The sequence below is a fragment of the Pedobacter sp. GW456-11-11-14-TSB4 genome (assembly GCF_059424425.1).
On record NZ_JBWKZK010000004.1, the window covers coordinates 346,029 to 403,699 of the forward strand.

Annotated in this window: 39 protein-coding genes (2 of these 39 cut by a window edge); 14 read left to right on the plus strand and 25 right to left on the minus strand. The window is 36.6% G+C overall.

Going from position 1 to position 57,671, the window contains the following annotated elements; all coding sequences use genetic code 11:
- From AC07XU_RS15375 to AC07XU_RS15410, 8 genes are all read right to left on the minus strand, one after another.
- Nucleotides 1–249, minus strand: partial view of a DUF1365 domain-containing protein gene (locus AC07XU_RS15375; RefSeq protein WP_494944526.1) — the beginning only. It extends 600 nt beyond the left edge of the window; 249 of the gene's 849 nt are visible here — the first part of the coding sequence; its start codon is at nucleotides 247–249; the stop codon falls past the left edge of the window.
- Nucleotides 250–345: 96 nt separating this feature from the next.
- Nucleotides 346–1,590 (minus strand): NAD(P)/FAD-dependent oxidoreductase, encoded by a 1,245-nt coding sequence (locus tag AC07XU_RS15380; protein WP_494944527.1) that lies wholly within the window; start codon nucleotides 1,588–1,590, stop codon nucleotides 346–348.
- A gap of 53 nt (nucleotides 1,591–1,643) precedes the next feature.
- Nucleotides 1,644–2,672 (minus strand): SAM-dependent methyltransferase, encoded by a 1,029-nt coding sequence (locus tag AC07XU_RS15385; protein ID WP_494944528.1) that lies wholly within the window; start codon nucleotides 2,670–2,672, stop codon nucleotides 1,644–1,646.
- A gap of 67 nt (nucleotides 2,673–2,739) precedes the next feature.
- Entirely contained in the window at nucleotides 2,740–3,519 is a 780-nt protein-coding gene (locus AC07XU_RS15390) for a DUF1295 domain-containing protein (protein ID WP_494944529.1), read from the minus strand.
- Nucleotides 3,520–3,563: 44 nt separating this feature from the next.
- Entirely contained in the window at nucleotides 3,564–3,893 is a 330-nt protein-coding gene (locus tag AC07XU_RS15395; RefSeq protein ID WP_494944530.1) for a DUF1475 family protein, read from the minus strand.
- 381 nt (nucleotides 3,894–4,274) lie between these two features.
- Nucleotides 4,275–5,003, minus strand: coding sequence for an acyl-CoA desaturase (locus AC07XU_RS15400; protein ID WP_494944531.1), 729 nt, complete (start codon nucleotides 5,001–5,003; stop codon nucleotides 4,275–4,277).
- Between the two features lie 89 nt (nucleotides 5,004–5,092).
- Nucleotides 5,093–5,590, minus strand: a complete 498-nt coding sequence (locus AC07XU_RS15405) for a cupin domain-containing protein (protein ID WP_494944532.1) — start codon at nucleotides 5,588–5,590, stop codon at nucleotides 5,093–5,095.
- A gap of 124 nt (nucleotides 5,591–5,714) precedes the next feature.
- A complete protein-coding gene (locus AC07XU_RS15410) occupies nucleotides 5,715–6,266 on the minus strand; it encodes a hypothetical protein (RefSeq protein ID WP_494944533.1) in 552 nt (183 codons plus the stop codon).
- A gap of 355 nt (nucleotides 6,267–6,621) precedes the next feature.
- On the opposite strand from AC07XU_RS15410, the gene AC07XU_RS15415 reads away from it, so the two are divergent.
- From AC07XU_RS15415 to AC07XU_RS15440, 6 genes are all read left to right on the plus strand, one after another.
- Entirely contained in the window at nucleotides 6,622–7,701 is a 1,080-nt protein-coding gene (locus tag AC07XU_RS15415) for an endo-1,4-beta-xylanase (RefSeq protein WP_494944534.1), read from the plus strand.
- An 8-nt stretch (nucleotides 7,702–7,709) separates the two neighbouring features.
- The gene (locus AC07XU_RS15420; RefSeq protein ID WP_494944535.1) at nucleotides 7,710–9,062 is read left to right on the plus strand and encodes a glycoside hydrolase family 43 protein; all 1,353 of its coding nucleotides are present in this window, start codon (nucleotides 7,710–7,712) and stop codon (nucleotides 9,060–9,062) included.
- An 11-nt stretch (nucleotides 9,063–9,073) separates the two neighbouring features.
- Nucleotides 9,074–9,925: a sialate O-acetylesterase gene (locus tag AC07XU_RS15425; protein ID WP_494944536.1), complete on the plus strand. Its 852-nt coding sequence runs from the start codon at nucleotides 9,074–9,076 to the stop codon at nucleotides 9,923–9,925.
- 88 nt (nucleotides 9,926–10,013) lie between these two features.
- Nucleotides 10,014–11,129 carry an endo-1,4-beta-xylanase gene (locus AC07XU_RS15430; RefSeq protein ID WP_494944537.1) on the plus strand — a complete coding sequence of 372 codons (1,116 nt, stop codon included), beginning with the start codon at nucleotides 10,014–10,016 and terminating at the stop codon, nucleotides 11,127–11,129.
- A gap of 73 nt (nucleotides 11,130–11,202) precedes the next feature.
- Nucleotides 11,203–12,303, plus strand: coding sequence for a glycoside hydrolase family 43 protein (locus AC07XU_RS15435; protein ID WP_494944538.1), 1,101 nt, complete (start codon nucleotides 11,203–11,205; stop codon nucleotides 12,301–12,303).
- 367 nt (nucleotides 12,304–12,670) lie between these two features.
- Nucleotides 12,671–13,621 (plus strand): glycoside hydrolase family 43 protein, encoded by a 951-nt coding sequence (locus AC07XU_RS15440; RefSeq protein WP_494944539.1) that lies wholly within the window; start codon nucleotides 12,671–12,673, stop codon nucleotides 13,619–13,621.
- Between the two features lie 85 nt (nucleotides 13,622–13,706).
- Here the strand turns inward: AC07XU_RS15440 and AC07XU_RS15445 are convergent, their stop codons facing one another.
- Genes AC07XU_RS15445 through AC07XU_RS15455 form a run of 3 tightly spaced genes read right to left on the minus strand, consistent with a single transcriptional unit; the run spans nucleotide 13,707 to nucleotide 18,596 of the window.
- Nucleotides 13,707–14,543, minus strand: coding sequence for an alpha/beta hydrolase (locus AC07XU_RS15445; protein WP_494944540.1), 837 nt, complete (start codon nucleotides 14,541–14,543; stop codon nucleotides 13,707–13,709).
- A 13-nt stretch (nucleotides 14,544–14,556) separates the two neighbouring features.
- Nucleotides 14,557–17,019: a glycoside hydrolase family 95 protein gene (locus AC07XU_RS15450; RefSeq protein ID WP_494944541.1), complete on the minus strand. Its 2,463-nt coding sequence runs from the start codon at nucleotides 17,017–17,019 to the stop codon at nucleotides 14,557–14,559.
- Nucleotides 17,020–17,042: 23 nt separating this feature from the next.
- A complete protein-coding gene (locus AC07XU_RS15455) occupies nucleotides 17,043–18,596 on the minus strand; it encodes a glycoside hydrolase family 43 protein (protein WP_494944542.1) in 1,554 nt (517 codons plus the stop codon).
- A gap of 245 nt (nucleotides 18,597–18,841) precedes the next feature.
- Here AC07XU_RS15455 and AC07XU_RS15460 point away from each other — a divergent pair, with 245 nt between their 5' ends.
- The 6 genes from AC07XU_RS15460 to AC07XU_RS15485 all read left to right on the plus strand — a co-directional run bounded on the left by AC07XU_RS15460 (nucleotide 18,842) and on the right by AC07XU_RS15485 (nucleotide 27,846).
- The gene (locus AC07XU_RS15460) at nucleotides 18,842–20,209 is read left to right on the plus strand and encodes a glycoside hydrolase family 43 protein (protein ID WP_494944543.1); all 1,368 of its coding nucleotides are present in this window, start codon (nucleotides 18,842–18,844) and stop codon (nucleotides 20,207–20,209) included.
- A gap of 2 nt (nucleotides 20,210–20,211) precedes the next feature.
- The gene (locus tag AC07XU_RS15465) at nucleotides 20,212–21,576 is read left to right on the plus strand and encodes a glycoside hydrolase family 43 protein (RefSeq protein WP_494944544.1); all 1,365 of its coding nucleotides are present in this window, start codon (nucleotides 20,212–20,214) and stop codon (nucleotides 21,574–21,576) included.
- Nucleotide 21,577: 1 nt separating this feature from the next.
- Nucleotides 21,578–23,992, plus strand: a complete 2,415-nt coding sequence (locus AC07XU_RS15470) for a glycoside hydrolase family 127 protein (RefSeq protein WP_494944545.1) — start codon at nucleotides 21,578–21,580, stop codon at nucleotides 23,990–23,992.
- Between the two features lie 40 nt (nucleotides 23,993–24,032).
- Nucleotides 24,033–25,961, plus strand: a complete 1,929-nt coding sequence (locus AC07XU_RS15475; protein ID WP_494944546.1) for a glycoside hydrolase family 97 protein — start codon at nucleotides 24,033–24,035, stop codon at nucleotides 25,959–25,961.
- Nucleotides 25,962–25,967: 6 nt separating this feature from the next.
- A complete protein-coding gene (locus AC07XU_RS15480; RefSeq protein WP_494944547.1) occupies nucleotides 25,968–27,305 on the plus strand; it encodes a family 43 glycosylhydrolase in 1,338 nt (445 codons plus the stop codon).
- A gap of 211 nt (nucleotides 27,306–27,516) precedes the next feature.
- Entirely contained in the window at nucleotides 27,517–27,846 is a 330-nt protein-coding gene (locus AC07XU_RS15485) for a hypothetical protein (protein WP_494944548.1), read from the plus strand.
- Here the strand turns inward: AC07XU_RS15485 and AC07XU_RS15490 are convergent.
- The 5 genes from AC07XU_RS15490 to AC07XU_RS15510 form a co-directional block, all read right to left on the minus strand.
- Entirely contained in the window at nucleotides 27,843–28,874 is a 1,032-nt protein-coding gene (locus tag AC07XU_RS15490; protein ID WP_494944549.1) for a LacI family DNA-binding transcriptional regulator, read from the minus strand. The two genes, AC07XU_RS15485 and AC07XU_RS15490, sit on opposite strands and share 4 nt — an antisense overlap.
- A gap of 67 nt (nucleotides 28,875–28,941) precedes the next feature.
- Nucleotides 28,942–30,624 (minus strand): sodium:solute symporter family transporter, encoded by a 1,683-nt coding sequence (locus AC07XU_RS15495; protein ID WP_494944550.1) that lies wholly within the window; start codon nucleotides 30,622–30,624, stop codon nucleotides 28,942–28,944.
- 80 nt (nucleotides 30,625–30,704) lie between these two features.
- A complete protein-coding gene (gene xylA / locus AC07XU_RS15500; protein WP_494944551.1) occupies nucleotides 30,705–32,036 on the minus strand; it encodes a xylose isomerase in 1,332 nt (443 codons plus the stop codon).
- A 21-nt stretch (nucleotides 32,037–32,057) separates the two neighbouring features.
- A complete protein-coding gene (locus AC07XU_RS15505) occupies nucleotides 32,058–33,536 on the minus strand; it encodes a xylulokinase (RefSeq protein ID WP_494944552.1) in 1,479 nt (492 codons plus the stop codon).
- 9 nt (nucleotides 33,537–33,545) lie between these two features.
- Entirely contained in the window at nucleotides 33,546–35,201 is a 1,656-nt protein-coding gene (locus AC07XU_RS15510) for a glycoside hydrolase family 43 protein (RefSeq protein ID WP_494944553.1), read from the minus strand.
- Nucleotides 35,202–35,454: 253 nt separating this feature from the next.
- Here AC07XU_RS15510 and AC07XU_RS15515 point away from each other — a divergent pair, with 253 nt between their 5' ends.
- Together AC07XU_RS15515 and AC07XU_RS15520 are read left to right on the plus strand one after the other, a co-directional pair.
- The gene (locus tag AC07XU_RS15515; RefSeq protein WP_494941647.1) at nucleotides 35,455–36,300 is read left to right on the plus strand and encodes a transketolase; all 846 of its coding nucleotides are present in this window, start codon (nucleotides 35,455–35,457) and stop codon (nucleotides 36,298–36,300) included.
- Between the two features lie 186 nt (nucleotides 36,301–36,486).
- Nucleotides 36,487–37,443, plus strand: coding sequence for a transketolase family protein (locus AC07XU_RS15520; RefSeq protein ID WP_494944554.1), 957 nt, complete (start codon nucleotides 36,487–36,489; stop codon nucleotides 37,441–37,443).
- A gap of 222 nt (nucleotides 37,444–37,665) precedes the next feature.
- Here AC07XU_RS15520 and AC07XU_RS15525 read toward each other — a convergent pair whose 3' ends face one another.
- From AC07XU_RS15525 to AC07XU_RS15565, 9 genes are all read right to left on the minus strand, one after another.
- Entirely contained in the window at nucleotides 37,666–39,819 is a 2,154-nt protein-coding gene (locus AC07XU_RS15525; protein WP_494944555.1) for an alpha-glucuronidase family glycosyl hydrolase, read from the minus strand.
- A gap of 20 nt (nucleotides 39,820–39,839) precedes the next feature.
- Nucleotides 39,840–42,452, minus strand: a complete 2,613-nt coding sequence (locus AC07XU_RS15530; RefSeq protein ID WP_494944556.1) for a glycoside hydrolase family 3 C-terminal domain-containing protein — start codon at nucleotides 42,450–42,452, stop codon at nucleotides 39,840–39,842.
- 103 nt (nucleotides 42,453–42,555) lie between these two features.
- Nucleotides 42,556–46,614, minus strand: a complete 4,059-nt coding sequence (locus AC07XU_RS15535) for a hybrid sensor histidine kinase/response regulator transcription factor (protein WP_494944557.1) — start codon at nucleotides 46,612–46,614, stop codon at nucleotides 42,556–42,558.
- 134 nt (nucleotides 46,615–46,748) lie between these two features.
- Entirely contained in the window at nucleotides 46,749–48,665 is a 1,917-nt protein-coding gene (locus AC07XU_RS15540) for a sialate O-acetylesterase (protein ID WP_494944558.1), read from the minus strand.
- A gap of 195 nt (nucleotides 48,666–48,860) precedes the next feature.
- Nucleotides 48,861–50,543, minus strand: a complete 1,683-nt coding sequence (locus tag AC07XU_RS15545) for an endo-1,4-beta-xylanase (protein ID WP_494944559.1) — start codon at nucleotides 50,541–50,543, stop codon at nucleotides 48,861–48,863.
- A gap of 23 nt (nucleotides 50,544–50,566) precedes the next feature.
- Nucleotides 50,567–51,544 (minus strand): DUF5627 domain-containing protein, encoded by a 978-nt coding sequence (locus AC07XU_RS15550; RefSeq protein ID WP_494944560.1) that lies wholly within the window; start codon nucleotides 51,542–51,544, stop codon nucleotides 50,567–50,569.
- Nucleotides 51,545–51,588: 44 nt separating this feature from the next.
- The gene (locus AC07XU_RS15555) at nucleotides 51,589–53,346 is read right to left on the minus strand and encodes a RagB/SusD family nutrient uptake outer membrane protein (RefSeq protein WP_494944561.1); all 1,758 of its coding nucleotides are present in this window, start codon (nucleotides 53,344–53,346) and stop codon (nucleotides 51,589–51,591) included.
- An 18-nt stretch (nucleotides 53,347–53,364) separates the two neighbouring features.
- Nucleotides 53,365–56,409, minus strand: coding sequence for a SusC/RagA family TonB-linked outer membrane protein (locus AC07XU_RS15560; RefSeq protein ID WP_494944562.1), 3,045 nt, complete (start codon nucleotides 56,407–56,409; stop codon nucleotides 53,365–53,367).
- Between the two features lie 38 nt (nucleotides 56,410–56,447).
- On the minus strand, nucleotides 56,448–57,671 hold the 3' portion of the coding sequence (locus AC07XU_RS15565) for a RagB/SusD family nutrient uptake outer membrane protein (RefSeq protein ID WP_494944563.1). Its footprint extends 666 nt past the window's final position; only the last 1,224 of its 1,890 coding nucleotides appear in the window; its start codon lies beyond the right edge, outside the window; the stop codon is at nucleotides 56,448–56,450.

Consider the following 57,671-nt stretch of genomic DNA (forward strand, 5'->3'; position numbering starts at 1 on the left):
GAGATGTGAAACTTGAGAAGTACCTCCATCCTTTCTAACCTCCGCTTTTTCTAACTCAATATGATCTTTATCTCTAAAACTGAATAAATTAAATCGATTATAACTAAACCAACGCAATTTCTTAGTTAAAACTTCAATCTCATCTAAATCGATGTAAAACATAAACACATTGTACCAAAAGCTGTGCTTCTTAGGCGCTAACCTATGATGCATTACTTTAGCTTTATATATAGATGAGGTTTGGTTCATTTTAAACAAATTTTGTCATTCTGAGTGCAACGAAGAATCTCCTTTTAGAATACACTTACATATGAGATCCTTCGCTATGCTCTGGATGACAAATCTCTACAATAATCTACACAAATCTACTGCACTTTTATAGGCATCTTCATGAAACCCATATTTAAAATAACTGCCGCAATAATAAACTGGTCCAGTTTCATTTAACTTATAAAGTTCTTCTTGAGCTTGCATTGCCGGCACATCAAACAATGGGTGTTCATAAGCAATTTCTCTAATTATTTTACTTTTATCTAGCGTAGCTGATGGATTGATTGAAACAAAATAATCAACTTTATCAGAAACGCCCTGCAAGTTATTCATCCAATAAATAGTGCTTGGTACCAGCTGATCTCCTTTTTTTTCTACGCGGTAATTCCAACTGCTCCATGCTAATTTTTTCTTAGGCATCTGTTTTCGATCAGTATGTAAAATTGCCGTATTTGGCTGATATTTAAACTTAGAAAGTAAGCGCTCTTCATCAGCAGTTTTATGTTTTACTATTTGATAAGTCTGGTTTGCATGACTGGCCATAATCACTTTATCAAATTCCAACTCCTCGCCCTTAGTTGTTGTCACTAAAACCTTTCCGTTTTCTAAACGCACAACAGAAGTAATTTTGCTATTTATTTTAATTCGATTTTTAAAAGGTTCAATTAACTTCTGGCGGTAAGATTGACTGCCATTATGTAAAGTATACCATTGATGTTGCGTATCTAAGCCTAAAAAACCATGGTTTTTAAAAAAACGAATTAACGAAACCGCCGGAAAATTTAAAATCTGATCCATTGGTGTAGACCAAACTGCAGAACTCATCGGAATTAAATACTTCCATACCATGTCTTCGCCATAACCAAACTCTTTTACATATTTACCCAAAGAGTAATCAGCATATTTCGGATCATCTAAAATGGCTACGCTTTCTTTGTTAAAACGGTTAATCTGCATTAACATTTTTAAGTAAGAAGGATTAAAAATATTTCGTTTTTGCGCAAATAGATGCTTAACACTTGAGCCTGAATATTCTAAACCAGTCGGTACATATTGTACACTAAAAGACATATCTGTCTTTTTTACTGGTGCATCTATTTCCTTAAACAAAGCACACAAGTTTGGATACGTTTCATAATTAAAAACCATAAAACCTGTATCCATATAAACAGTTCGGTCTTCCTCTTGTACGCCTACTGTATTGGTGTGACCGCCAATATAATTAAGCTCCTCGAAAAGCGTAATGTCATATTTATTTTGAAGCAAATGTCCGCAGCCCATTCCTGCTATACCTGTGCCTATTATTGCTAGTTTCTGCATTCTTTAATTAGATGTAAGAAGTGAGATTTGAGACAAATTGAGTGACCTAAACCCTAAACCTTTTCAAAAAGGTAGTGACAAACCATCCACTCGTTACCCTTATTGTAATTAAATAATTCGGCACAAGCCATGTAAAACAAACGCCAATACACCCACCATTTTACCGCTTGATCTTTACCATAAGTGTTTTCTAAAATGGGCATAATTTCTTTTTTATGCTTATCCATATTGCTTAACCAAGCTTCAGAAGTTTTACCATAGTTTGTACCGTTAACTACCCAATGTTTTTCGATTTTTAAATCGTCATTAAAGTAGAAAAACAAGTGGTTAGAAGGCATTATTCCGCCAGTAAAAAAATATTTACTCATCCAATCACTCTCGTCAATCACCTCGTACTTGTAGGCTAAAGTTTTGTGTGTAAAAATGTGTACAAACAATTTTCCATCTGGCTTTAAAAATGAAGCAACTTTTGCCAACAACAATTTGTAGTTGCGCATGTGCTCAAACATTTCTACGGATACTACCCTGTCAAAACTATCGGCAATGGTAAAAGTATTCATGTCTGCTGTTAAAACAGTTAAATTTTGTATACCTATTTTTGCAGCGGCATCATCAATAAACACTTTTTGTGTAGCCGAGTTAGATACCACTGTAAATTTACTTTCAGGATATTTTGCCGCCATGTAAAGTGACAACGATCCCCAACCGCAGCCCAACTCTAAAACATTTTGACCGTTTTCTAATTCAGCACGCTTGCAGGTTAACGCCAACATATCATCTTCAGAAGTATCAATGTCTTTAACGCCAGGGTTCCAATAACCACTGCTGTATTTTAAGTTTTTACCTAAGCAATACTGAAAAAATTCAGTAGGCAATTCGTAATGCTGTTCGTTGGCATCACTGGTATTTACTGCAATTGGCGATGATTTTAATTCGTTAACCAAATTAATAAATTTACGCTGCTGCAATTCTTCATCGCCAACAGTTTCGTCTGTTAAGCGCTGTTTTAATAATTTCCTAATTCCAGCACGTAAAACCGGATCTGGAAGTTTATCGTTTTCTATAAGTTTATCGTACCACATATTAAGTTATGAGTTTAGGGTTTGGGGGTTTGTATTGCGTCGGGTAGGTACTATCAACTCAAAACAATCAACTCCGAACTTTTTTTGCCCACGGGAAAAAAGCACTAGTTGTTTCTTGGTATTTTTTATAAGCTACAGGCTTACTGCGTAGGTTTTGTTCTTCGTTATTTGGCACACCGGTAACTCTTAGTAATAAGTATAAAATTACTACCGGACTAATAATCGCCAAAATGCCCCAAGGTGTGGCAAGCGCAAATATAAAATATGCCATCCAAGTTAGCCACTCAAAAAAATAGTTCGGATGCCTGCTGTAATACCATAAACCAGTATCGCAAACTTTGCCTTTATTATTTGGGTCTTTTTTAAATGCAGCTAACTGATTATCGGCAATCATCTCACCAAAAAATGCAATTATCCAAATGCCTAATCCTACATATTCTAAAATAGAAATTTCTGGATGTGGGTTGGCCGTGATAATGAAAAAAGGTATAGCCAATATTACATTAGATATAGCCTGAAACTGAAAAAATATTGCAAAATTACGATCGGCATCATTTCCCCATTCTTTACGCAACTGCACATACCTACCTTCTTCTTCATGCAAATGACCAATTACCCTTCGCCACAAATGGTAGCCTAAACGCAATTCGGCAATTAAAAACATACCACAAATTAATAGCTTTCGAGTTTCAAAACCTTCGGCCATTATAAAAGTGATAATAGTGATTACTGGAAAATTAAGTGCCCAAAAAACATCAACAACACCAGCATTTTTTATTTTTTTTGCCCAAAGCCATACCAAAAACATAATGGTGCAACAGGCAATAAGCGATACGAGAGCAATCAATAGTAGATGTTTATAATCCATTTTAATTATTGAATAATTAGTTTTTAACTATTTGCAAGCAATTCTTTTAAACCTTCACCGTTTTTAAGTTTAAACAGTTTTAGCAAAACATATGCACTAGTGGCAATAGCACCTAAACATACGAATAATATAACCCATACGATTTTAAGAAACATAGATTTTTCTTTGTAAAACATCCATAATGCGATAATGAAAATATTGGCATAAAAATCCCACAAAGTGGCTCTCATCCACGGTATAGAAGCTAAAAAATCCCATTCTTTAAATAGCGAACTTTCTAAACTAGTAGTAATAACAATGTAGGTAACCCAAACAAAAATCGCGGTGAATATTATTTTTAATGAGGTAATCATATCTTTTTTTGAAAAGCCAATTGGTGCTAATGGCAATGTTAGCCCTGCTTTACACTACAATTCCCGAGAAGGATCGGGAGATTTTCGTTTCAATCAGGTTTATTGAACTAAGTTAATGCAATAAACGAAAAAAGAGTAGGCGAAGTTTTGATTTTGCAAAATAAAAACCTGGAACTTGCAACTTAAAATAGCTGCACAAAAATTTTGTTTATAAACCTTTTTGAAGCGATATCCTTTTACAAAGCGAAGCGTGTAAAAGATTTAGCGGAAAGAAGGTGTAGTGTTAATATTGGTAGCGGTTTGCTTTTCAACTCAACAAAACCTTTATTATAAAAAAAGGCTAGTTAAATACCAGCCTTTATATCTATGTTAAAAAAGTGTTTAAACCTTTCTAATTCTAATTATTCGCATCCAATGCAAAACTTTCATCATCGGATAGGTTGGATCAAACTCCCACCATTTAGTTGCAAAATTAGGACTATTTGGTTTTTTGTGGTGATTATTTTGAAACAATTCTCCCATTAAAAGAAAATCCCAAGGTAAAGAGTTTCTGCTATGGTCTTCGTTATCGTGGTTTGAATAACCGTATTTATGTCCGCACCAATTCACAATTGCTCCATGCAAAGGCCCCATTAAAAAATGGATTGGCAATAATAAAAACATCCACCAGTATTCTGCAAAAGCAATATAAAAACCGATGTAAAAAATTCCACAAGAAATTCTCCAAATCCACGAATCTCCAATTCTATCAATTAAAGGCCATTCTGGATAATTACCTCTAAAAGCCGGTTCTGGCTCAATTTTGTGCTTAAGGTAATTCATGTACATGTTTTTTGTAGCAATCATCATCCCAAATACATCTTTAAAAAAATGTGGTGAGTGAGGATCTTTCTCAGTATCGCTATATGCATGGTGCATTCTGTGCAATATTGCGTAAGCTCTTGGATTTAAGAAGGATGAGCCTTGAGAAATTAATAAAATAAGGTAGAAGAATTTTTCCCAGAATGGCTCCATTTTAAACATCTTATGTGATGAGTATCTGTGCAAAAAGAATGTTTGACTAAAAAGGGATAAAAACCAGTGGGCTAAAAAAAAGATTAAAATGATCATGTAAGATTGTGTGTACTGTAGTAACGAATTTTAGACTGCTTGAGTTTTAATTCGTTACGGAAATTGAAATAAGTGACGTAAATATGTTTTTATCTACCAAAATCATCTTGAACGCGAACAATATCGCTCTCGTCTGAAGGGTTGTTAGCATAGGTATGTTGCCAAATTTCTGCAACAACGCCCCAATCTGCTAAACCAATAAGGCGATGGCGCTCACCTTGTTGTAACTTGATCTGATTTGTTGGATGATATTCTTTTACCTCGCCTTCTTCATCGGTATTGCTTGTTTTAATACCTACCGTACCAGTAACTACTTGCCAAATTTCAGCTCTACGGTGGTGATATTGCCAAGATAAACGTGTATTTGGCGCAACAATTAAAATTTTTGGGCTCAATTTACCGCCAATTTTAAGGCTATCTACATCCAATCCATCAAAATAGGTATCTGCAAATTGTTGTGCTTGCGCTTCATCAATTACAAAAAAACCACCCCAAGGACGGGTTTCATCACGATTGATAATGTTAAATCCTTCTATTTTTAAGCGTTGAGCTACGGTATCGAAAATTGCTGTTTTATTAGTTTCCATATATGCAAAAGGGTGTGATTAATGGTCGAACCACTAAAACACGATAATTAATTGCTGCAAAAATACGGCTTACAAATTAAAAAAGCCCTTTCGGGCTCTATATTTTTACACAAAGTGATAAAAATCATTTTATATCCATAACAACAATATCTGTTGGCATACCAGAAGACTGTAATATAAGAGGGAAATTTGGGTTATTTAAAATCCATAATTCTATAGTACCTTTATCACTTACTACGTGGGTTACATCCATTTCTTTGCCACCAACTTTAAATGCAGCTGCTGGCGATTTCAATTTAAACTTCATCCCACTGTAACTAAATTCCTTATTGCCTATTAATGCGTTATAAGCAGATTTAGATATTAATCCAAATGTTTCATCATCATTTAGTTTAGTTGCTCCAGTTGCAGGTTGTGTTACGACTAGCATTTTGCTTGCGCTATCTACAGCTTTTTTTGACATCTCAAAAGTGCCTTCTCCATAACCATCGACAGACCAAGCGATGGCAACAGGACCATCCATACTTTTTACCGAAAGTTGTAATGGAAATTCTTGCCCTTGAACAAATGCACTACAAGATAATGTAGTACCTGTTTTAATTTGCGGTAGTGTTTTTTGTGCAAACGTTGTTAATGCAAAAACAACCGCAGCAATAGTTAACATGATCTTTTTCATGAAGTTAAATTAGTTAATTTTTTAATTAAAAAAAACTAAATCATTTTTTTAGACGGTAGCATTTGTAGTGAGAAGTCAAATGTAAAATTACCTCTATTATTAATCAAAAAGTTGGGTATGGCAATTCTAATTGTTTGATGATTATTAAACCTTGAGAAATTACTAGTTCAAATTTGCAAATGAAAATCTTTAGTTTGTTACTTTAATGAACCTTAATTGTTAAAATTATGAACTTTTAACGTTTGATTTAATACAAATATTCAAATGTGATAGTAAAAATGATGAAATAAACTATCCAAAAATCGCTCTTGTTAATAATTTAGCGACCATGATGATGAATTCATCTGACCAAATTATGAACGTGAAAATAATTAGACCAGCATTAGTGCTGATGGCCCTTTGTATTAGCTCTTACTTATTTAGTGGATTTAAAAAACCAACTGGACTTAAAGATTTTTATAAGAATTATTTCCCTATTGGTGTTGCTGTAACACCGAATGACACTAGAGGTGCTGAAAGATCATTAATACTTGAGCATTTTAATAGCATAACTGCAGAAAATGCAATGAAAATGGGCCCATTGCAACCAGGTGAAAATAGATACTACTGGACTAATGCTGATTCGATTGTTGACTTTGGTGTGAAAAACAAATTAAAGGTAAGAGGACATTGTTTAGTATGGCATGCCCAAACACCAAGATGGCTTTTTAGAGATACTGCAGGTGAAACTATTTCGAAAGAATTGCTGCTTGCCAGGATTAAAAACCATATCAACACAGTTGTACCGCGTTACAAGGGTAAAATTTACGCCTGGGATGTAGTTAATGAGGTTATTGCTGATGACACCTCCTATTTTAGAAAATCGCCACTTTACAATATTGCTGGAGAAGATTTTGTAGAGCAAGCTTTTAGATATGCACATGCTGCTGACCCAAATGCTATACTTTTTTATAACGACTACAATACTGAAACGCCTGCAAAAAGAGATAAAATATATAAAATGCTAAAAGGTCTGTTAGCTAAAGGAGTACCAGTTCATGGCGTTGGGCTTCAAGCGCATTGGTCTATCAATAATCCTAGTCGCGAAGAGTTGGAAAAATCAATCGAAATGTTCTCTTCACTTGGGCTTCAAATTCAGTTTACCGAGCTTGATATTTCAGTATATTCTGGTAGGCAAGGCGGACAGCTTATTGCTGGCGAGAAAGCCAAAGAGCAAGCCGTTTTTACACCTGAAATGGAACAGAGCCAGTTAGAAAAGTATAAAATGATTTTTGAAGTATTTAGAAAACATAAAAAACACATCACAGGTGTAACTTTTTGGAATCTTTCTGACAAATATACTTGGCTTGATGGCAGAGGTAGAAAAAATTTCCCTCTACTTTTTGACACAGAACTTAAGCCTAAAAAAGCATACTACGAAGTAATTAAATTCTAACGATGAGCATGAAATCTTTTTGCGCTATTCTTCTTATAGCATTGATAAATATTACTACTAATAATGCAAAGGCTGATGAAGTAATTGTGGGCTATCGGCATCTGGCTGATCCTGCTTCTCTGGTATATAATGGGCGTGTGTATTTATATGCTTCTAATGATGATGACAATACCATGGAAAAGAACAGTGGTTATATCATGAAATCTATCGTATGTGTATCGAGTAGTGATATGAAAAATTGGACAGACCATGGTGTAGTTTTCCAAGTACCAAGAGATGCAAAATGGGCTACTAAAACTTGGGCACCTGGTGTTATAGCTCGAAATGGCAAAATATTTATGTACTTCGGCAATGGCGATCTAGGAATCGGAGTAGTGAATTCTACGAATCCGATTGGCCCATTTAAGGATCCAATTGGCAAAGAGTTGATCAGTATGAATACGCCTGGTGTTATGCCGGCACAAAACATGTGGCTATTCGATCCAATGACATTTATTGACGATGATGGGCAAGCTTACATGTATTTTGGTGGTAACGGAGAAAGTAACGTGCGGGTAATTAAACTTAATGAAGATATGATTAGCGTAAATGGACCTGCAATTACACTAACTGCAAAATCTTATTTTGAGGCGTCTTGGTTGCATAAGTACAAAGGAACTTATTATTTCTCCTACTCATCAAACCCGAAAGCACAAATGCGAATTGATTATATGACAAGCAAGAGCCCAACCTCAGGCTTTACTTATGCGGGGGTTATTGCTGGCCAGCCAGCCAATAATAACAACAATAATCATCAAGCTATTTTCGAATTTAAAGGTCAATGGTATCATGCTTTTCACAACAGAACTATTTCAAATAAACTGGGAATACCTACGGAGTTTAAACGAAACTTAGGCATCGAAACATTAAATCATAAAGCAGATGGCACAATTGAACAAGTTGTTTATACTGCAAATGGCGTTCAGCAAATTGAAGGTATAAATCCTTTCAACAGAGTTGAGGCTGAAACCATGTCGGCACAAAAAGGCGTTGAAACCGAAGTTTGCCGCAACAGCGGGATGAATGTAACAGGTTTAAGAGACGGAGATTGGATTAAAATTAGTGGAGTAGATTTCGGATTAAAAGGCGCAAAGAAATTTACAGCAAATGTTGTTGGCAACGGCTCCAACCTTGAATTAAGATTAGGTAGCGAAACAGGACAATTGATAGGCACATTAAATACTGCTGACACTAAAAACTTTAAATCTATAAGCGCTAACCTTGATGAAAAAGTTACCGGAAAACGTGATCTATTTATTGTTGTAAAAGGCAGCGGAACCAACCCGCTTAAAATTGATTGGTGGAAATTTGCGACCAAATAAATCTATTATCTATGAACAAACTACGAGCATTTTTAATTTGCACAGCATTATTGTTGGCAAGTTTACCTTCATTTTCTCAAGATCCTAATTTTTATATTTTCTTAGCCTTTGGTCAATCGAATATGGAGGGTGCAGCTAAATTCGAAGCACAAGATACCTTATCAGTTGATGAAAGATTTCGTGTTTTGGAAGCTGTTAATTGCACTGAATTAAATCGTGAAAAAGGCAACTGGTATACTGCTGTTCCGCCATTAACCCGATGTAAAACAGGACTTGGTCCAGTAGATTATTTTGGCAGAACACTCGTAGCAAATTTGCCTGATCATATAAAAATTGGTGTTATAAATGTGGCTGTAGGCGGCTGCAAAATCGAGCTATTTGATAAAAATAATTATCAATCTTACACAGCAACTGCACCAGATTGGATGAAAGGTATGCTTGCAGATTATAATGGTAACCCTTATGCTCGTTTGGTTGAAATGGCAAAAATTGCTCAAAAAAGCGGAGTAATCAAAGGCATCTTAATGCATCAAGGCGAATCAAACACTGGAGATAAAACTTGGCCGACGAAAGTCAAAGGTGTTTATGAGAATTTGCTGGCCGACCTAAGCCTAAAAGCACAATCTGTACCTTTATTAGCTGGCGAAGTTGTAAATGCAGATCAGGGTGGTGTTTGTGCAAGCATGAACAGCATCATCGCAACTTTACCAGAAACTATTCCTACAGCTCATGTAATCTCTTCTGCAGGCTGCCCAGATGGACCAGACAACCTTCATTTTTCTGCAGAAGGATATCGAATGCTTGGTAAACGTTACGGAGAGAAAATGCTTTCACTCTTAGGTACATTAAAAAACAAAGAATGATTCATCCCTACAATTGATACTAGAAATGGGCATTTATTTACAAATCTCATTTTACTGCCTAATACCAACACAAACAAACACCTATTAAATGCAAAAAGAAATCAAAATAATCAGCGGCATTATGCTGTTACTTTTAGCCATCTGCCTAGGGTCTTGTAAAAGCAAACAATCTGCAGCCAATTACGAAAGCGACAATCGCGGACTGAAAGATCCCTATAAAAATTATTTTTCTGTTGGTGTTGCAGTTGCTAAAAGAAATCTTGCTGGCGATGAGGCAGCGCTTATTAAAAAGCACTTCAATAGCATTACCGCAGAAAACGACATGAAAATGGAGATGATGCAACCTGTTGAAGGAAAATTTAACTGGGCTACAGCCGATTCTATTGTAAATTTTGGAACGAAAAACAATATTGGCATACGTGGCCACAATCTTTGTTGGCATGAACAAGCACCATCATGGTTTTTTGTAGATAAAAATGGTAAAGATGTTAGCAAAGATGTTTTATTACAACGATTAAAAACACACATAGACACTATTGTTGGGAGATATAAGGGAAAGATTTACGCTTGGGACGTAGTTAATGAAGCCATTGATGATGATTCTACAAAATACCTGAGAAATTCGAAATGGTATCAAATCTGTGGTGAAGACTTCATTGCAAAAGCCTTTGAATATGCACATGCTGCAGATCCAAGTGCAAAACTTTATTACAATGATTATAATACAGAACGCCCCGAAAAAAGAGAAAGACTATACAAACTTCTAAAAAGCCTAAAAGATAAAGGTGTACCAATTGATGGAGTAGGTTTACAAGCGCATTGGTCTATTTATGAACCCACTGAAAAAGAATTGGTAACGGCAATTGAGAGGTACTCGTCTTTGGGACTTAAAATTCAGTTCACAGAATTAGATATTTCTATTTATCCATGGGAGAAAAATAGACGTGCCAAACGCCAAGGTGAATCTGATGAGTTTACAAGCGAGCTAGAAGCACAACAAATTGCAAAATATAAAATGGTTTTTGATGTTTTTAGAAAATACAAAGATGTAGTTACCAACGTAACTTTTTGGAATATTTCTGATCGCCGTACCTGGTTGGACTCATATCCAGTTCCAGGCCGAAAAAACTATCCATTACTTTTCGACACTCAATTAAAACCTAAAAAAGCTTACTGGGAAGTAATCAATTTTAATAATAGATGATGAAACTGTAGTTATAGATGTGCTAGAAAGCGTCTTAATTATAGCATAATTTAAAACCAAATATCAAAAAAATATGATCAAAGAGATTAAAACTTTAACGTTGTTCGCATCAATAATGAGTTTAGGCATTGCAAGCTCATGCCAACAATCTGCAAATAAAACAGCAAAAAAAACTGCTGATACCACAACAACATCCAAATATCTTTCGGCACCATTAATTTCAGAAATTTATACTGCAGATCCATCTGCTAGGGTATTTAATGGTAAAATTTATATTTATCCATCTCACGATGTGGAAGCTGGAACACCAGAGAATGACAATGGCGACCATTTTGACATGAGAGATTACCATATTTTAAGCATGGATAGCATTGGCGGAAAGGTCACTAAACATGAAGTTGCTTTAAGCATTAAAGATATACCTTGGGCGGGCCGCCAACTTTGGGCGCCAGATGCTGCTTATAAAAACGGCACTTACTACCTTTATTTTCCAGTAAAAGATAAGTATGATGTTTTTAGAATTGGGGTAGCGACTTCTAAAAACCCAGTTGGTCCATTTAAAGCAGAAAAAGAGCCAATAAAAGGGAGTTTAAGTATTGATCCTGCTATGTTTACAGATACAGATGGCAACACTTATATGTACTTTGGCGGTATTTGGGGCGGACAACTACAGCGTTGGAAAGATGGTAAATATGATGCTAATGGTTCTAAAACGGATTCACAAAAAGAAAATGAACCTGCTTTAAGTGCAAAAGTGGCAAAAATGAGTGGCGATATGTTGTCATTTGACGGTGAAGTGAAAGACGTGCAGATTTTAGATAAACAAGGAAAACCATTGTTAACTAAAGATCACGATAGACGCTTTTTTGAAGGCGCTTGGATGCATAAATATAATGGCAAATATTACTTTACTTATTCAACCGGCGACACGCATTATTTGGCTTATGCCACAAGCGATAATCCTTACGGGCCATTTATTTATCAAGGTACTTTTATGAACCCTGTACAAGGATGGACAACACACCATTCAATTGTTGAGATTAAAGGTAAATGGTATATTTTTTATCACGACACAGAATTGTCTGGAAAAACGCATTTGAGAAATGTAAAAGTAACCGAATTGAAACGTAACAGCGACGGAAGTATCCAACTGATTGAACCAATGACTAAATAATAGGGCTTAATGTTAAGTTAGATTTTTTAATAAGTTGGCGAGGATGTTAACTCCAAATCTGGCCGCTTGCTGGTGCGAGCTTTTAACTCGTACCTAATAAATTTAAGATAAAAAATAAACACAATACTGAGGTTGTCTCATCAATCATTTTCATTAAAATCAAGCCGAATTCAATTTTATAAACTGTCACGCTTGAGCGTAGTCCAAGCGCATTAAAAAGGTCTTCGACTACGCTCAGACTGACAAAACAGCTAAAAATTAAGGTGTAAAAGCTACAAAATTTAATTTCGAAACGATGGTGCAAGCTTTTAGCAGACAACTTATTGCAACAGATAAAAAGACAATCGTTCATCCTTAAAAAACAGAAATGAATAAAATTATTTTAATTGCATTTATGCTAATAAGTTGTGTTTTTGCAAAAGCACAAAACCCAATCATCAAAAATATTTTTACTGCAGATCCTGCTCCTGTTATTTATAGAGATACTGTTTTTCTTTTTACCAGTCATGATACCGCTTCAGTAACAGCAACCAATTATAAAATGCCCGATTGGCATGTTTTTTCATCAACAGATTTGGTTAATTGGAAAGGATATGGAGCATTGTTATCACCAAAAACTTTTTCATGGGCCGAAGGCGATGCTTATGCTTCACAATGCATAGAACGCAATGGCAAATTTTATTGGTTTGTATCTACATTTCATAAAAAAAATGGAGCGAGTAATGGTGGTGCAGCTATTGGAGTTGCAGTTGCAAATCATCCAACCGGACCCTATAAAGATGCAATTGGTAAAGCGCTTATTGTAAATGAAATGACAAAGGATTTGCCACATGCGTGGGATGACATAGACCCAACGGTGATGATTGATGATGATGGACAGGCTTACATGTTTTGGGGAAATGGAAGTTGTAGATGGGTTAAATTGAAAAGCAACATGACCGAAATTGATGGAGATATCACCACTTTCAATCCTAAAAACTACATCGAAGGTCCGTGGGTTTACAAAAGAAAAGATTTATATTATCTACTGTATGCTAGCAAAGGCACCAAGCCAGAAATGATAGAGTATTGCACTGCAAAAAGCATTACAGGACCATGGATCTATCAAGGGATTATTCAAGAAAACGTACCAAATAGTTTTACAACACATCCCGCTGTTTTAGATTACAAAGGCAAAAGCTATTTGTTTTACCACAATGGTGTTTTGCCAACTGGCGGAAGTTATAGAAGATCAATCTGTATTGATGAAATGTTTTACAATGCAGATGGAACAATTCAGAAAATCATTCAAACAACAAAGGGTGTTGCCGTAAAATAAATTATCAAAAAAACATCCATGTAATTTTAACATTCAATATTAAATTTACATGGATGAAATATCCCTCATAGCATAAAAAGAAAATCTATTTCTCTACAAACAAAAGTTGAGCTAAAAGATATAAATCATTTTTCCAAACTTTAAAATCGTGTTTCCCAGGTTCCTTGAAGTAAATGTGTGGCACATTATGTGCAATCATATAATCTCTAGTGCGTTCGCTTATATTTAAAAGTCTGTCTTCGTCTCCGCAAGAAATCCACAATAGCTTAATTTTATCTTTTGCCGCTGCTGGGTTCGGCAGCAATTGTTCTGGCATCTTGGTATTAGGAGCCGATGAAAATCCGCCAACCCAAGCAAATGTATCTAAATTACCCAACCCGAAGTTAAGCGATTGACCACCGCCCATAGACAAGCCTGCCAAAGCACGGCTCTCTCTTTTGCTAATAACTGGATAATTTTTTTCTATAAAAGGAATAAGATCTTTTAATAAATCCCCTTCGAAATTTGCAAAAGCTGCCACTTTATCTTTTGCCATAATGTCACCAGTAGCACGATCATTTTCCATCGCTCTTCCATTCGGCAACACTACAATCATATCCTTAACTTTCTTTTGTGCATACAAATTATCGAGTATTCGTTCAGGCCTGCCTTGATTTAGCCACTCAAACTCATCGCCACCAATGCCATGTAAAAGATAAAGTACTGGATATTTTTTTTGCTTATTGTAATTAGGAGGAAGATACACGACTGCATGGCGTTTGGTACCGACCGTTTTTGAATCATAAGTAATGGTATCCAATTTTCCATGGGGGATATTCGGATTAATTTCATCAAAACCCACAGGAGCTTGCCCAGTTTGGGCACGCGTAGCACCAAAGCAAAGCAAAAGTGCAGTTAACAAATGGAAAGTTTTTTTAATCATAGCATTTTTAGTTTTAATTATTTTCGATGATGGTGTAAGTTTTACCTGGCTTTGTTTTAAGATCATATACATAAGTTTTGGGAACGAAGCCTGAAAGCTCAGGTGCCGCAGGTCCGATTAAAGGTTCTTTTATTTGTGCAAAATAGTTTAATACATTTTTATTATCGCCGTTGGCATTTTTCAACTGTTTATTTTCAATTGGCTGATTGGCCCTGATTCGGCAGTTTCCGCCTAAAGTAGAATAAATGACCAACTTGCTAACCTTCTTATTCTTCCACTCCACATCAATTTTAAATCCTCCACGTGCTACCAAGCCTTCAACTTTTCCATTAGGCCATGCATCGGGCAATGCAGGAAGTAGATAAATAGCACCATCATGACTTTGCATTAGCATCTCAGAAATGCCGGCTGTACAACCAAAATTTCCATCTATTTGAAATGGTGGATGGGCATCAAACAAATTAGGATAAGTACCTCCAGATTGTTGCGCTACAGGTTTAATCTGATCGGTAATTAATTTATAGGCATGGTTTCCATCTAGCAATCTGGCCCAAAGGTTTATTTTCCATGCCATAGACCAACCTGTAGAAACATCGCCTCTATGTAACATGGAATTTTTGGCTGCAGCGAATAACTTAGGGTTTCTGAATACTGAAATTTGATTACTTGGAAACAATCCGTACAAATGAGAAACGTGGCGATGTTGATCTGTTGGCGAATCAAAATCAGCTAACCATTCTTGCAATTGCCCATGTTTACCAATTTTCATAGGTGGCAATTGATTTTTATAAAGATTTAAACTATCAATAAAAGCAGGGTCTATCTTTAATTCGCTCGCTGCTTTTGCTGTATTGCTAAATAAATCAAACACCAATTGATTATCCATTGTAGCACCATCGGTAACTGATACAGCTATTTTACCGCCAATGTATTCATGCTCTGGAGAAACAGATGGAGAAACTACTAACCAATTGTGACTAGGACTTTTTTGCAACACATCCATAAAATACTGAGCAGCAGATTTCATGATGGGATAATATTTTGATAGAAATTCTTGATCTCCAGTGTACAAATAATGCTCCCACAAATGTTGGGTTAGCCAAGCATTTGCAGTTGGCCAAAGCCCCCAAAATGCACCATCTACAATTCCTGTACTTCGCCAAATGTCAGTATTGTGATGCAGCATCCAACCTCTTGCGTCATACATTTGCTTCGCTGATTCTTTACCCGTAACAGCCAACTCTTCAATCATTTTAAATAATGGCGCATTTAATTCCGATAATTGTGTTACTTCGCTTGGCCAGTAGTTCATTTCCGTATTGATATTCACCGTATATTTACTGTCCCACGGCCCTTTCAATTCGCCATTCCAAATACCTTGTAAATTGGCTGGTTGCCCGCCAGGTTGCGATGAGCAAATCAGCAGATATCTACCAAACTGGAAATAAAGTTCAGCCAGTTGCGCATCATTTCCCTTTGCAAACTCTTCAATTCGAATATTGGTTGGCTTTTTTACCGCCTCAGTACTGCCTAAATTGAGTTTTACCCGATCGAAATATTTTTTATAGAAACCTTTATGTTCGATGAATAGCTCATCAACTTTGTTGGTAAAACTTTGATTTAAAGTTTGTAATGCTTTAGTTAATGGAGTAGCCGTTAAATCGTTATAATTCACAAAATTTGTAGCTATCGCGATAAAAATCACGGCAGTATCTGCATCTTTAACCATAATACTTGTGCTATCGACATGTAATTGACCACCAATGGTATTTGCCCTTGCTATTACATTAAAGTTTATTTTGCCTTTTTGGTTTTCATGGTCGCTCCCTTTCCCCGCTAAAATAAGATCATAACCTTCAACATAAATCTTTTGCGAAAGTGGACTTTGTAAATTTGCTTTAAAGTTGATCATTTTAGGCCGATCTGCAGTTAGCCTTGCTACCAATACATTTTTAGTAAAAGAAGTAAAATATTCTCTCTTAAATTTTATCCCATTAACGGTATAACTGACAGTTGCAACAGCATTTTCAATGTCTAAATCTCTTTGGTAATTACTTGCAGTTTTATGGTCTTCTGGAAAATTGAGATAGAAATTGCCCGCCAACTGATAAGGCATTCCGCTGTTTCCTTTTGGCCCTAACTTTTTATTAGCCACATTTTGTGCCTCTAGGTATTTTTTTTGATCCAAGAGGTTACGAACTTCATCAATAGATGGTTTAGCCTCAGCATCAATGTTATTGTTTGGTCCACCACCCCAAATTGTAGTTTCATTTAACTGGAGCCGTTCGGTTTGCATTCCTCCAAAAACCATGGCTCCTAAAAATCCATTTCCAATTGGAAGTGCCTCGTTCCAATTTGAACTAGGTTTATCATAAATAAGTTTGTATCTATTTTGTTCTTGTTGGGCATAGCAAAACGAACTGCTAAAACATAAACAGGTGCTTAAACCGAGAAAAAGTTTTATGGTATATCTCATCATTCAATTTTGAAATTGGCAAATTATTGTGCTTCAATTCTAAAATAATCGAAATCTACAAAACCTCCAGCTTCGGAAGTAGCGTAATTAAATAATCCGAAACGATAACCCATAAAGTGTGGAAGCGTGTACGACATTTGCAAAGTTTTGCCAATTGGCTTCCAATTTTCACCATCCAAACTGTAAGAAAAATAGCCTTTATCAGTTCGATTCGTAAAGTCGCATTTCGCTTTTAGATATACCGTTTTAATGTTGCTTGGAATATCCTCCCCTATTATTGTTCCGTTTTGTGCAGTTGCCATTGCAATACTTTTTTTACCATCCGTATTTTTTACACCAACCCAACCAAAATTTTTCTGCAATAACATCAATCCTGCTACATCCCCTATTTTCATATTGGAGATATCCATAGCAATTGTGCCTGAGGATAGTGGGCCGATAGTTCGTTGGGTAAGTGTGTTTTTCGCATGAAGTACTGAAGTGTCAATTCTTGATGTGGTAATCCGCAAAAAGCCAGGTCTTTTAGTTACAGACCAATTTTGATGATCTGGATTATGGTTCCATTGCCAAACTAAAGGTAATAATGGCTCGCTTTTCTTACGATTAAACTCATCAGAAGCTACTATACCAGGGATTAAGCCATTGCTAAAAGGAAGGCTTAACGTTTCTGGAACTTTACCATTAACACCCAAGATTGGCCAACCCTGCTCCCATTTTACAGGCACAAAATAAGGAATGCGACCCACAGCTCCGTAATCCCTAAAGAGATAGGCAAACCAATTTACTTCTGGCGTACTAATTAATCCACCTTGCGCAACACCTAAATCTTGTAAGCCTAATTTACCTTCGTAAGGCCCCATCAAGTTATCCGAACGATGAATTACCACAGTTCGCATTCCGTTTCTAGGCCAAGTGATGTGAAAAATATAGTATTTACCATCAATCTTAAATAGTTGAGAACCTTCTGATTGCAAATTGATATTTGTACCTGCAGGCAGACTAGCATTTTCAATAATGATTTTAGGTTTGGTGTCTTTTTTAATACCTGATAAATCATCATTTAACTCTACCAAAGTGATTTTTCCGGCACCATAAACCATGTAAGCCTTTCCATTATCTTCAAAAAATAAAGAATGATCATGTAAAGAAGGTTTAAATGAAGTCCTTTTCCATGGTCCTTTCTCAATATCCTTGGTGCTAAAAATATAGGTTTCACCAGTCGTTCCAGAAAATGTTGTAGCATAATAAGTTCCTTTATGGTATCTCAAACTACTTGCCCAAGAACCTCTTCCATAATCTACTTTACCATTGTTGAGTGATAATGCATCAGAAGTATTGAGGGTATCGTAAGCATAACTTACTATCTTCCAATTAATTAAATCTGTAGATTTCATAATCGGCAAGCCCGGGTTCATGTGCATGGTGGTACTGGCCATGTAATAGATTTTCCCTACCCTAATCATTGAAAGATCTGGAACATCCGCATATATGATAGGATTTTGAGCTTGTTGTGCATCAACACTCAGATTGGGACCAATCAGAAAAAAAAGGATAGCAATGATTTTAAGAATTTTCATACAACTTGAATAGTTTTTCTGCTATTTAAATAATTTATACTCGGCATTCGAAACTATCATATTATGTGCAAACCAATAGAGCTCTTTGTTTAAATATATACCATAAATGTTTTTGTGAATTAAAATACAATTGCTGTAAAGTAGCCAAATAATCAAATGTATTAGTTAAAATGACGATATCAACTATAACCAATATCGTCATCTCTATAATTTAGTAAGATTGAATTATAACCAAATAAAATCTTATGAACATCAAATCAATCCTTACCATTTTTCTATTCGTTTTATCGCTCTGCACCTCCAAAATAAGCCTAGCAGATGATATTATTGTGGGCTATCGCCATCTGGCAGATCCAGGCACATTAGTATATAATGGCAGAATATATTTATACGCTTCTAACGATGACGACAATTCTGCTGAAAAAGACAGCGGTTATAAAATGAAATCAATTGTATGTGTTTCGAGTAGTGATATGAAAAATTGGACAGATCATGGAGTTGTATTTGAAGCGCCAAGAGATGTAGAATGGGCAGGTAGAACTTGGGCTCCAGCAGCAATTGAAAGAGATGGTAAAATATTTCTCTATTTTGGAAATGGCGGAAATGGCATTGGTGTAGCCACATCGACAAGCCCTACAGGTCCGTTTAAAGATCCAATCGGCAAAAAATTAGTCGCTACTGAAACGCCAGGTGTTATGCCTGCTAAAAACATGTGGTTATTTGATCCGATGACTTTTATTGATGATGATGGCCAAGCTTATATGTACTTTGGTGGCAATGGCGAAAGCAATGTAAGGGTAATAAAATTAAATAAAGATATGATTAGTGTTGATGGACCAGCCATGACCATCACCGCTCCTGCTTTTTTTGAAGCTTCGTGGATGCACAAACGTAATGGGATTTATTATTTTTCGTACTCTACCAATCCAAGAGCTCAAATGCGTATCGACTACATGACGAGCAAAAGCCCAACTTCTGGTTTTACTTATGGAGGAATAGTTGCCGCACAACCACCAAACAACAATAACAATAATCATCAAGGGATTTTTGAACTTAAGGGGCAATGGTATCATGTGTATCACAATAGAAAAGTAGCCTACGGATTAGGTATTCCTACTGAATTTAAAAGAAATCTAGCCGTTGAAAAATTAAACTACAAACCTGATGGCAGCATAGAGCAAGTTACTTATACTGCTGATGGCATTACACAAGTTGGTAATTTAAATCCTTACGAACGTGTAGAGGCCGAAACCATGAATACCCAACAAGGTGTAAAAACGGAAGCTTGCAGCAATGGCGGATTAAACGTAACCAACGTTAAAAATGGCGATTGGATTAAAGTTAAAGGCGTTGATTTCGGCTCAAAGGGAGCGAAGAAATTTACTGCCTCAGTAGCAAGCATTGGCACTGGCAATACTATCGAATTACGTTTGGGTAGCACAACTGGCAAAGTAGTTGGTAAATTAACGGTTCCTAATACAAGCAATGGCCAAAGTTGGAAAACCGTAAGCTGTAAAATTGATGGTGCCGTTGGTGTGCAAGATCTTTTTATCACCATTAAAGGGGCTGAAAAACCTGAAGTCAATATGGATTGGTGGACATTTGCAAAATAGATATGGATTTTAAAAAGTCATCAATTCTATTCAATTTATTCGTAGGATTAAAAATTACCGTGTTTGCGCAAAACCCAATTGTGCAAACTGTTTACACCGCAGATCCGGCGCCAATGGTGTATAAAGACACTGTTTTTTTGTATACAGGTCACGATGAAGATAAATCGACATGGTTTACCATGCTCGATTGGAAAGCATATTCTACCGTAGACATGGTGAACTGGACAGATCGCGGAACTCCTTTATCGCTTAAAGCATTTAGCTGGGCAAATAAAGATGCTTGGGCCGGACAATGCACTTATCGCAATGGAAAATTTTACTGGTACGTACCTGTAAACCAAAAAAATGGCAAGGGTATGGCTATTGGTGTAGCAGTTTCTGATAAGCCAACCGGACCATTTACAGATGCATTAGGTAAACCATTGCTGCACAGCGGAAACGGAGACATAGACCCTAGTGTGTTTATTGATGATGACGGACAGGCTTATTTGTATTGGGGTAATCCTTATTTAAAATACATTAAACTAAACGAAGATATGATTTCATTTAGTGGTGATGTGATTACTGTTCCATTGAATAAAGAAGGTTTTAATGTGCGTTTTAAGGAGGCAGATAAAAGACCATCGGCTTATGAAGAAGGACCATGGTTGCATAAACGCAAAAACTTATATTATCTATTATATGCTGCTGGCGGAGTTCCTGAACACCTCGCCTACTCTACCAGCAAAAGTCCAACTGGGCCTTGGGTTTATCAAGACACCATTATGCGTGTAATTCAAAAAGGTGGTGCATTTACCAATCACCCAGGCTTGATAGATTACAAAGACAAATCTTATTTCTTTTACCACAATGGCGCATTGCCAGGCGGTGGTGGTTTTAATCGATCTGTTGCGGTAGAAGAATTTAAATTTAATCCTGATGGTACTATTCCGAGGATAGAAAATACTGTTGCCGGAGTTAAACCAGCGCAAACTTTAAATCCTTACCAAATTACACAAGCTGAAACCATCGCTTGGGCACAAGGCGTAGAAACAATTGTTGCACCAAACATTGGCGTGTATGTAACCGATATTGATAACGGAGATTATATTAAGGTTAGAAACGTAGACTTTGCAAAAGGACCAAAATCATTTGAAGCGAGAGTGTCTAGTGTTAAAGCAGGAAATATTGAAATTCGTTTAGATAATCCTAAAGGAGAAATAATTACTACACTTCAGGTAAAGCCAACTGCCGATGTACAAACTTGGCAAACACAAACTGTAAAAATTGATACAAAAATATCAGGAGTTCATGACCTGTATTTTACGTTTAGTGGCTCCGGAGGTGATTTATTAAACTTTGATTGGTGGAAATTTAATAAAAAATAAGATGTTAAACTTTTCATTACAGTCGGCCCTTAAAAAAGCAGCATTTAAATCAATTGTTGTGCTATATTTTTTGCTCAATATCAATTTTGCAAAAGCTCAAAACTTGTTGTATCCAAATGAATTTCCGGCAAAAGATGTTGTGCTGTTAAACAGTCCATTTAAAAATGCGAGAGACTTAAACATCAAAACCCTTTTGGCTTATGATGTAGATCGAATGCTAGCAGGTTATCGAAGAGAAGCAAATCTTCCAGTAAAAGCGAAATCATATCCTAATTGGGATGGTTTAGATGGACACGTTGGTGGACATTACCTAACCGCTTTGGCTATGAATTACAGCGCAACCAATAATGCCGAATGCAAAAAGCGAATGGATTATATGCTGCAAGAGCTTAAAGCCTGTCAGGATGCCAATGCCATAAATAATGCAAGTTGGGGCAAAGGTTACATTGGGGCTATACCCAACAGTAAAAAAATATGGGCTGGTTTTGCCAAAGGCGATATGAATGCGTTTAGAGCTGCTTGGGTACCATGGTATAACATTCATAAAACTTATGCAGGTTTAAGGGATGTTTACATTTACACCAAAAATGAAGAAGCGAAAAAAATGTTTCTTGATTTTTGCGATTGGGCGATAAATATCACTAGTTCTTTAACCGACCAGCAAATGGAAACCATGTTGGACACCGAATACGGCGGAATGAATGAAATCTTTGCAGATGCTTATCAAATTAAAACTGATCAAAAATATTTAACTGCTGCAAAAAGATTTTCCCATCGAATGCTTTTAAATCCGATGGCTGCAGGCAGAGATAATTTAGACAATAAACATGCAAATACCCAGGTTCCAAAGGTTGTCGGTTTTCAGCGTATTGGCGAGTTAAGTAAGGATGCAACCTACCTTAATGCTGGAAGTTTTTTCTGGGAAACTGTAACCAACAACCGCTCTCTTGCTTTTGGCGGCAACAGCCGAAGAGAATTTTTCCCCTCAAAAGCTGCTGCAGCTGATTTTGTGAACGATGTGGAAGGACCTGAAACCTGCAACTCTTACAATATGCTCAAGCTAACGGCAGATTTGTTCAGACTTAATCCGTTGGCAAAATATGCAGATTATTATGAGCGAACCATGTACAACCATATTCTTTCTACGCAACATCCAACACATGGTGGATATGTTTATTTTACACCAGCAAGACCTCGGCATTACCGTGTATATTCTGCGCCAAACCAAGCGATGTGGTGTTGTGTAGGCAGCGGAATGGAAAACCATGGCAAATACAATCAGTTTATTTACACGCATACTAAAGACTCATTGTATGTAAACCTTTTTGTAGCATCAACTTTAAATTGGGAGGAGAAAAAAATAAAACTTAAGCAAGAAACAAATTTCCCGGAAGAAGAGCAGACCAAAATTTTGATCACAGATGGGGCTGGAAAATTTACTTTACAAATTCGTTATCCTTCTTGGGTAAAAGCTAACGAGCTAAAAATCCTAGTCAATGGCAAAGCATTCGCACACAAAAACCAACCATCAACCTATGTTGCCATCAATAGACAATGGAAAAAAGGTGATGTTGTAAATGTTCAATTGCCAATGCAAAATCGGGTGGAGCAATTACCAAACTTGCCAGATTATTTGGCATTTATGCATGGGCCTATCCTGCTAAGTGCTAAAATGGGTACCGAAAATTTGAATGGTTTAATTGCTGGAGATAGCCGTTGGGGACATATTGCCGGTGGAAAAAAATTGGCGATTAATCAGGCGCCAATTGTAATTAACGATAACGTTGCTGACTTACCAAATGGATTAATCCCTATCAAGGGATCGCCTTTACAATTCACTTCAGGTTCAATTAAGCTCATCAATACTGATCAAATTGTATTCGAGCCTTTCTACAAAATTCACGATGCTCGTTATCAAATGTATTGGATGACTTTAAGTGAATCAAAATACAAAGTACGCTTAGATTCTTTAGCGATTATGGAACGTGAAAATCTCGACTTGCAAAAAAGAACGGTAGATTTTGTAGCTCCTGGCGAACAACAACCAGAAGCTGATCATTTTATCCAACAAAAAAATTCAAACTCGGGTAACTCTTTCGATGAATTTTGGAGAGATGCCAATCAAAATGGTTATTTCAGTTATCAACTTACCACCAACGGCGAAACTAATTTATCGCTACTACTTCGTTATTTAGCTACAGAATCTGGCAATAGAAAATTTGAGATTTATATCGATGATCAAAAACTAGCAACAATAGATCACCAGAACCAGCCTCCAAAACAAGGTTTCATTCAAGAAAATTATACCATTCCAGAAGCATTGCTAAAAGGAAAAAACACCATCCGAGTTAAATTTCAAGCAATAGAAGGCAAACACGCTGGACCAATTTATTACCTCCGTTTATTGAGGCTGTAGTTGCAAAGCGAAATAAAAATCAACCTATTATAAAACCGACATGAAAAAAATAATCACTTTATATTTTATACTAATGAGTATGGGCAGTTTTGCTCAATCTACATATACAGTAAGCAGTTCAGATAAAAAAATTGTGTTGACTTACAACGCTGAGAAAATCACCTATACCATTTCTTATAATGGCAAAACAGTTTTACGCGAATCGAACCTAGGTGTGGTTAGAGAAGATGAAGATTTTTCTAAAAATTTAAAGATTGTGAAGGTTTCTGCTCCAACTTTAATTTCTGATTCTTATACCATGCTTAACGCTAAAAAGAAGAACATTACTTATAATGCAAACCAGAGAATAATAGAAACTATAACGCAAAGCGGAAAAAAGATGAATATTGTCTTCAGAATTAGTAATGATGGTGTTGCTTTTCAATATGAATTTCCGGAAAAAATTAAGGATATAAAAAAGATTGTAGCAGAAGCCACCAGTTTTCATTTTAATGAGGGAACGAGGGCTTGGCTACAACCTAAAGCAGAGGCTCAAACAGGTTTTGAACATACCAATCCATCTTACGAAGATTATTACAGAAGTAATATTGCCACGGGAACATCTTCACCGGGAGCCAATGGATGGATTTATCCAGCTTTATTTAAATACAATGACACTTGGATAATGTTAACCGAAGCAAGTTTAGGAAAAAGTTATGCTGGCACGGCATTACAGCAACATTCACCAGATAGCGAATATAAAGTCAATTTCCCGCAACCAGCTGAAGTTTTTACGAACGGAAAGGCAACTTTGTTACCAGAATCTAGCTTGCCTTGGAAAACACCTTGGCGGATTATCGCCATTGGCAGTTTAAAAACCATTGCCGAATCTACATTAGGAACTGATTTGGCTTTGCCAGAAAAAAAGATGGATTTTTCTTTTGTTAAACCGGGAAAATCTGCTTGGAGCTGGATCTTGAAAAAAGACGATTCGACAGTTTATAAAGTACAGAAAAAGTATGTAGACTTAGCTTCTGATATGAAATGGCAATACTGTTTGTTAGATGCCAATTGGGATCAATTGATGGGTTATGATTCTGTTAAGCTATTGGCTGATTATGCTAAGACAAAAAACGTAGGTCTGCTTTTATGGTACAACTCTGCCGGAAGTTGGAACACCGTAAAATTTACGCCCAAAGACAAATTATTAACCCACGAAAGCAGAATTAAAGAGTTTGCTCGTTTGCGTGAAATGGGCATAAAGGGTTTAAAAATCGATTTTTTCGCTGGCGATGGTCAATCGATGATCAATTATTACGAAGATATTTTGGAGGATGCTGCTAAATATCAACTGCTCATTAACTTTCATGGCGCAACCTTACCTCGCGGTTTGCAACGCACCTATCCAAATTTAATGACTGCCGAAGCTGTACATGGATATGAGATGATTACATTTTCTCAAGGAGCAGCAAATAGTGCTCCACAACATATGTTATTGATTGCTTTGATTAGGAATAATTTTGACCCGATGGATTTTACGCCAATGAACCTTTATAAAATTCCGAACATCAAAAGAGCAACTACCGCAGCATTTGAGCTTTCTACTGCCGTGGTATTTTTATCAGGTATACAGCATTACGCCGAAAGCCCAGAAGGGATGAGTCATGTATCAGACAGCGTAAAGAATTTTTTAAGAAATCTGCCAAATAGTTGGGATGAGGTAAAACTCATTGAAGCCGATCCTGGCAAAACTTTCGTGGTGGCCAGAAAATCTGGATCCAAATGGTATGTAGCAGGTTTAAATGGGGAGAAGATAGAGAAAGCCATGAACCTCGATTTATCATTTTTGAAAGGCAAAAAAGGAGCAATCATTGCCTCTGGCACTAACAATAATGATGAGCCAAGTTTTGCCATCAAAGATATTGTTGTAGATGGAATTGTTAACGTAACCTTAAAAGCAAACGATGGCTTTGTGATGGTATTTAATTAAGATAAGATGTTAAAGTATATTTTCATTTGTTTAGGTTTTATATGCATTGGCAATACAGCAAATGCTCAAAACCCACTTATCAATAACCAGTTTACAGCCGATCCAACTGCTAGGGTTTTTAATAATCGTGTATATGTTTATCCATCTCATGATATTTTAGCAACGAAAGGAAAAGGTAGGCCAGGCTGGTTCGCCATGGAAGATTACCATGTATTTTCATCGGCCAACCTCACAGATTGGACAGATCATGGCATGATTGTAACGCAAAACGAAGTGCCTTGGGTAAAACCAGATAGCTACAGCATGTGGGCGCCAGATTGTATCGAACGAAATGGAAAATATTATTTCTACTTTCCATCTAACCCAAAAGATACCGTTACATACGGCAAAGGCTTTACCATTGGCGTGGCAGTTGCCGATAAACCTGAAGGACCATTTAAACCAGAAAGTAACCCAATTAAAGGTGTACGTGGTATAGATCCAAGTGTTTTTATAGATAAAGATGGCCAAGCTTATTTGTACTGGTCGGGAGGAAATATTTATGCCGCCAAATTAAAGTCTAATATGTTAGAGCTTGCATCAGAAGTTAAAACACTTGCCGATTTACCCACACAAGGATTAAAAGAAGGCCCTTTTATGTTCGAGAGAAATGGCATCTATTACCTCACCTATTCGCATGTAGAAAATAAAATAGAAAGGTTAGAATATGCTATAAGCGATAATCCAATGGGGCCATTTAAGTTTGCAGGCGTTATTATGGATGAGTCTGAAACTGGTTGTTGGACCAATCATCATTCGATGATTGAATTTAAAAATCAATGGTATTTATTTTATCACCATAACGATTACTCACCGAATTTTGATAAAGCAAGATCGATAAGAGCAGACAGTTTAAGTTTTAATGCAGATGGGACGATTAAAAAGGTAATCCCAACATTTCGTGGAATTGGCATTACTGATGCTACAAAACCCATACAAATAGATCGATATTCTAAAATCAGCGAAGGTGTAAAAATCGAATTTTTAGATACGGCAGCAACATTTAAAGGTTGGAAAACGCTGTTTACAAAAAGGAATGCATGGCTCCAATACAATAGCATCAATTTTGGAGAATTTCCTCTACGTCAAATCAAACTGACGGCTAAAGCGAACGATGGAGCTGTAATAGAATTGCGGAGCGGAAGTGTGAATGGTGCTTTAGTTGCGGAAATAAAAATCCCAAAAAGTGACAAGTTGATGGAGATTAAAACTAAAGTATTAAATGTGCAAAAAGGTGTTCAACATTTATTTATTGTAATGAAAAGCGGTGCATCCGCAGAAATTGATTGGATTTTGTTTGAATAATTTATGAGTATTTTTGTAATAATTTGCTGGTATTTTGGGTTGAAATGGTCTTAGATGTCATATCAAGATTGTCAGTCTGACAAAATTTACGCCATGGTTCGTGTCCCCACGAAACAATCCTTGTTTTGTTTTTTGTTATCACCAATCAATAGCGCATCTAATAACGAATTAACATATCTCAATTGATTAAATCTCAAATAAATTTCGATTCGTGGGGACAAGCAGCAAGGCGAGAAGAAACCTATCGCCTGCAAAAAGAAATCTTGAACCTCCAAAAAGAAATCTTGCACCTGCCAAAAGAAATCTTGCAGCTGCAAAAAGAAAACTAGCGCCTGCAAAAAGAAATCTTGAACCTGCCAAAAGAAATCTTGCACCTGCAAAAAGAAAACTAGCGCCTGCAAAAAGAAAACTAGCGCCTGCAAAAAGAAATCTTGCACTTGCAGAAAGAAATCTTGCACCTGCAAAAAGAAAACTAGCGCCTGCAAAAAGAAATCTTGCACCTGCAGAAAGAAAACTATCGACTGTGAGAAGAAAAACTTAAACCGACTTTTCTAAATAAGTACCTGTCGATTGTCGATCTACAATAGTAGGTTCTATAACGATATTCGAAATTTTATCGTAAGGATTGTTTTGTTTAATCATATCTAAAAACAGCTTCGCACATTCTTTACCAATTAGGTTTGGATGCTGATCTACCGTAGATAAGCTTGGCGTTACATAAGGCGAAAAAACTTCGTTTGCAAAACCCATTACCCCAATTACTGGTGGTGCTAAGTTTACTTCTTTTAGTTTTTTAATTATGCCTAATGCAGTAAAGTCATCTCCAGCAATAATGGCATCTGGCCGATTTTCATTGCGCAATAACTTACTGATGCCAAAACGACCATCTTTAATAGACAAGCCTCCCAAAATAATATCTTCTTCTAAAACAGGTAGATTGTTTAATTTAAGTGCTTGTTTATAACCTTCTAATCGCTCGCTAAATATTTTAATTTTATGACTTGTAGTTACAAAAGCTATTTTTTTATAACCTCTATCTATTAGGTGTGTAGCCGCTATAAACCCAGCTTTAAAATCATTAAGCGTAACTGTAGGTACTTTTAAAAGTTCATCAACCCTATCAAATAGAATGAGTGGTTTATTTTGTTTAATTACTTCGTCAAAATGTGAAACATCTTCAGTTTCAAGGGCTAAAGAAGCCATAATTCCATCAACTTGCGCTTCTAGTAATGTACTTACTCCTTTTATTTCTTTCACTACAGATTCGCTAGACTGATAAACAATAATGCTATAGCCACTATCTTTCAACTCATCTTCAATGCTATGGATAATAGAAGCAAAAAAATGTGCTTGAATGCTTGGAACAATCACACCGATGATAAAAGTTTTCCCTGACTTTAGTGCAGACGCTAATTTATTAGGACGATAATCTAGTTTGGCAGCCATTTCAATCACAGCCTTTTTAGTAGCATCGCTAATACCTGGAAAATTGCTCAATGCTCTTGATACAGTTGAAACCGTTACATCAAGAGCATTGGCAATATCATAAATGGTAGTCCTTTTTTTCAAGATAATTTAAAATGTTCTATCGCAAGTTTACGTAAAAAAATTATTATCAATAAGTATCAAGCACAAATTACCAGAAATAAGCATAAAGACCCGTTAGAATAACAATTACAACTGCAGAACCAAGGGCAAAACTGTTGCTAACCTTAAACATACTGCTATCAATTTCTAATCCTTTAGCTTTAGTGCCTTTTTTATCATCAATTAAACTGATAATTACCATTCCAATTACGGCAATAACGAATACAAAACCCATTCTATCTAAAAAAGGAATTTCATATAATGATGTACCATCAGGCTGAGCAACCAATGAAGAAAAACCAGATGAAGCTAAGAATTTTAAATCCATCAATCTTGGTAAAAATTTGAGTAATACAGAGAATGCAAACCCACCAACGGTAGCAAACATTGCTGCATTTGAACTTGTCTTTTTCCAGAAAAATCCTAAAATAAACATGGCAAAAATACCCGGACTAACAAAGCCAGTGTATTCTTGTATAAACTCAAATCCTCCTTTTTTGTCTATACCTAAAAATGGAGCTATAATAACTGCTGCAACCATTGCCACAACCACTACTATTTTACCAACTTTTACTAATTTTTGCTCGCTTGCTTCTAAATCAATTTTCTTTTTAAAGATATCTAAAGTAAAAATGGTGGCAATACTATTTACCTTACCTGCCAATGAAGCAACAATTGCAGCTGTTAATGCTGCAAATGATAAACCTTTTAATCCAGCAGGTAAAAGATTTAATAAAACTGGGTAAGCCTTATCAGGATTCAATACACCATCTTGTAGCATTTCTGTTTGTAAACCACCCTTCATGTGAATTACGTACGCTGCAATACCAGGTAAAACCACGATAACCGGCATTAATAATTTTAAAAATGCAGCAAATAAAATACCGCTTCTTGCCGTTTTCAAATCAGCCCCTAAGGCACGTTGCGTTATGTATTGGTTACAGCCCCAATAATTTAAATTCACAATCCACATCCCTCCAAACAATACCGTTAATCCTGGTAAACTTGGAAAATTAGGATTATCCTTTTTCAGAATCATGTGAAAATGATCATCAGATTGGCTCATCATATAGTTAAAACCATTGATTACGCCATCTTGCCCATTCAATTCCGCAACTCTTCCCAAAGCCAAATATGTAGTTACTAATCCGCCTAAAATCAAGAAAATTACTTGTATTACATCAGTGTAACCAATTACCTTCATTCCGCCTAATGCGATAATGATAGAAAATGCAGCCAAAGCATACATACATAATGTGGTATCAATACCCGATATGCCATTAATAGCTAAAGCACCCAAATAAAGTATAGAAGTTAAATTAACTACAACATACAGTAATAACCAAAAAACAGCCATAATCATTGCTACGGTTTCATTATAACGTTGCTGTAAAAATTGTGGCATGGTGTAAATTTTATTCTTTAAATAAACAGGAATAAAAAATACGGCAACTATAATTAATGTTAATGCAGCCATCCATTCGTAAGTTGCAATGGCTAAACCCATTTTAAAGCCATTGCCACTCATAGCAATAAATTGTTCGGATGATATGTTTGAGGCAATTAGTGATGTACCTATAGCCCACCAGGTAAGAGAACCTTCAGCTAAAAAATAATCGTGTGAAGCCGAAACCGACTTTTTCTTTTTACGGTAAATAAACCACCCGTACGCGGCAACAATTACAAAGTATATCAGAAATACAATGTAATCTTTAATAGCTAAACTGTTCATGTTTGGTTTTTGGTTAGAATTTTAAGCGTAAATAAAAATGCTCAAACCGTTAGGAGCGTGTTTGAGCATTTACTGTTTTTTTAAATGTGTCTGTTAATAATGTTTTCTAAATATTCTTGTTTACCACTTAAAGTTTGTGGTTCGCCTTTTTCTACAGCATAATTTCTCAAATCTTCGAGCGTTAATTTTCCCTGCTCAAATTCTGCACCTTTGCCACTATCAAATGAAGCATATCTATCTGCACGCACTTTTTTATAATCAGATTTTTGAAGAACAGAATCTGCAGTAATTAAAGCACGGGCAAATAAATCCATCCCACCAATGTGTGCATAAAATAAATCTGCTTGATCTGTAGAGTTTCTACGGATTTTGGCATCAAAGTTTACGCCACCACCTTGTAAACCACCACCTTCTAAGATAATCAACATGGCTTCTGTCAACTCATTAATATCGTTCGGGAACTGATCTGTATCCCAACCATTTTGGTAATCTCCACGGTTAGCATCAATAGAACCTAATAAACCATTATCAACCGCTACTTGCAATTCATGCTGAAAAGTATGCCCAGCTAGAGTTGCATGGTTTACTTCTAAGTTTAATTTAAAATCTTCCAATAAATCGTACTGTTGCAAGAAACTTTTAACTGTTGCAGCATCATAATCATATTGGTGTTTAGATGGCTCACATGGTTTAGGTTCGATAAAGAAAGTGCCTTTAAAACCTTGTTTGCGAGCATAATCTTTCGCTGTATGTAAAAACTTAGCCAAATGTTCTTGCTCACGTTTCATATTTGTATTTAGCAAACTCATGTAGCCTTCTCTTCCACCCCAAAACACATAATTTTCTCCGCCAAGGGCGATGGTTGCGTCTAAAGCAGCTTTAACTTGTGCAGCACCATGTGCCAAAACATGAAAATCTGGATTGGTTGAAGCGCCGTTCATATATCTTTTGTGACTGAACAAATTTGCTGTACCCCATAATAATTTTACACCGCTATCCGCTTGTTTCTGTTTCGCGTACTCAACCAACGCTTGTAACCTTCTCTCATTATCTGCAATGTCATCGGTATAATCTACCACATCCACATCGTGGAAACAGTAATAAGGCAGTTGCATTTTAGTGATAAATTCAAAAGCAGCATCCATTTTATCTTTTGCACGCTCTACGGCATCTTTCTTTTCATCCCATGGAAAAATATGCGTAGCGCCACCAAATGGATCTGCACCGTTACCGTTAAAAGAATGCCAATAAGCACATGCAAATTTAAAATGCTCAGTCATGGTTTTGCCTGCTACAACTTTGTTGGCATCATACCATCTAAAAGCCATGGGGTTATCGCTTTGCAAACCTTCAAATTTAATTTGCTCAATACCTTTAAAAAATTCTTTTTCTCCTGTTACTACTTTTGTCATTGTATTTATTTTTTTATATTTCTATCCTAAAGTTTTCATTAATAGTTGTTTCCAATCTTGGTAAATCGGCTCGTAAGCTGCCGTATTTTTTGGTTCGAGATAACTTAACACTTGATGTTGTGTAAAGGCATCTTCGGCACTTTTAAAGATACCTGCACCAATACCCGCACCTAAAGCTGCACCAACACTGCCGTCATTTTCATATAATTCAACTGGCACTCCGGTAACATCTACAAAAGTTTGCGCAAATACCTCGCTTAAAAATAAATTTGCTTTGCCCGCCCTAATCAGTTTTGGGTTCATGCCATTTTCACGCATAATGTCTAAGCCATATCTAAATGCAAAAACTATGCTTTCTTGCACCGCTCTAAAAATCTCGGCTTGGCCGTGAGTATTTAAATCTATTCCGTTTAGTTGAGCACCGGTATACTTGTTGTTTAACATCCTTTCTGCTCCATTTCCGAATGGTAAAACCTTTAAGCCTTTGCTGCCGATTGGTGCCTGTGCTGCAATGAGATTTAACTCTGGATATGATAAATAAGGCGCAAAAGTATGTTTAGCCCAACGATACATACTTCCAGTACCATTAATGCACAACAATACCCCAGTATGCTTATGTTCTTTTGTGTAAGTAACGTGAGCAAAAGTGTTTACCCTCGATTGCTGATCATAAGTCAATTCATCACTTACCCCATAAATAACCCCAGATGTACCTGCAGTTGCAGCAACTTCTCCAGGTTTTAGTACGTTCAATGATAAAGCATTATTAGGTTGATCACCAGATTTATACGCTACCGGAATACCTGCTGTTAAACCCAACAATTTAGCAACTCCATCTTTTAAATACCCATGTGATGAAAACAAAGGTTGTACTGGAGGAATTAAATCTGCGTTAAAGCCATAATGGCTCATTACATCTTCAGAAATTTCATCTTTTTTAAAATCCCAAAAAACGCCTTCTGAAAGTGCTGAAATACTGGTAGTAATTTCTCCTGTAAGCTTCATGGCAATAAAATCACCAGGCAACATCATCTTATCTATTCTTTTGTAAATAGCTGGTTCATTGTTTTTAACCCATGCCAATTTAGAAGCGGTAAAATTCCCTGGAGAGTTTAACAAGCTGGCCAAAGATTGCTCATGACCAATTACATCAAAGGCTTTTTCACCTAGTTCAACGGCTCTACTATCGCACCAAATAATGCTATCGCGTAAAACTTCTTGGTTTTTATCAACCACCACCAAACCATGCATTTGGTAGGCAATGCCGATGGCTTTAATTTTCTTCGGATCAAATAAATTGAGTGTATTAACCTTTAAAATAGCCTGCTGCACATTATGCCACCAATCCATAGGGGCTTGTTCGGCCCATCCAGATTGTACAGATTTTATTTCTGCCTCGTTTTCTGGATATTGAACCGCAGCAACACTTTTTTGTGTGTTTACATCAACTACTGCAACCTTAATAGATGAGGTGCCAACATCGATACCTAGTAGATACATTTATATATTTTATTTTTTAGCGTGAACGGTATCATTACCAGCATAATCTAACCATTTAAACATGGCTTTATTTTGAGAGGCTTGGCCTGACGAAGTGGAATAAAGCGCATATAATGCTCCCACAAATCCGCCAGCAGTTTGAGTACTGATCAACTTACCATCAACTTTATCTTTTAGTAATTTCCAATTTCCTTTTTCATCGGTATAGTAAAAACTGTAATATTCTCGCTGGGCCTCTATTTTAAACTGCACCTTTTTAGCATCTAATGGTGCTTCGGTAATCAAATCCATTGTTTTTGTTTTTGGATTTCCTTTAAAAAGTTGAACTACTTGTTTGCCATCTTTTACCGATTGACAGATATAATAGAAATTATACTCACTTTGGAAAATCAACATCCCAGCTTTTTCATTTTCTTTTTTTGCCTCGAAAACCATTTCTGTAGTTGCAAAACCTGTTAAATGTTGTTGACGCTTACCAATAAATGACGGATTACCTAAACCCATGCAGGTTTCTGGAAGCAATTTCATGATTAAACCATTTTTCTTTTCTAACTTATACCAACTTGTATCATTAGTTCTTAGAAAAAGTAATGACTGGTCTAATTTTTTATCAAATTTTGTTCTGTAAGCGAAATTTCCGCTTTGTGGTGGTGCTTTTTGTTTTACTTCTTTATAATCAAAAGTGTAGCTGTATTGAATTTCTTTAACATCAGGATTGATAATTGGCCACTCATCTACCCATTTTACTGGAGCAATAAAAGTCTCTCTACCTGTATTGTAATGATTTCCTTCATAAGGCCTAACCGCAAGAAAAACTGCATAAGTTTTCCCGTCGGGTCCATCAACTAACTCAGCATGACCAGCAGAAGTAATTGGATTTTTACGCATTGGATCTAAATCACGTTGTGTTAAAATTGGATTTTTGTCATAAGGGATATATGGTCCAGTTGCATTTTTACTTCTTAAAATTACCTGAGAGTGATTTACAGAAGTACCTCCTTCGGCTGCACATAAGTAATACCAATCTCCTCGTTTAAAAATATGCGGACCTTCTATCCAAACAGGTTTTTTGCTTAAATCAACACCGCCGTTAACTAATTGAATTTCTTCGCCTACTACATTCATTGTTTTAGGATCAAACTCGTAAGTGCGAATGGTTCGGTGACCAGAATAGAGCGGTTTATTATTTGGCGCATCGCTATTGTAAACGATATAAGCTTTATCAGTATCAAAAAACAAAGATGGATCTATCCCTCTTACTTTTGGTAGCCAAATTGGATCGCTCCATGGGCCAGCTGGGCTTTTGGCTGTCATTACAAAATTCCCTCTCTTGTCGATATTTGTGCAGGTAACATAATAAGTACCCTTAAAATAATTGATAGAAGGAGCGAACAGACCTCTTGAAGTTTGATCGCCAAAAAATGTCATTTGAGAAGGTCTATCGATTACACTTCCTAACTGTTTCCAATTTTTTAAATCTTTACTATGAAAAACGGGAATACCAGGAAAATAAGCAAATGTTGAATTAACGAGGTAAAAATCATCTCCAACCCTAGTAATACTTGGATCTGGATAAAACCCAGACATTATCGGATTTTGAATGGTGATTTGACCGTGGCAAAGACCTGCAAATAATCCTATCAAAATAAAGAATACTTTTTTCATACAATTTCTAATTGGTAATCAGTTGTTCGCACATTTTAGATGAACAAAAAATAAAATTAAAAAGAAATAATTGTAAAAACAACCGATTGCATAAAAATATAAGATTTAATAGTCATGAAAATTCAACCGATTGCATAAACCAATTAATTTTTATAATTTGGGTGCGATTTAAGTTCAGATTGAAATAATAGAACCATAAATGAATTTAAATTCTATCATTTAATTACAATAGAAAACAACCAACATTATATTAATGAAACATACAATTAGCGAATTAGAAGATATCGCCTCACAGGTTAGAAGAGATTGTTTGAGAATGGTCCATGCCGTTCAGTCTGGCCACCCAGGTGCCTCTTTGGGCTGTGCGGATTTCTTTACCGCATTATATTTCGAGGTGCTTAACCACAATCCAGAGTTCAAGATGGAAGGTGCTGGCGAAGACATGTTCTTCCTTTCAAACGGACACATTTCTCCGGTCTGGTACAGCGTACTGGCCAGATCAGGTTATTTCGAGGTAAGCGAACTGGCTACCTTCAGAAAACTTGATTCGAGATTGCAGGGACACCCTACAACACATGAAGGCCTGCCAGGCGTACGCATCGCCTCTGGCTCACTCGGACAGGGACTTTCTGTTGCCATCGGCGCAGCACTGGGCAAAAAACTTGATGGGGATAAATCTATCGTTTATGCATTGATGGGCGATGGGGAACTTCAGGAGGGACAGAACTGGGAAGCTTTGATGTTTGCCCCTTTCCACAAAGTGGATAACCTGATTGCGAGCGTGGATTACAACGGTCAGCAGATTGATGGACCGACTGAAAAAGTATTATCCCTTGAAAACCTTCAGGCCAAATTCGAGGCCTTCGGCTGGCATGTAATTACCTCTGATGGTAATGACATGGCAGAGATTGTAAAGGCCTTGCATTATGCAAAATCCCTGACGGGAAAAGGCAAGCCAATTCTGAACCTGATGAGCACCCAGATGGGCTACGGGGTTGACTTTATGGTTGGCACGCACAAGTGGCATGGCTCTGCACCGAGCAACGAGCAGCTGGAAACCGCCCTTGGGCAGTTAAAGGAAACAGCTGGGGATTATTAATTAGATTTGAGAAATTAGATATGAGACTTCTGAAACTCCAATCTCATCATAAATATTGTTAAAAAGAGATTTGATCTATAGATATGAAGGAGGGAAATTACTAACCCAATCTCACATCTCATATCTCACAAAAAATGAAGACCTGCGCAGCAAACTTCAACGCAGTTAATTAAAAATATACACATCGTGAAAAAATACACATATACAGAAAAAAAGGATACGCGTTCGGGTTTCGGTGCAGGATTGCACGAAGCGGGTAAATGCAACGAAAATGTTGTTGCACTTTGTGCCGATCTGGTTGGCTCACTAAAAATGGATGCCTTCATAAAAGACTTTCCAGAGCGTTTTGTGCAGGTTGGCATTGCAGAGGCAAACATGATGGGCATTGCTGCCGGTCTGACCATCAGTGGAAAAATTCCGTTTACGGGCACCTTCGCCAACTTTTCTACAGGTCGTGTATACGATCAGATCCGCCAGTCGATTGCCTATTCTGGCAAGAATGTTAAGATCTGTGCATCGCATGCTGGTCTAACGCTGGGTGAAGATGGTGCAACACACCAGATTCTGGAGGACATCGGTCTGATGAAGATGCTGCCGGGCATGGTGGTCATCAATCCCTGCGATTACAACCAGACAAAAGCTGCAACACTGGCAATCATGGATTATGAAGGTCCAGTTTACCTGCGTTTTGGCCGCCCGGTAATTCCGGTATTTACACCAGAAGACCAGAAGTTTGAGATTGGCAAGGCATGGATGGTAAATGAGGGAACCGATGTTACCATTATTGCAACAGGCCACATGGTCTGGAGAGCAATTGAGGCCGGCGAACAGTTGGCTGAACTGGGCATTGATGCCGAGATCATAAATATCCACACCATTAAACCTTTGGATGAGGAAGCTATTCTAAAATCTGTGAAGAAAACAGGTTGCGTGGTTACCTGCGAGGAGCACAACAAATTTGGTGGGTTGGGAGAAAGTGTTGCCCGTTTGCTGACCACCGAATATTTGGCGCCACAGGAATTTGTTGCCGTTAACGACAGTTTTGGCGAAAGTGCAACACCAGATCAGTTGATGACAAAATACAAACTTGATCCGGCTGATATTGTTGCAGCAGCGCAGAAAGTAATGAAAAGGAAGAAATAAAATAGATGTAAGATATTAGATGTGAGATTTGAGACACAGCGCTCAGTCTCACATCTTTGAGGATATTTAGAAAGACTTGTCGTCTGAGTGCTTGCCCGCCATGGCTGGTAGTAAACGGCAATTAAATAAAGATGTTTCGACTAAGCTCAACGTGACACCACGTAACAAATTATATTGGAATTTATTTCGCATTTCTTACATCTCACTTCTAAAATCTATAAATCAATTCTTAATCCCCGGTACAAAGCTAAACTTAAGGTTTTGATAATATTTTAGATCGTGGTCTGGTTTTTCATATCCGGCAGGTAAAGGTAATTTTGAAAAAGACTGGAAATAAAGCAAACAAGCGTTCCTCCACCATTTTGCTTCATTATACTGGATTTCTAATAGCTGATTAACTTCCTGATGCCTTTCTTCATCAATCTTCCCTTTCATAGTTGCCCATGTTAATTGCATCGATTCTACACTTTTTACGCCATCATAATAGTGTTTAACAAGCTCATTCCATAATGTATTTCCCGAACTCAATTGATCTGTCCATTTTACCCGATGAAACCACAACAAGTACTTTTCTGGAACCTTTTTAAGATCTCCAAATTGTTCAGCTACCGCTGGAAAATATTGTGCAACAGCATTTGAACCTGTTTTTGTTCTATTAAATCCGACACCAACACTATCAGCTTTATGATAGTAAACTGAAGTCCAATCATCTCTACCAGCATCATTAACCCAAGGACCTGGACCATAATGATGATTTTTTGCCATGATATGATGTAAACCAAGAGGAGTCATGTAATTAACTATTGTTTCTCTCGAATTCATCATCATTTTTTTAATATCATCAACGGCAGCTTTATCATTGGTAAATGTGAGCCTAATCCATTCCTCGGCAAGTTTATCCGCAGAAAGTTCTGGGTTCCAAGCCAATCGACCATAAGAAAACCAATTGGCTTGTGCAAAAGGATGTCCACACCAATTAATATCAGAACCGATGTTTGCAACGCCTGCAATTGCGGTTAATTGATGGCTATCAAGCTTACCCGAAACCACTTTCGCCACAATAGATCCCTTGCCTTTTGCATAAGTGTCAGCGGTTAATACCTCTGTAAACATTGTTGCTAGGTAAGCCAAATGAGTAGAAAAACCTAAGTACTCCTGCGTTAGCTGAAATTCCATCATCAGCGGAGTAGCAGGCATTGCGCCAAACAAGGGGTGAAAAGGTTCACGAGGCTGAAAATCTATGGCACCATTTTTTACCTGTACCAAAACATTAGGTTTAAACTTTCCATCCAAAGGCTTAAATTCACTGTAGGCTTGTTTTGCTCTGTCATCCGGCACTTTATCATCATAAACGAAAGCTCGCCACATTACAATTCCACCAAAAGGAGCAAGTGCATCAGCAAGCATATTCGCACCATCTGCATGGTTTCTGCCATAATTTTGCGGCCCAGGCTGTCCTTCAGAATTTGCTTTCACAAGAAATCCTCCAAAATCTGGAATGTATTGATAAATTTCTTTCGCCTTTTCAATCCACCATTGCTTAACTTTTGGGTCTAATGGATCTGCTGTTTTTAAGCCTCCAATTTCAATGGGGGCACTAAATCTAGCTGATAAATAAACTTTTATCCCGTAAGGTCTAAAAACCTTGGCCAATGCAGCTGTTTTGATAAGATAAGGAACTGTTAGCGACAATGCATTGGTGTTTACATTATTTAAAACAGTTCCATTAATGCCAACTGAGGCATTTGCACGAGCGTAATCTATATATCTTGATGGAGTAAACCCTGGTAATTTATGCCATTCCCACAATGAAGATCCAGCATAACCACGTTCTACGGTACCATCAAGATTATCCCAATGGTTAAGAATTCTATTTTTTATAGCTGGCAACTCTTTAATATTTAGATTGATCAAAGGAATATTAGACTGTAGCAATTTAATAAAATGAAAAACCCCGTATAAAACACCTTTATCACTTAGTGAACTGATAACGATTTTTTGTTGTCCGTTTAGGGTTACGCTTTTTATTAAAAATCCATCATCCCCTTTAGGCAAATCATTTGTGTTAATGATAGATTTTATTGCTGATGAATGTTGCGGCGTACCAACTATCAAAGACGCAGAACTATTTGGTATAGAACTGACGTTACTTGCTAGCAAACCATGTAAAGCGAGAAAAAGCTCCTTTTTAGCCACTATGTCGGTTTCAGAATTACCTGCAAAATTCACAGACTTAATTTGGGTTTTATATTGTTCAAGCAAAGCCCGATTTTCTATTTTATCATACCTTAACCATAATCTATATCCCGTTTCGGCAAGACAAAACTGTGTTATGAGAGCCAGTAACAGTACAATTTTAAATTTTAAAAACTTCATAAAGTGGGGCTTTTTACTTTTTAGAAAATAGAAATAGTTTTATGAAGTATATTACCAGAAGTGCTGTTCAATTCATCAGGCTGTGAGCCTCCAGTGCTAATCATTAACTTCCCTTTAATCAGCTGCGCTAACCCTTTTTCATCTACAAAAGAAAGTTCTTCTGGTGAAAGCGTAAATTTCACAACTTTTCGTTCTCCAGGTTTTAAGGATATCCGTTCAAAACCTTTTAGTGCTTTAAGCGGCGACTTAACTTCGGAATTTGAGTTTGTAATGTAAACTTGAACTACTTCTTCACCTGTAATTTTACCTGTATTTGTAACGGCAACACTTAGCGCAATTGCATTTCCACTTTTAATTTGTGTTGGCATAGTTAATTGCTCATATTTAAAGGTGCTATAGCTTAAACCATATCCAAAGCCGTACAATGGCTTTCCTGTAAAATAACGATAGGTTCTTCCCTTCATTGAGTAGTCAGAAAAATCTGGCAGATCTTTATCAGAACGATAAAAAGTTACTGGTAATCTTCCAGCTGGGTTATAATCTCCAAAAAGCACATCGGCAACAGCAGTACCTGCAGATTGGCCACCATACCAAGTATTTACAATTGCATGCACATTTTCTGCCTCCCAAGGAATAGCTATCGCACTTCCAGTCATCATCACAAACACCAAAGGTTTGCCAGTTTTCTTAAGTGCCTTCATTAACTCTGTTTGTACTTTAGGTAATAAAATTGAAGTACGATCGCCTCCATTAAAACCAGGGAAATTAACTTTCATTTCTTCACCTTCTAATTGTGGTGAAATACCACCTACAAAAACGATGGCATCAGCATCTTTAACTTTCTCAGTTATTGCTAAAAAATCAGTTCTCTGATAATCTCCGGAACTCAATTTAATATTTGCTTTGCCATCTCCTTGCCAATATGCTAATGATAGCTGATATGACTTCCCGGCTTCAACATCAATTTTAAATTGCCTAGCACCCCATCTATTTCTAGTCCAAGCATTAATAACCTCTTTGTCATTTATCATAAAGCGATAGCCATCATCACCCTCTATCTCGAATGTTAGAGAGCCTGTTTTGCTAGCGATATAATTAGTAGTGTATTTAGCCGAAAAATTTCTTGCTGTAATATTGCCTATTACTCCTTGTCCCTCTTGCCAGGCTAAATTTAGCTCATTCTCATATCGAGTTACAGGATCACCTTTTAATTCTACATTATTAAAGTATTCTGCTTTAAAACCTTGTTTACCATCAATGCTACATTGCTTTGCATAATCCATATAAACCAACAGCGTATCATTGGTAAAATTGATTGCTTGTTCGTATACCACATTTGCATTTGGAAGTTTTTCTTTAATACCCTGCACTACCGTTTTAAGTTCTGTTGGAACACCATTGTAATTACCCAAAATGGCAATCGCATTATCTGCGTTTGGCCCCAAAACAACAATTTTTTTGGCCGATTTACTTAAAGGCAAGGTTTGATTTTGGTTTTTAAGCATAACAATAGATTGTTGTGCCATTTTTAAAGCATGAGCTTTATGTGCCGAACTTTCTAAAACAGAAGAAGGTGTTTGCGCATATTTCACCATTGCAGGCGGATCAAACATTCCAAGCTTAAACCTAGTCATGAAAAGTCTTTTAACCGATACATCAATTTGTGCTTCTGTTAATTTACCATCTTTAACTGCTTTAACCAAAGATTTATACGCATCAGTACCACATTCTACATCTGTTCCATGTAACACTGCATCGGCTGATGCGCTTGCAGCATCTGTATGGGTTTTATGGTTTTTAAAGAAATCATCAATACCCCAACAATCAGAAGTTACGTAACCTGTAAAATTCCATTGTTTGCGTAAAATATCCACCATCAGCAAATCGCTTCCACAGCATGGCTGAGTTTGAAAAGCATTATAGGCACACATTACCCCTTCTACTTTTGTATCTACTACTAAAGTTTTGAATGCGGGCAAATAAGTATCCCACAAATCATATTTGCTCACTTCGGCATTAAAAACATGCCTTTCTGGCTCCGGACCACTGTGTACAGCGTAATGCTTAGCACATGCAGCGGCTTTTAAATATTTTGGATCATCGCCTTGCAAACCTTTAACAAACCAAGCCCCCATTGATTTTGTCAGAAAGGGATCTTCTCCGTAGGTTTCTTGACCTCTACCCCAACGCGGATCACGAAAGATATTAATATTGGGTGTCCAATAGGTTAAGCCCATGTAGCGGTCGCCACCTCTGCCCGCTTCTACTGCTTTATTGTGAATAGCTCTTCCTTCTAGTGCAGCGTAATCTGCCATCTTAAAAAGCGATGCTTTATCAAAAGTGGCGGCCATACCTATAGCTTGCGGAAAAACAGTTACTTTATAGGGGGTTCTAGCTACTCCATGAAGTACCTCATTCCACCAATCATACGCTGGTACATCTAAACGTGGTATTGCTGGTGCCGTATTTAGCATTTGGCTTACCTTTTCTTCTAGTGTCATTCTAGCTACCAGATCATTTACTCGAGTTTCAAAATCGAGTTTATGATTTTGGAAAGGGAATTTTTGAACTTGTGCAAATGTATTGAAAGATGTGGTTAGCAATAACACTAATAGCTTTAGGGTTGACTTCATACAATGTTTTTTGGATAGCATCAAAACTAATAGCAATTGAGGCTTTTGAATAGACTATTTGTTCAAAAAGAAGCATCAAATGTTCGTTAAGTCTTACTTATGGTTACTTTCTACGTTTAGCTTGGATATACTCTGATGGCAACATGTTAAATTGGGTTTTAAACAACCGAGAGAAATAGCTTGGCGTACCAAAACCTGTCATGTATGCAATTTGGGCTACATTATAATCGCTTTTTTCGAGCAACTCAATTGCTCTATCTAATTTAACGGAGCGGATGTATTCTATTGGCGTTAAACCCGTAATTTCTAATAATTTGTGATAGAGCGATCCTCTGCTCATACCAACATGTTTACTTAATTCTTCTACTGAAAGTTCAGGATTATTAAGCTTTTCATCGATATACTGAACAATCTTGTTTAGCAATTTCACCTCGCTTGATTCAATTTCTATTTCTTTAAGCTGCACCTGCACTTGTTTAGAATAGGCTGATTTAACCGAGTCATTGTACAACAACAAATTATCTATTTTAGCATGTAAAATATTGAAATTGAAAGGTTTAGTAAGGTAATCATTAGCACCAGATTTAAGCCCTTTAATTTGGTCGTCTTCACCACTTATGGCAGTAAGCAAAATCACAGGTATATGACTAGTTCTTTTATCAGATTTAATTTTCTGACTAAGTTCAATTCCATTCATTTCTGGCATACTGATATCGCTAACCACTAACTGCGGATGTCCAGAAAGTGTCTTTTGCCAACCTTCTTTGCCATTTGAAGCCTCAATGATATTAAAATACGGCTGCAAACTATCCTTCAAATGAAATCTAAACTCTTCATTATCTTCTACCAAAAGCACAGTTGCTATTTTATTATCTGTTGGAACTAATACTGGATCGGCAATATTTTCTGTTTCAACATCATCATATTGATCCATAACAATGTCTAGTATTGGCACATTTTCCAATAATTTGATCGGCATTTTCACCATAAAGGTTGTGCCTTTACCTAATTCGCTCTCAACAGATATTTCTCCTCCATGCAATTCAATAAATTCTTTTACAATTGACAAACCAATACCACTACCTTGATTAAGTATAGATGTTTCGTTATTATCCATAAAGAACCTCGTAAAAACTTTCATTTTACTTTCTTCGGCAATTCCAATACCAGTGTCAGAAACTGATAAGGTAAATATTGGCTCAGCTTCTTCACTAACTTTTAGTGAAGTTTTTAAAGCAACCTCGCCACCTTCGGTAGTAAATTTAAAGGCATTAGATAGGAGGTTAAATATAATTCGTTCTATCTTATCATGATCAAATAAAGTATGGATGCTTTTTATATCATTTTGAACAGTTAAAGCTATTTTTTTACGATCTGAAAGATCTTGAAAAGCCTCAGCAGCGTCATTAATGAATGCAATTAGATCGCCTTCATGTAGATTTAGTTTTAGTTCTTGCTCCTCCATCTTCCTAAAATCTAACAACTGATTAACAAGATTCAGTAACCTTCTTGCATTTCTTCTAATCATTTTTACCTGATTTATAACAGGCAAATCTTGATTTACCGATAACAACTTGTCTACTGGAGCTAAAATGAGTGATATGGGCGTTCTAAACTCATGACTTAAATTGGTAAGAAATTTGATTTTTTGAATGTCTAAAGCATGTGCACGTTCGGCCTCTCTGCGTTGCTGTAAAATTCTTTCTTCTGCATTTATCTTTTCTTGTTCAGTAGCCAATTGCTGTTTAATACGCTGTATGCCTCTCTGACGAATGCCGAAAAGTATTGCGCAAAATAAAATCATATAAAACAAATAGGCGTAGGTGGTTCTGTAAAATGGAGGATGAATATGAATTACAACTGAAGTAACGTCCTTACTCCAAACCCCTTCATTATTACTCGCTCTAACCTCAAATACATAATCACCAGGATCAAGATTGGTATAATAGGCAGTTTTTTCACTACCCACATGATTCCAGTTTTTTTCTAATCCTACCAAACGATAGGCATAATGATTTTGTATTGGAGCCGTAAAGTTTAATGCAGTATAGGTAATAGAAAAATTTTGTCCGTAGTTGAGATTAATCTCTTTAGCGGCACTTATTTGCTCAGTAATTGGCGAATTCTCATTTGGGAGCACTATAATGTTTGCAACTTTTAATTCAGTAAGCAATACTTTTGGAACGATTACACGAGTTGGAAGTGTTGTTGGCGAAAAATAATTAAAGCCATCTTGACCACCAAAATACAGCTCTCCATCTGAGGTTTGAAGACCTGAACCTAGGATAAATGGACCATCTTGAATACCATTAGGCTTTCCAAAATTTTTGAATTTTTTTGTTAATGGATTAAATGAGCTTATTCCTTTATCGGTGCTAACCCAAATTATCCCATCTTTACTTTGCAATATCTTATAAACAATACTATTCGCTAATCCATTTGCTTCTCCAAAATTCTCGAATTTACCTGCACTTTTGTTTAATAAATTAAGACCTCCACCACTTGAGCCTGCCCATAAATTACCCTTGTTATCATGCAAAAGACTAATTATGACATCATTTGAAAGTCTGCTATTTTTTTTATTAAATACTTTAGACGTACCTGTTTTTGGGTTGAATTGGATAATTCCTGTACCATTGGAAGCAATCCACATATCTCCGTTAATGTCTTCGGAAATTGACCTCATAAACCCATTAGTTGGCATTAATTTTGGCACAATAGATTGTGTGCCATATCGCTTAATTAAACCTGTTTTAGGATCATAAACATTAATTCCGCTCCCATTAGTTCCTATCCATATTAATCCATTGCTATCTTCCTTTATAAAAAATATATCATTCTGACTTAAATCAGTTGCATTATTGCCTGCCAAAATTTGTTTATAGCTTTTGCTTAAGGGATTATAGATAAATAAACCGTTTTGATAGGTTCCAATCCAAAGCTGACCTTTAGAGTCTAATTCAAGTGCGAGTATAGACAATGGATTTTGAGGATCTATTTTGCTTTTAATCTCAGGATGTTCAAACATACCTGTACCTCTATCGAAAAGATGCAAGCCACCACCATCAGTTCCGACAAAGATTTTACCTTTTTTATATTCTACAAAAGATGTTACAATTGGAGACGAAAGCCCCATTGGATCAAAAGGACTACTTATTTTAAGATTAAACAAAGGCAAATTTGGATCAAGCTTGTTTACACCACCTTGGTAGGTACCCAACCAAATGATGCCGTTTTTGGCCATAAAAATGCTCCTTACAGATTTATGGCTTAAACTAAATGATTTTCGCCTATTTGGCCTGATACTAGAAAAAGTTTCTTTATCAACGTTAAATACACTAATACCATCTTCTGTACCTAACCATAAATCTCCATTATCGGCTAATTTTGCAGCATAAATAATATCATCAGATGCAGATTTTTTATTTAACTGAAAAAATTTTTTAAAGTACTTTCCGTTATCAGTTAATAAATTTAAGCCTTTATTTGTTCCAAAAAATGTTCTACCATATTTATCCTTTACGATAGATCTGATACAATTATCACTTAAACTATTTGGATTTGATGGATTATGAAGAAATTTTTCGGTTACTCCAGATTTTTGATCGACCCTTAGCAAACCAATGTTTGTACCCACCCACACTTTACCATCATCGCCCTGAGCAAAAGACAAAACACTAGATCCCAAACCATCAACCCCTATATTGGTAACTTTCAGCGTTTTTCTATTGATAATTCGATAGCCACCAAATGTGCCTACCCAAATATTTCCCGCTTGATCTTCAAACAAGGTAATTACATTAAACTCACTCTTTCTTCCTGGTATACCATCTCCTTCAAATGATTTGAATAAGTTGTGTTTGGCATCATAATAAGCTAAGCCACCACCACTAGTACCAACCCATAATCTTCCAGTTTTGTCTTCTAAAAGCGAGGTTATGTCATTTGAAGGTATACTAGAATTGTCATTACTATTATAAGTGTAAACCGTAAAATTAGTACCGTCAAACTTATTTAAGCCGTCGTTAGTGCCAAACCACATCAACCCATTTTTATCTTGAAGTATAGTGTTAATGGTGTTTGCAGATAGACCGTTTTTTGTGGTAAGAGCAATAAACTTTGGCCCATCTTGGCCAAGCACAACATTACCTATCATTAACATGACAAGAAAAAGTAATATCCTACTTGATTTTATTTTGAATATCATAATTGTAAAACTCTTTATCAAATTAGTTTTGCAGAAAACATTGTCCAAAACCAACTTACTATTAGATTTGTACTTGATTTAACCTACTCCTATTTAATAATTACCTCAAACGGCGAAGCAGGTAATCCTTCCATATTATATAAATTTGCACCTCTTGGGTTATCTGCCCATGCATATCTCACTGCTATAGGATCAGTAATTGATTCATTCCATACGATTACTGAATCGCCTTCAATTTTTGCTTTTGCCCAAACATACTTTTTATCGGCACCTGCTATTGCAAAATGATAAAGTGGAAGGTTATCATTTGTAATTAATCCCTTGCCTACATGATTAAATTTTAAAATAATTTGATTATCATTTGCTACAGCAGACTTTAAAAGTGGCCCAGAATACGCAATTTTATTATTGCCATAAGCAAGATGCTGGCCCCACAAGGCTAATCTTTCTCCAATTTCTTTTTTGTTTAGCGGATGTATATCGTTCCATTCACCGGCGTCGATAGCAACTGCCATCCCAGTGTTAGTAATATCTAAAGCTTTCAATTGGCTCTGACGCATCTGTGCCCAATCACTCTCAACAGGAGAATAATCTACCTCCATATAGTTTGGCAGCTGTGCATATAAAAAAGGAATATTACCTAAACCCCATTTCGCTCGCCAATCGCTAATAAGTGCAGGGAGTAGCTTCGCATATTCTTTGGGCTGACCAGCATTTGTTTCGCCTTGATACCATAAAAATCCCTTTATGGCATAGTTGACAGCAGGTGCAACCATTGTGTTATAAAGTCCAGTAGGTGAATTTTGTGCCACTATTGGCCTTAAACTATCTTGAACTTTTTGTAAATTATCAGCTTTAGCAAATACCTGATTTACTTGATATTGCCATTCGCCTCTCAAATCTATTTTTTGACCGTTAGCCTGAAGAGCATAGTTTTTATCTGGAACAAAGCCGCCTTTACCACTTGTATTTGTAACTTTTACTAAAATGGTATTTTTACCCGGTTTTAATAAGCTTGAAGGAATGTTATATCTTCGGGGAGGATACTGATAAGTAATGTTACCTACAAAAACGCCATTTACAAAAGTCGAGTCAGAATCAATAATTCGACCCATATAAAGCTTGGCTGCTGTTCCTGTCATCGCCGCTGGAACATCTATTTCCTTTTTAAAAAAAACCACTCCATTTAAATTTCTCACACCCTGATCAGCCCAATAGCCCGGCATAAAGAACTTATACCAAGTTTTAGGGACATAAGAAGGCTTAATTGGCTGATCGGCACTTTTGGGAATTGCTTTTGCCTGCCTATTCATATAGGCAGTATCTTTAAAATTTTTTATTTGCGCTAAATGCTGTGGAAACTCTGCGAATGCATTTTCACTCATCCAAGCTTCTATAGGCGTACCTCCTACACTTGAATTAATGATACCAATTGGTACATTATATTTTTGGTATAGATTTTTCGCGAAAAAATAAGTAACACCACCAAATTCTAATATCCCTTCTTTGGTTGCTGGTTTCCACTTACTTGCTGGCAATTCATCATGTTCGCGTGTTACATCTGCTTTAGTTGGAACGAAGAAATTACGAATTTGCGGAAAATCGTCGCTTTCAATTTCATTAGGATAATTTTCGCGTAAACGCTCCATACCCAAAACCATGTTTGATTGCCCAGCGCAAAAATAAACATCTCCTATTAAAACATCAGTTAATGTAATTTGATTTGAACCCTGAATAGTCATTGTATACGGTCCGCCAGCGGACATAGCTGGAAGCATTATTAGCCATTTATTATCTTTTGAAGTAGTTGTACTTATATTTTTATTGTTAAAGCTTATTGTTACACGTTCACCGTTAGCCGCCCAACCCCATATTTTAAGCTTAATATCTCGCTGAAGCACCATATGATTACCTATAAGCTGGGGTAGTTTAACGTCAGCCTTACATTCAAAAGTTAAAAGCCAAAAGAATGCAGACAATAAGATGTGTCGCAACAGCAGGTTCATATTAGGTTATATTTTGGATTATTGAACCCGAATATATACATTTATATTAACAAAGCAATCGGTTGCATAAAAATATTTTACATTTTTTGAGATTGATTTTTAAATAAAAAAAACGAACATTTAACGCACCTACCCTATTAAAATAAAAAAGCCAAGAGAATTATTCTCTTGGCTTTTTATTGCGGAAATTATGCTTTATTTCTTTAAACCATCAGCAACACCCACATAAGCAGGCTTTCTCACTAAACTTTCTGTCCATAGACCGATTGGTTCACCCGCTCTCCAACTTGAACTAGCCGGACTATCTTGTGGTGCCCAAATTGTAATACCATATTGCTGTGCAGGTGGTATAAGCTCTAAATATCTTTTTACCACATATTTATACGTATCTGCTTGCTGGGCGTATTGTTGTGCTGTTGCTTGCGGTGTTTTCACATTGCCAGCAAAACCCATATCTAGCTCAGATATCTTGATAATTTTACCTGTAGCTGCAAGCAGGGTAAACATTTCATCTATCTTAGCTCTATCTGAAGATGCTACAATATGCATTTGTGTACCAATACCATCGATTTTTGCGCCTTTACCTTCAAGATATTTAACATATTCAATCAGTCCTTTGCATTTATCGATGCTGAATTCTAAATTATAATCATTGATAAAGTGAATATCAGTAGGATTACCATATTGTCTAGCAAACTGAAACGCTTTTAGTGCGTAATCTTTTCCTAAATAATCCTGCCAAAAAAACTCATCAGCAGCAATAGTTGCCCTCCCTGCAGCAGTTTTCAAGTCATAAGGCTTGGCGTCATCCATTGGCTCATTTACAACATCCCAAGCTTTAACATTGCCTTTAGAAGCTGTAACTATACCTTTAATCCATGTTTCAAGTGCATCTGTTAATAAAACTCTTTTCTGCTCTGGCGTTTTTTCGATGATCGTGCTTCCACCATTAGGATTATATTTTTTGATGGTAATATTATCAAAATAAAAACTTGTAGCTGTTTTACCTAAATTAAATGCTATTGTACCACTTGGAGCCATATCTGCGCTAACAGTAATTTCTCTTGTATAGGTTGCCCAGGTTGGAGTAGAATTAATTGTGCCGAAAAAATCCCAATGTTTATAGGCTCCAGGCGTTATGTGTGCTTGCGTAGAATATGATGCAGGAGCATCTGAGCGAACATCCATTTTAAGTTCGTATCTCTCTCCTACAGCAACAGCTGGAAGTCTAACAAATAACTGAGCATCATAATCATTTGTACGAACACTTGCATTTGTTATTTTTAATGCCCTGCCACTGCCATTTGCACCTTGACCTGCAGCGGTGAATGACGCCACAGCATTGGTATTAGATTGGTAATTAGTTGCAGCATCAGTTTCGAAATCAGCACCTGTAACCAAATCCCACGATGGGCCGCCTGTTGACGGAATAATTACCGGAGCAATTAAACTCTTTAAGTAAGTTGCATTTTGATTTGCATGCCATGCTAATGTATGCCCAAATACAGTAATACCTGCCTTAGAAGCCGCCTCTAATAAATTATTAACATTTGTTAAGGCTAAAGTACCATTGTTTTGCACTACAGCACCATGTTTCATTTCATAACCCAAAGTAATTTCATCAAAATTACTGTTGATTAACCTATACAGTACACCCTTGCTTACATATGCTTGTAACGATACCCCAGCTCCTAACTTAAATTTAGGATTAGTTGTTTTATTTAGATAAGTTTTTAAAGGACTATATGCATCTATTTGCTCTTGAGCAGCAAAAGCAGCAGGTTTTTCTACATTGAATTCCTGTGCCTCATATTTATGGCACGAAACAAGTAAAACGGCGGAAGTTAATCCGAATGCTATTTTATATAACTGTTTCATATTTTATGTTGATTGATTAAACATTAATTTCTTATTGGTGTAAAGGTTTCTGCCTTCACACCTCGATCACGCATTACAAGAGTATCTATAGAATTAATTGTTCTATCAGCTAAATCTACCTGATAGTTTAAATAAAGGGCATCACGGTCTTGATTACCCCAGCTTTTCTTTTCACCTCTTTTTACAAATTTTCCACTTCCAGTAGCGGTAAAGCTAGCGTCACCTGCCGAAACGGTACAGTTTCCTGCCGCATCGAAAGTTAAAAGAAGTGTTCTATTGATATTTGTACCGCCAGTTACTCTAAAAGTTACTGGAAACTCTGTTTGTGTTAATGAGCGTGTGTTTAGTTTATTGATCTCATCTTTTTCTACATACTGAGTATGACGAACAACTGTTTGATTTAATGCAGTGTTTCCATTTTTACCAGCAACCACATCTTTACCACGACGAAGATAAAATCCGTCCCAAGTGTTAATATATCTAACCGCATAAAGCGTATAATTTTTATCAGACAAAATTGTTTTAGCCTGATTAACACTATTCATAGTTAAGGGTATAACGTATGTAGTTTTTGTAGCTAAAGGATCTGCAAAAAATGCATCAGTAAGTTGTACTTCTACACCACCAATTAGACTTCCCTTTGGGATTACAATTTTATTAGAAGCTAAGGTGTAATAATTAGCGGGCATAGCTTTTACTGCACCACTATATGGTGATGGAAAAGTTAGATTTTGAGTAAGCGCATTATTTACGCTTACATCTATAGTGATATCATTATCATTTGAGTAAACACCAGCAACTGTACCCATAATTTGTAGCTTACGTTGATTATCTAATGTGGTATCGAAAATATCTTCACCCATTGTAATAGTCCTTATTGGCCCTTGATACGCGAAATAAACAGTTTGTGTTTCGAAATCTGGAAATGCCCATTCTGCATTCTTGCAAGAAGTTAGTGCAACAATAAGCACCAATGTTAGTATATTAAGTTTTTTTCTCATGGCAATTTTTTAATTAAATAAATTTGCAAACAGCATATAGTATATTACCATCCTGTATTTTGTTGTAAAGCGTTGTATTTTAAAATTTCACTATAAGGAATAGGACCAAATCTCATGTGTTCCTGAAAACTTCTAGTCTCTACATTAATTACATTATAAGTGTTTTGAGAGATGCTTACCCCGGTTACTGGTTCTGTTAGACTTGCGTTCCAGCGGCGAAGATCCCAAAAGCGAAATCCTTCGAAAGCAAGTTCAATCCTTCTTTCATTTTTGATTAAGATTCTCATCGCATCTTTATCTCCTTTTATCGACTCTAGATATGCATCACCATTGGTAGTGCCTACACCAGCTCTAGCACGAATTGCCTTGATGATATCATAAGCAGAATGTGCATTACCCCCTGTAGCTAAAGGACCCCAAGCTTCATTTGCTGCTTCGGCATAATTTAAAAACAGTTCAGTATAGCGAATATGTGGTTTGTAATGTTTCTGATTATTTACTGTAGGATTACGACTAACATCTTGTCTAAGCAATTTTTTCATGTAATAGCCTGTTCTGGTGCTGGTTTCTCTAATGTTAAGTCCATCATCATTTGTAGCTAGATCTGTAGTTGTATTAATTACCTTATTGGTTGGTCCAACTGTATTACCGTTGTAAACAATAAACTTTGCTAATCGAGGGTCTCTGGCGGTATATGGTGTTGTAGCATTATAATTAGAACCAGCAACAGCTATTGGAAAACCATTTGCCATAGGAAACGCATTAACCAAATTTTGTGTAGGGTTTATTCTCCCTTGACCAGACAATGTTGGTGGATAGTTAGCTGCTTCTAAATCACTATTTGAGCCAACATTAGTTCTCCAAAGCATTTCTCTTGGGCTAGAGCCAGATGCTAAGCCATCAATTTCAGCTTTATTGTCATACCAAGTAACCCCATTTGGATCTAGATTTGCTAACCAACCATTTAAAGCAAGTACTTGTGCTGTATAATTAGCAGCGTTTTCCCATGTAGTAGCATTGCTACCACTATAAGCCGGACTAGCAGCTAGCAGCGCAACTTTAGCACGTATGGCTTTAGAAATACGACCTGTCATTCTTAAGTTGAAAAATTTACCAAAAACCCTATTGTAGGTTTCTGTATTTACTCCTGCATACTTTGCTGGTATTTGAGAGGCTGAGGTAATATCTCTATAATCTAATGGAAGTAATTCTTCTGCCTTGTCTAAATCGCTATAAATTTGTTTTAAACAAGCATCAAAAGTAGCTCTAGGTTGGTTAAAATTAGAAGCCGGAGTTTCTGGTTCTAAAACTAAAGGAAAACCATACATCGTGCCACCAACTTTTCCAGAATGCGCTTGAAGCATATACATCATTAAATATGCACGTAAAGCATAAGCTTCTCCTTTTTGCCTATCGTTAAACATCGTATTAAGCTTTGGATCTTGAGAATCCCATAATACTTTGTCTGCTTCTGCTAAAAACAAATTCACGTATTGGATACCTGCTCTAGCATTTGTCCACTGATCTAATGGATTTAAAATAGAAGACCACTGACCTGTTGCAATTCTTCTGTAGTTGTTGTTGATGTCATTACTAACGGCATCATCTGTTGCTACATCATTAAAATTCCAAAAATTTGAAGGAAGACGAGTATACCCGTTTAGTAATATTCCATGAGCGAGTGCAGGTTCGGTGTATATATTTTCGAAATCTCCATTATTTTGAGGAGCTGGATCTGTAAACTTTTTACAACTCGAAAGTGCAAAGAGTACAACCATAAATATTAAAATTCTGTTCATCATATCTGATATTTTAATCGATTAAAACCTTGCTTTTACGCCTAAGTTATACAACCTAGTTTGCGGAGCACCACCTAAATTCATTTCTAAAATCTCTTTTTCTTTAGCCACTGTCAACAAATTAAATCCAGATATGTAAAGACCCAGTTCTCTAAAAATCTTGTTGTTGGCGAACATTTTCTCTGGAAACGAATAGGAAATTTGCACTTTAGATAAATCAAATCTATCTGTACTGTAAAGCCAAAAATCTGAAGCTCTAAAATTATTATCTCCGTTAAGTGTAGTTAGGCGAGGGAAAGTTGCCGATGTTGCGGTTTGAGGTGTCCATCTGTCACGTACTACTGCTGAATATTTATCAGCTCCGTTAACCCAGAAATAATTATTTGTTTTTACTGCAGAAGCACCAAACCTACCCGTTCCAAGCACAAATACGGTAAAGTTCTTGTACTTTGCTGTTAGATTTAAGCCTGCTGTTAAAGGAGCGCCAAACCAACCGCCTCTACCTAAATATACTTCATCTTTTTGGTCAATTATCATATCACCATTTTGGTCGATATATCTAATATCTCCAGGGGCCAATGCAGAACCAAAAGCTGGTTTAGCACCAGTAACACCATTTGCTTGTGCAACCTCGGCAGCATTTGCGAAAAATCCGTCGCTTTTTAATCCCCAAAGTGCATCAAGAGGTCTTCCAGCTCTGTATTGATATTCATCTTCGAAGGTAAGATTATCAGCTCGTTTTGAGGCTTGGGTATTGTAGTAGGTTGCAGATGCACCTAATGTCCAATCTATCCCACCAATACGTTTATTATAATTGATGTAAAAATCTAAACCAGTACGCTGATCAGCATTGTAATTACTAAATGGCACAAAAGATGACAAAGGGAAGCCAGTAGTAAAATAACTAGGATACAATACGTTGATTTGACCTATGATCCCAGTAATCTGGTTTCTAAAAACATTTGCTCCAAAGCTAAGCTGATTGTTAAACATTGCTGCCTTTAAACCTAAACTCACTTCTTCTCTTCTGGCAAAAGTTAAATTAGGGTTGTTACCACGACGAGAGTCTGTTGATTGAGACCCAACCCCATCATTCCATCCATAGTAGTTACCATTGGCATTTGTATAGATACTTTCATAAGCGAAATACTCTTCAAAATCTAAATCTGTATTTAAGATACCAGCGGATGCCGTAAGTGTTAATTCATTGATGAATGAGACCCCTTTCATAAAATCTTCATACTTAAGTCTCCAACCTAATGTTGCTGCCGGAGAGAATGCAACTCTATTGTCTTCAGGCATTTTTGGAGAACGAACAACCGCACCAGTTAATTCAGCAAAGTATTTATTCTTAAAATCGTAATTTAATTGCAAACCTAAGTTGGAGTTTGTTATAGGCTGATAAATTTCAGATTGCGATTGGCGATAAGCTGCCGCAAGCAAAATTGCTGAAATGTTATGATTTTGATTAACAACAGTTTTGTAGTTTAGCTGACCAGAAAACGAAATTGTTTGTCTGTAATAACTATCAGCAATATTCTGAACTCCACTTTTAGTATCCTCACCCCATCTTGTTAAACTTGCAATTTGGGTAGTGCCATTGTAAGTTGTCCAGTTAGGCTGGTAAGTTGCGTAACCATTTCTATAACCTTGATTGTAACTATTCATGTAATCTACTCCGAGTGTAGAGCTAAAAGACAAACCTTTTAAAAATCCTTTTAAATCTGCATCTACCCCTGTAGTAAACTGAAATTCTCTTTGTACAAAATTATTGTTTCCACCAGCATAAATTGCAGCAAAAGGGTTAGTTTGATCGATTTGCGTACCCCCAAGGATGTATTTACCATCTATTATTGTAGCATTTCTGATCATTGCTTGACTTGCTTCATCATTCGCTTCAATAAAACTAATGGGAATAAGAGGGGTAAATAATTGAGGGCGTAAAGTGGCTGCACTACCCCAATAGTTTGTATTTACACCACCACCGTTAGAAAAAACTGCAGTTGCATCAACTCTTGCTTTTAAAGCTTTTGTTAATTGAATATCTACATTACCACGAATATTAAATCGCTGAGAAGTGTTGTTTTTCTTTGCTTCACCAAAGTTTAACAGTGACCCATTAGATACAAAACCAACATTAGTATAATATCGAGCACGCTCATTACCACCAGAAATTTCGGCAATCGCATCATAACGAGCATAACTACTTTTAAGATAATCAGAAGAATAGTAATCTACGTTTGGATAACGAAAAGGGTCTACACCAGAGTGATTATAAATTGTTTGCGGTGTATAAGCAGCAGCTAATCCATCATTTGAAAGCGCCTCGTTATAAAGGGTCATATATTCTGACGAGCCTAAATACTGAGGAAATCTAGAAGGAACATTTAATCCATAATTACTTCTAACATTTATTCTTTGTTTGGTTTCTGTACCTCTTTTTGTTTTAATTAAAATAACGCCCTTAGCACCACGGCTACCATAAAGAGCAACTGCAGACGCACTTTTAAGAAAAGTTATTTCTTCAATTTCATTTGGCGTAAGGCTTACCACATCACGTGGCACACCGTCAACTAAAACTAATGAAGTATTCATTCCCCAAAGGTTATTACCGTTAAACCCTGGCGCTAATGCCTCTAAACCTTCGAAACCATAGGTTGTATAATTTTTTTCGAGTAATTTAGAAATACTAACTGTTGATACTCCTGCCGGAAGATTGTTCTCTTCTACACTTTTAAAGCCTACATCAACTAGTCTATCTTCTTTTACAAGAATTATTTGCGTTAAGTCGGCACTTGCAACAATTAATGAACTTTTATATCCTGGAGCCTTAACTGTAAAGGCAGTGTTTAATGGAACTTCAAGTGAGAACTCTCCAGATTGGTTCGATATCGTTATTACGTCAGTACCTTGAACGCTAATTGCAGCCCCTGATATTGGACTACCAGTAGCAGTTTGCACAATAGCTTTTATAGGTATTTTATTAGCTTCTTGTGCTCTTATTACACTGACAAACAGCGTAAAAAAGAGACAAAGAACTATTGCTTTTTTTAAAAATTTCATCATTCTTATCTTTAAATATCTTATTTATGATTAATGAACTATTACCAACCTGGATTTTGAGCAAACTCCTTGTACATATTTACATCTGCTCTTTTTAGCGGCAACCAATAATGTTTCTCGCTAAATTGACGCTGTAATATTACTCGCTCACGATAATTTACCACTCTATTAGTCTTTGAATCGGCTGATGGATTTAAAGTAGTAGCACGATCAAATTCCGCAGCTGTTTTTAAGGTATAAGGTACCTCAGCTAGTAAATGCCATCTTCTAAGATCATTAAAACGGTGACCTTCAAATGATAACTCAACTGCACGTTCACGCCTTACTTCTTTCATAAAATCATCAGCAGAACCGATAAATTGTTGGGCAACACGACCAACACCTGCCCTATCACGTATTACATTAATAGCATCTACAGCACTTTTGCTAAAGCCATCAGCTCTTGCTGTAGCCGATTGATAACCAGCCGTAACTGCTTCAGCATACATAATATAGATATCTGCTAAACGCATGTATGGAACTTTGATATTTAAATTTTGGCCATAATTCCAGCCTTGATCGAAATTATTTGCAGTTCTTGGAACGAATTTATAAAGCATAAAACCTGTACGACTACCAGAACGTTCATCTCTATAACTTCCGGCAGTAAATAAATTTGCGTATCGGTGTGTCTCCATATTAGCGGCCAATGTTCCTTGTACTATTTTTACCCCATCATAAACAATATCATTGTAAAACCTTGGATCGCGGTCTTTCCATGGAGTTTGAGGATCATAACCAGAACCAGCTGCATCAGCTTGGGTAGAACTTACAATAGGCAAACCATTTTTCATTCCGTAATAGTTAACGTAGTTAGCCGTTGGCGAAAATACCAATGCATCTGCACCAACAATTGCCGGAGTATACTGCTTAGCTGTGCCATAAGTAGATCCGTGTGCTCCCCAATAAGGCCCCATAAAAATAGCCTCAGTACCGCCCGGTATTAAAAAATTTTGGCCAGTTGTATAAAAGTTTGTGCTGTATTGAGCAAAAGGGATTAGTTTATGAGGAGCAGCGCCGCTTTCTGTTAAGGTTAAAAGTTCTGCAAATGCAGCAGCAGCCTTTTTGCTGAGCTCAACATTATAGGTTTTGTTACCAGTTGATTCAAGGTTCATTAATGGACTAGCAGCCCACAAGTAATTTTTACCTAAATAACCTAAAGCCATAATTTTGTTGATGCGCAATTGATTTTTACCTAAAGTTTGTACACCAGCTGGGATATTATC

Bases quoted from the DNA above. Each gene is read 5' to 3' on its own strand.
- AC07XU_RS15380 (WP_494944527.1), bottom strand. From the start codon at position 1,590: ATGCAGAAACTAGCAATAATAGGCACAGGTATAGCAGGAATGGGCTGC.
- AC07XU_RS15385 (WP_494944528.1), bottom strand. From the start codon at position 2,672: ATGTGGTACGATAAACTTATAGAAAACGATAAACTTCCAGATCCGGTT.
- AC07XU_RS15395 (WP_494944530.1), bottom strand. From the start codon at position 3,893: ATGATTACCTCATTAAAAATAATATTCACCGCGATTTTTGTTTGGGTT.
- AC07XU_RS15400 (WP_494944531.1), bottom strand. From the start codon at position 5,003: ATGATCATTTTAATCTTTTTTTTAGCCCACTGGTTTTTATCCCTTTTT.
- AC07XU_RS15405 (WP_494944532.1), bottom strand. From the start codon at position 5,590: ATGGAAACTAATAAAACAGCAATTTTCGATACCGTAGCTCAACGCTTA.
- AC07XU_RS15410 (WP_494944533.1), bottom strand. From the start codon at position 6,266: ATGAAAAAGATCATGTTAACTATTGCTGCGGTTGTTTTTGCATTAACA.
- AC07XU_RS15415 (WP_494944534.1), top strand. From the start codon at position 6,622: ATGAACGTGAAAATAATTAGACCAGCATTAGTGCTGATGGCCCTTTGT.
- AC07XU_RS15420 (WP_494944535.1), top strand. From the start codon at position 7,710: ATGAAATCTTTTTGCGCTATTCTTCTTATAGCATTGATAAATATTACT.
- AC07XU_RS15425 (WP_494944536.1), top strand. From the start codon at position 9,074: ATGAACAAACTACGAGCATTTTTAATTTGCACAGCATTATTGTTGGCA.
- AC07XU_RS15430 (WP_494944537.1), top strand. From the start codon at position 10,014: ATGCAAAAAGAAATCAAAATAATCAGCGGCATTATGCTGTTACTTTTA.
- AC07XU_RS15435 (WP_494944538.1), top strand. From the start codon at position 11,203: ATGATCAAAGAGATTAAAACTTTAACGTTGTTCGCATCAATAATGAGT.
- AC07XU_RS15440 (WP_494944539.1), top strand. From the start codon at position 12,671: ATGAATAAAATTATTTTAATTGCATTTATGCTAATAAGTTGTGTTTTT.
- AC07XU_RS15445 (WP_494944540.1), bottom strand. From the start codon at position 14,543: ATGATTAAAAAAACTTTCCATTTGTTAACTGCACTTTTGCTTTGCTTT.
- AC07XU_RS15450 (WP_494944541.1), bottom strand. From the start codon at position 17,019: ATGAGATATACCATAAAACTTTTTCTCGGTTTAAGCACCTGTTTATGT.
- AC07XU_RS15455 (WP_494944542.1), bottom strand. From the start codon at position 18,596: ATGAAAATTCTTAAAATCATTGCTATCCTTTTTTTTCTGATTGGTCCC.
- AC07XU_RS15460 (WP_494944543.1), top strand. From the start codon at position 18,842: ATGAACATCAAATCAATCCTTACCATTTTTCTATTCGTTTTATCGCTC.
- AC07XU_RS15465 (WP_494944544.1), top strand. From the start codon at position 20,212: ATGGATTTTAAAAAGTCATCAATTCTATTCAATTTATTCGTAGGATTA.
- AC07XU_RS15470 (WP_494944545.1), top strand. From the start codon at position 21,578: ATGTTAAACTTTTCATTACAGTCGGCCCTTAAAAAAGCAGCATTTAAA.
- AC07XU_RS15475 (WP_494944546.1), top strand. From the start codon at position 24,033: ATGAAAAAAATAATCACTTTATATTTTATACTAATGAGTATGGGCAGT.
- AC07XU_RS15480 (WP_494944547.1), top strand. From the start codon at position 25,968: ATGTTAAAGTATATTTTCATTTGTTTAGGTTTTATATGCATTGGCAAT.
- AC07XU_RS15495 (WP_494944550.1), bottom strand. From the start codon at position 30,624: ATGAACAGTTTAGCTATTAAAGATTACATTGTATTTCTGATATACTTT.
- xylA (WP_494944551.1), bottom strand. From the start codon at position 32,036: ATGACAAAAGTAGTAACAGGAGAAAAAGAATTTTTTAAAGGTATTGAG.
- AC07XU_RS15505 (WP_494944552.1), bottom strand. From the start codon at position 33,536: ATGTATCTACTAGGTATCGATGTTGGCACCTCATCTATTAAGGTTGCA.
- AC07XU_RS15510 (WP_494944553.1), bottom strand. From the start codon at position 35,201: ATGAAAAAAGTATTCTTTATTTTGATAGGATTATTTGCAGGTCTTTGC.
- AC07XU_RS15515 (WP_494941647.1), top strand. From the start codon at position 35,455: ATGAAACATACAATTAGCGAATTAGAAGATATCGCCTCACAGGTTAGA.
- AC07XU_RS15525 (WP_494944555.1), bottom strand. From the start codon at position 39,819: ATGAAGTTTTTAAAATTTAAAATTGTACTGTTACTGGCTCTCATAACA.
- AC07XU_RS15530 (WP_494944556.1), bottom strand. From the start codon at position 42,452: ATGAAGTCAACCCTAAAGCTATTAGTGTTATTGCTAACCACATCTTTC.
- AC07XU_RS15535 (WP_494944557.1), bottom strand. From the start codon at position 46,614: ATGTTAATGATAGGTAATGTTGTGCTTGGCCAAGATGGGCCAAAGTTT.
- AC07XU_RS15540 (WP_494944558.1), bottom strand. From the start codon at position 48,665: ATGAACCTGCTGTTGCGACACATCTTATTGTCTGCATTCTTTTGGCTT.
- AC07XU_RS15545 (WP_494944559.1), bottom strand. From the start codon at position 50,543: ATGAAACAGTTATATAAAATAGCATTCGGATTAACTTCCGCCGTTTTA.
- AC07XU_RS15550 (WP_494944560.1), bottom strand. From the start codon at position 51,544: ATGAGAAAAAAACTTAATATACTAACATTGGTGCTTATTGTTGCACTA.
- AC07XU_RS15555 (WP_494944561.1), bottom strand. From the start codon at position 53,346: ATGATGAACAGAATTTTAATATTTATGGTTGTACTCTTTGCACTTTCG.
- AC07XU_RS15560 (WP_494944562.1), bottom strand. From the start codon at position 56,409: ATGATGAAATTTTTAAAAAAAGCAATAGTTCTTTGTCTCTTTTTTACG.